This window comes from Maritimimonas rapanae, assembly GCF_057837205.1.
Map to the genome: position 1 here is coordinate 1,862,532 of NZ_JBYQFI010000001.1, position 57,671 is coordinate 1,920,202.

General features: G+C 32.1%; 41 protein-coding genes and 14 tRNA genes (2 of these 55 cut by a window edge). 38 read left to right on the top strand and 17 right to left on the bottom strand.

Annotation, left to right across the window (positions count from 1 at the left end):
* The 7 genes from AC3IF2_RS08990 to rlmB form a co-directional block, all read left to right on the top strand.
* Nucleotides 1-2,965, top strand: partial view of a SusC/RagA family TonB-linked outer membrane protein gene (locus tag AC3IF2_RS08990; protein ID WP_489166715.1) — the 3' portion only. 173 nt of this gene lie to the left of the window's left edge; 2,965 of the gene's 3,138 nt are visible here — the last part of the coding sequence; the start codon falls outside the window, past its left edge; the stop codon is at nucleotides 2,963-2,965.
* Between the two features lie 10 nt (nucleotides 2,966-2,975).
* Nucleotides 2,976-4,442 carry a SusD/RagB family nutrient-binding outer membrane lipoprotein gene (locus AC3IF2_RS08995; RefSeq protein WP_489166716.1) on the top strand — a complete coding sequence of 489 codons (1,467 nt, stop codon included), beginning with the start codon at nucleotides 2,976-2,978 and terminating at the stop codon, nucleotides 4,440-4,442.
* 18 nt (nucleotides 4,443-4,460) lie between these two features.
* Nucleotides 4,461-5,291, top strand: coding sequence for a hypothetical protein (locus AC3IF2_RS09000; RefSeq protein WP_489166717.1), 831 nt, complete (start codon nucleotides 4,461-4,463; stop codon nucleotides 5,289-5,291).
* Nucleotides 5,292-5,359: 68 nt separating this feature from the next.
* Nucleotides 5,360-6,811, top strand: a complete 1,452-nt coding sequence (locus AC3IF2_RS09005; protein WP_489166718.1) for an aryl-sulfate sulfotransferase — start codon at nucleotides 5,360-5,362, stop codon at nucleotides 6,809-6,811.
* Between the two features lie 223 nt (nucleotides 6,812-7,034).
* Nucleotides 7,035-10,115, top strand: a complete 3,081-nt coding sequence (locus AC3IF2_RS09010; RefSeq protein WP_489166719.1) for a SusC/RagA family TonB-linked outer membrane protein — start codon at nucleotides 7,035-7,037, stop codon at nucleotides 10,113-10,115.
* A gap of 18 nt (nucleotides 10,116-10,133) precedes the next feature.
* On the top strand, nucleotides 10,134-11,480 hold the full coding sequence (locus AC3IF2_RS09015; protein ID WP_489166720.1) for a RagB/SusD family nutrient uptake outer membrane protein: 1,347 nt from the start codon (nucleotides 10,134-10,136) through the stop codon (nucleotides 11,478-11,480).
* Between the two features lie 81 nt (nucleotides 11,481-11,561).
* A complete protein-coding gene (gene rlmB, locus AC3IF2_RS09020; RefSeq protein ID WP_489166721.1) occupies nucleotides 11,562-12,296 on the top strand; it encodes a 23S rRNA (guanosine(2251)-2'-O)-methyltransferase RlmB in 735 nt (244 codons plus the stop codon).
* 2 nt (nucleotides 12,297-12,298) lie between these two features.
* On the opposite strand, the gene AC3IF2_RS09025 is transcribed toward rlmB, so the two are convergent.
* Nucleotides 12,299-12,943: a rhomboid family intramembrane serine protease gene (locus tag AC3IF2_RS09025; protein WP_489166722.1), complete on the bottom strand. Its 645-nt coding sequence runs from the start codon at nucleotides 12,941-12,943 to the stop codon at nucleotides 12,299-12,301.
* A 109-nt stretch (nucleotides 12,944-13,052) separates the two neighbouring features.
* Here AC3IF2_RS09025 and AC3IF2_RS09030 point away from each other — a divergent pair, with 109 nt between their 5' ends.
* A complete protein-coding gene (locus AC3IF2_RS09030) occupies nucleotides 13,053-14,327 on the top strand; it encodes a replication-associated recombination protein A (RefSeq protein ID WP_489166723.1) in 1,275 nt (424 codons plus the stop codon).
* Here the strand turns inward: AC3IF2_RS09030 and AC3IF2_RS09035 are convergent.
* Genes AC3IF2_RS09035 through radC form a run of 7 tightly spaced genes read right to left on the bottom strand, consistent with a single transcriptional unit; the run spans nucleotide 14,324 to nucleotide 21,428 of the window.
* Nucleotides 14,324-15,196, bottom strand: a complete 873-nt coding sequence (locus AC3IF2_RS09035) for a hypothetical protein (RefSeq protein WP_489166724.1) — start codon at nucleotides 15,194-15,196, stop codon at nucleotides 14,324-14,326. The genes AC3IF2_RS09030 and AC3IF2_RS09035 overlap by 4 nt on opposite strands.
* A 32-nt stretch (nucleotides 15,197-15,228) precedes the next feature.
* On the bottom strand, nucleotides 15,229-15,906 hold the full coding sequence (locus tag AC3IF2_RS09040; RefSeq protein ID WP_489166725.1) for a YjjG family noncanonical pyrimidine nucleotidase: 678 nt from the start codon (nucleotides 15,904-15,906) through the stop codon (nucleotides 15,229-15,231).
* Nucleotides 15,903-17,333 carry a lipopolysaccharide biosynthesis protein gene (locus AC3IF2_RS09045; protein ID WP_489166726.1) on the bottom strand — a complete coding sequence of 477 codons (1,431 nt, stop codon included), beginning with the start codon at nucleotides 17,331-17,333 and terminating at the stop codon, nucleotides 15,903-15,905. Before AC3IF2_RS09045 ends, AC3IF2_RS09040 begins: the two co-directional genes overlap by 4 nt.
* An 11-nt stretch (nucleotides 17,334-17,344) precedes the next feature.
* Nucleotides 17,345-18,535, bottom strand: coding sequence for a glycosyltransferase (locus tag AC3IF2_RS09050; protein ID WP_489166727.1), 1,191 nt, complete (start codon nucleotides 18,533-18,535; stop codon nucleotides 17,345-17,347).
* Nucleotides 18,536-18,543: 8 nt separating this feature from the next.
* The gene (locus AC3IF2_RS09055; RefSeq protein ID WP_489166728.1) at nucleotides 18,544-19,422 is read right to left on the bottom strand and encodes a hypothetical protein; all 879 of its coding nucleotides are present in this window, start codon (nucleotides 19,420-19,422) and stop codon (nucleotides 18,544-18,546) included.
* Nucleotides 19,423-20,730, bottom strand: coding sequence for a polysaccharide deacetylase family protein (locus AC3IF2_RS09060; RefSeq protein ID WP_489166729.1), 1,308 nt, complete (start codon nucleotides 20,728-20,730; stop codon nucleotides 19,423-19,425). It lies immediately after the preceding gene.
* On the bottom strand, nucleotides 20,730-21,428 hold the full coding sequence (radC, locus tag AC3IF2_RS09065) for a RadC family protein (RefSeq protein WP_489166730.1): 699 nt from the start codon (nucleotides 21,426-21,428) through the stop codon (nucleotides 20,730-20,732). Before radC ends, AC3IF2_RS09060 begins: the two co-directional genes overlap by 1 nt.
* An 83-nt stretch (nucleotides 21,429-21,511) precedes the next feature.
* On the opposite strand from radC, the gene trkA reads away from it, so the two are divergent.
* Genes trkA through AC3IF2_RS09080 form a run of 3 tightly spaced genes read left to right on the top strand, consistent with a single transcriptional unit; the run spans nucleotide 21,512 to nucleotide 25,170 of the window.
* The gene (trkA, locus tag AC3IF2_RS09070) at nucleotides 21,512-22,861 is read left to right on the top strand and encodes a Trk system potassium transporter TrkA (RefSeq protein ID WP_489166731.1); all 1,350 of its coding nucleotides are present in this window, start codon (nucleotides 21,512-21,514) and stop codon (nucleotides 22,859-22,861) included.
* A gap of 14 nt (nucleotides 22,862-22,875) precedes the next feature.
* The gene (locus AC3IF2_RS09075; protein ID WP_489166732.1) at nucleotides 22,876-24,387 is read left to right on the top strand and encodes a TrkH family potassium uptake protein; all 1,512 of its coding nucleotides are present in this window, start codon (nucleotides 22,876-22,878) and stop codon (nucleotides 24,385-24,387) included.
* 3 nt (nucleotides 24,388-24,390) lie between these two features.
* The gene (locus tag AC3IF2_RS09080; protein ID WP_489166733.1) at nucleotides 24,391-25,170 is read left to right on the top strand and encodes an ABC transporter substrate-binding protein; all 780 of its coding nucleotides are present in this window, start codon (nucleotides 24,391-24,393) and stop codon (nucleotides 25,168-25,170) included.
* A 47-nt stretch (nucleotides 25,171-25,217) separates the two neighbouring features.
* On the opposite strand, the gene AC3IF2_RS09085 is transcribed toward AC3IF2_RS09080, so the two are convergent.
* The 3 genes from AC3IF2_RS09085 to AC3IF2_RS09095 form a co-directional block, all read right to left on the bottom strand.
* Nucleotides 25,218-26,708 carry a RagB/SusD family nutrient uptake outer membrane protein gene (locus tag AC3IF2_RS09085; RefSeq protein WP_489166734.1) on the bottom strand — a complete coding sequence of 497 codons (1,491 nt, stop codon included), beginning with the start codon at nucleotides 26,706-26,708 and terminating at the stop codon, nucleotides 25,218-25,220.
* A gap of 4 nt (nucleotides 26,709-26,712) precedes the next feature.
* A complete protein-coding gene (locus tag AC3IF2_RS09090; RefSeq protein ID WP_489166735.1) occupies nucleotides 26,713-29,853 on the bottom strand; it encodes a SusC/RagA family TonB-linked outer membrane protein in 3,141 nt (1,046 codons plus the stop codon).
* 210 nt (nucleotides 29,854-30,063) lie between these two features.
* Nucleotides 30,064-31,572, bottom strand: coding sequence for a helix-turn-helix domain-containing protein (locus AC3IF2_RS09095; RefSeq protein WP_489166736.1), 1,509 nt, complete (start codon nucleotides 31,570-31,572; stop codon nucleotides 30,064-30,066).
* Nucleotides 31,573-31,789: 217 nt separating this feature from the next.
* Between AC3IF2_RS09095 and AC3IF2_RS09100 the strand changes: the two genes are divergently transcribed.
* From AC3IF2_RS09100 to AC3IF2_RS09110, 3 genes are read left to right on the top strand one after another with little or no spacing between them, the layout of a single operon-like run.
* On the top strand, nucleotides 31,790-32,116 hold the full coding sequence (locus tag AC3IF2_RS09100; protein ID WP_489166737.1) for a hypothetical protein: 327 nt from the start codon (nucleotides 31,790-31,792) through the stop codon (nucleotides 32,114-32,116).
* Between the two features lie 49 nt (nucleotides 32,117-32,165).
* A complete protein-coding gene (locus AC3IF2_RS09105) occupies nucleotides 32,166-35,585 on the top strand; it encodes a methylmalonyl-CoA mutase family protein (protein ID WP_489166738.1) in 3,420 nt (1,139 codons plus the stop codon).
* Between the two features lie 59 nt (nucleotides 35,586-35,644).
* Entirely contained in the window at nucleotides 35,645-36,976 is a 1,332-nt protein-coding gene (locus AC3IF2_RS09110; protein ID WP_489166739.1) for an amidohydrolase family protein, read from the top strand.
* Nucleotides 36,977-36,981: 5 nt separating this feature from the next.
* Here the strand turns inward: AC3IF2_RS09110 and AC3IF2_RS09115 are convergent, their stop codons facing one another.
* The gene (locus tag AC3IF2_RS09115) at nucleotides 36,982-37,368 is read right to left on the bottom strand and encodes a hypothetical protein (protein ID WP_489166740.1); all 387 of its coding nucleotides are present in this window, start codon (nucleotides 37,366-37,368) and stop codon (nucleotides 36,982-36,984) included.
* A 120-nt stretch (nucleotides 37,369-37,488) separates the two neighbouring features.
* Here AC3IF2_RS09115 and AC3IF2_RS09120 point away from each other — a divergent pair, with 120 nt between their 5' ends.
* Together AC3IF2_RS09120 and AC3IF2_RS09125 are read left to right on the top strand one after the other, a co-directional pair.
* Nucleotides 37,489-37,929: an Lrp/AsnC family transcriptional regulator gene (locus tag AC3IF2_RS09120; RefSeq protein WP_489166741.1), complete on the top strand. Its 441-nt coding sequence runs from the start codon at nucleotides 37,489-37,491 to the stop codon at nucleotides 37,927-37,929.
* Between the two features lie 63 nt (nucleotides 37,930-37,992).
* On the top strand, nucleotides 37,993-39,921 hold the full coding sequence (locus tag AC3IF2_RS09125) for a CocE/NonD family hydrolase (protein ID WP_489166742.1): 1,929 nt from the start codon (nucleotides 37,993-37,995) through the stop codon (nucleotides 39,919-39,921).
* Nucleotides 39,922-39,959: 38 nt separating this feature from the next.
* Here the strand turns inward: AC3IF2_RS09125 and AC3IF2_RS09130 are convergent, their stop codons facing one another.
* On the bottom strand, nucleotides 39,960-41,189 hold the full coding sequence (locus AC3IF2_RS09130; RefSeq protein ID WP_489166743.1) for an MDR family MFS transporter: 1,230 nt from the start codon (nucleotides 41,187-41,189) through the stop codon (nucleotides 39,960-39,962).
* Between the two features lie 244 nt (nucleotides 41,190-41,433).
* Here AC3IF2_RS09130 and AC3IF2_RS09135 point away from each other — a divergent pair, with 244 nt between their 5' ends.
* Both AC3IF2_RS09135 and AC3IF2_RS09140 read left to right on the top strand, forming a co-directional pair.
* Nucleotides 41,434-42,048, top strand: coding sequence for a DUF1684 domain-containing protein (locus AC3IF2_RS09135; protein ID WP_489166744.1), 615 nt, complete (start codon nucleotides 41,434-41,436; stop codon nucleotides 42,046-42,048).
* Entirely contained in the window at nucleotides 42,044-42,976 is a 933-nt protein-coding gene (locus AC3IF2_RS09140) for a pyridoxal-phosphate dependent enzyme (RefSeq protein ID WP_489166919.1), read from the top strand. Before AC3IF2_RS09135 ends, AC3IF2_RS09140 begins: the two co-directional genes overlap by 5 nt.
* A 64-nt stretch (nucleotides 42,977-43,040) precedes the next feature.
* On the opposite strand, the gene odhB is transcribed toward AC3IF2_RS09140, so the two are convergent.
* Nucleotides 43,041-44,255 (bottom strand): 2-oxoglutarate dehydrogenase complex dihydrolipoyllysine-residue succinyltransferase, encoded by a 1,215-nt coding sequence (odhB, locus tag AC3IF2_RS09145; RefSeq protein ID WP_489166745.1) that lies wholly within the window; start codon nucleotides 44,253-44,255, stop codon nucleotides 43,041-43,043.
* 19 nt (nucleotides 44,256-44,274) lie between these two features.
* Complete coding sequence (locus AC3IF2_RS09150) at nucleotides 44,275-47,001, bottom strand: 2-oxoglutarate dehydrogenase E1 component (protein WP_489166746.1); 2,727 nt, start codon at nucleotides 46,999-47,001, stop codon at nucleotides 44,275-44,277.
* A 185-nt stretch (nucleotides 47,002-47,186) separates the two neighbouring features.
* Between AC3IF2_RS09150 and AC3IF2_RS09155 the strand changes: the two genes are divergently transcribed.
* A tRNA-Asn gene (locus tag AC3IF2_RS09155) sits at nucleotides 47,187-47,260 on the top strand.
* 128 nt (nucleotides 47,261-47,388) lie between these two features.
* Here AC3IF2_RS09155 and AC3IF2_RS09160 read toward each other — a convergent pair.
* Nucleotides 47,389-48,411, bottom strand: coding sequence for a helix-turn-helix transcriptional regulator (locus tag AC3IF2_RS09160; protein ID WP_489166747.1), 1,023 nt, complete (start codon nucleotides 48,409-48,411; stop codon nucleotides 47,389-47,391).
* Nucleotides 48,412-48,573: 162 nt separating this feature from the next.
* Here AC3IF2_RS09160 and AC3IF2_RS09165 point away from each other — a divergent pair, with 162 nt between their 5' ends.
* The 16 genes from AC3IF2_RS09165 to AC3IF2_RS09240 all read left to right on the top strand — a co-directional run bounded on the left by AC3IF2_RS09165 (nucleotide 48,574) and on the right by AC3IF2_RS09240 (nucleotide 54,507).
* Nucleotides 48,574-49,968, top strand: coding sequence for an RtcB family protein (locus AC3IF2_RS09165; protein ID WP_489166748.1), 1,395 nt, complete (start codon nucleotides 48,574-48,576; stop codon nucleotides 49,966-49,968).
* Nucleotides 49,910-50,524, top strand: coding sequence for a hypothetical protein (locus AC3IF2_RS09170; RefSeq protein ID WP_489166749.1), 615 nt, complete (start codon nucleotides 49,910-49,912; stop codon nucleotides 50,522-50,524). The genes AC3IF2_RS09165 and AC3IF2_RS09170 overlap by 59 nt, the downstream gene beginning before the upstream one ends.
* A 668-nt stretch (nucleotides 50,525-51,192) precedes the next feature.
* Nucleotides 51,193-51,279 (top strand) — tRNA-Ser (locus AC3IF2_RS09175).
* 4 nt (nucleotides 51,280-51,283) lie between these two features.
* Nucleotides 51,284-51,373: transfer RNA gene (locus AC3IF2_RS09180), tRNA-Ser, on the top strand.
* Between the two features lie 7 nt (nucleotides 51,374-51,380).
* Nucleotides 51,381-51,453: transfer RNA gene (locus tag AC3IF2_RS09185), tRNA-Cys, on the top strand.
* A gap of 5 nt (nucleotides 51,454-51,458) precedes the next feature.
* Nucleotides 51,459-51,541: transfer RNA gene (locus AC3IF2_RS09190), tRNA-Tyr, on the top strand.
* Between the two features lie 73 nt (nucleotides 51,542-51,614).
* Nucleotides 51,615-51,686, top strand: a tRNA-Pro gene (locus tag AC3IF2_RS09195).
* 6 nt (nucleotides 51,687-51,692) lie between these two features.
* Nucleotides 51,693-51,764, top strand: a tRNA-Glu gene (locus AC3IF2_RS09200).
* An 11-nt stretch (nucleotides 51,765-51,775) separates the two neighbouring features.
* A tRNA-Leu gene (locus tag AC3IF2_RS09205) sits at nucleotides 51,776-51,849 on the top strand.
* 4 nt (nucleotides 51,850-51,853) lie between these two features.
* Nucleotides 51,854-51,927: transfer RNA gene (locus tag AC3IF2_RS09210), tRNA-Leu, on the top strand.
* Nucleotides 51,928-51,932: 5 nt separating this feature from the next.
* Nucleotides 51,933-52,004 (top strand) — tRNA-Gln (locus AC3IF2_RS09215).
* A 7-nt stretch (nucleotides 52,005-52,011) separates the two neighbouring features.
* Nucleotides 52,012-52,082: transfer RNA gene (locus AC3IF2_RS09220), tRNA-His, on the top strand.
* A gap of 5 nt (nucleotides 52,083-52,087) precedes the next feature.
* A tRNA-Phe gene (locus AC3IF2_RS09225) sits at nucleotides 52,088-52,160 on the top strand.
* A 7-nt stretch (nucleotides 52,161-52,167) separates the two neighbouring features.
* Nucleotides 52,168-52,240, top strand: a tRNA-Arg gene (locus AC3IF2_RS09230).
* 155 nt (nucleotides 52,241-52,395) lie between these two features.
* Nucleotides 52,396-52,505: transfer RNA gene (locus AC3IF2_RS09235), tRNA-Arg, on the top strand.
* A 223-nt stretch (nucleotides 52,506-52,728) separates the two neighbouring features.
* Complete coding sequence (locus tag AC3IF2_RS09240; RefSeq protein WP_489166750.1) at nucleotides 52,729-54,507, top strand: hypothetical protein; 1,779 nt, start codon at nucleotides 52,729-52,731, stop codon at nucleotides 54,505-54,507.
* 119 nt (nucleotides 54,508-54,626) lie between these two features.
* Here the strand turns inward: AC3IF2_RS09240 and AC3IF2_RS09245 are convergent, their stop codons facing one another.
* Nucleotides 54,627-55,289, bottom strand: a complete 663-nt coding sequence (locus tag AC3IF2_RS09245; protein WP_489166751.1) for a hypothetical protein — start codon at nucleotides 55,287-55,289, stop codon at nucleotides 54,627-54,629.
* 277 nt (nucleotides 55,290-55,566) lie between these two features.
* On the opposite strand from AC3IF2_RS09245, the gene AC3IF2_RS09250 reads away from it, so the two are divergent.
* The 3 genes in view from AC3IF2_RS09250 to AC3IF2_RS09260 are tightly spaced (at most 29 nt apart) and all read left to right on the top strand, a layout consistent with a single transcriptional unit that may run on beyond the window.
* Nucleotides 55,567-55,734 (top strand): hypothetical protein, encoded by a 168-nt coding sequence (locus tag AC3IF2_RS09250; RefSeq protein WP_489166752.1) that lies wholly within the window; start codon nucleotides 55,567-55,569, stop codon nucleotides 55,732-55,734.
* Between the two features lie 29 nt (nucleotides 55,735-55,763).
* Nucleotides 55,764-57,416: a tetratricopeptide repeat-containing sensor histidine kinase gene (locus AC3IF2_RS09255; protein ID WP_489166753.1), complete on the top strand. Its 1,653-nt coding sequence runs from the start codon at nucleotides 55,764-55,766 to the stop codon at nucleotides 57,414-57,416.
* A gap of 2 nt (nucleotides 57,417-57,418) precedes the next feature.
* Nucleotides 57,419-57,671, top strand: partial view of a response regulator gene (locus AC3IF2_RS09260; protein WP_489166754.1) — the beginning only. The gene runs 413 nt beyond the window's last position; the window shows 253 of its 666 coding nt (coding positions 1-253); it begins with the start codon at nucleotides 57,419-57,421; the stop codon falls past the right edge of the window.

Below are 57,671 nucleotides of genomic sequence, written 5' to 3' on the forward strand. Positions count from 1 at the left end.
TGGAAATTATTCAATTCAAGCTAAAGTAGGTGATATACTTGTATTTAGTTTTGTTGGAATGAAGTCCCAAGAAATTACTGTGGGTGCTTCAAATACAGTTAGCCTTGTGTTAGTTGCTGATAATCTTTTAGAAGAAGTAGTTGTGACAGCTTTAGGTATATCTAAAGATGAAAAAACCTTGGGTTATTCTGCACAATCACTTAAATCTGATGAATTGGTGAAAGCAGGACAAAGTAATATTGTAAATGCATTAAATGGTAAGGTTGCTGGTGTAAACATTACTAGTTCAAATGGTGCTCCTGGTGCCTCAGCAAATATTGTAATTAGAGGATCATCAAGTATTTCAGGAAACAATCAACCACTTTTTGTTGTTGATGGTTTACCAATTAACAATAATACTGATAATGGTTCAAGTTCTGGAATTTTAGACGGTACAGATTTTAGAGATTATGGTAAAACTGTCGGTACAAATAGAGCTGCAGATATCGACCCTAATGATATTGCATCTGTAACGGTTCTTAAAGGAGGTGCTGCTACTGCACTTTATGGTAATAGAGCTGTAAATGGAGCTATTATTATTACAACGAAAAAAGGTAGAGCTGGTAACGGATTAAATGTTACAATAAACTCAAGTTATTCTTTTGAGGAAGTTAATAAATTTCCAGAGTTTACACATCAATATGCTCGAGGAAGAAATGGTGCTTATTCTAATGTGACACACTGGAGTTGGGGACCAGCATATTCAAACAATCCAACTTTTCCAGCTGGCACTACAGTAGATTTAGCTGGTGATGGAGTTGCTGAAGATGTTTCTGGGCAACCTATTCCACAATTCTTCGATAACTATAAAAGATTTTGGAATGATGGGAATACACTTCAGACATCTATCTCGGTTTCTGGAGGAGATGAAAAAGGAAATTTTTATGCTTCTTTAGGTAGACAAGATCAAGAAGGTATAGTTCCTAATAGTGAATATGAAAGAGTTAATGCGACTATTAAAGGAGAATATAACGTAACAGACAAATTTAAAATTGGAGGTTATGCAACCTATGCAAATTCTCGTACAGCTGCTTTACAAGGAGCAGATACTGGCTTTCAAGGTTTAGGTTATTACCACCACATGTGGGATGTAGATACTAGAGCTTGGGCTGACCCACAAGGTAATAGAACTTGGTTTAGTACTGCGGTCGCAGAACCAAACTGGACTGTAAATGAAGAAGTAGAAGATGGTGAAGTAAACAGGTTCATCGGAAGTTTAAATTTCTCATACGCGTTTGCTGATTGGATAAAACTTTCTTATCGAGTTGGAATGGATACTTATAGTGATGACAAAAACTTAGTAAGACCTATTACGTCAGTAAATACAACTAACAACTTAGGTGATTTATATGAAATAAGAATAAATAGTAAAGATTTTAATTCTGATATACTATTAACAGGAAACCTTAATTTAACAGATGATCTTGGATTATCTTATTTAGTTGGAAACAATATTTATGAGACTTTATATGATAGACTCTATGTACAAGGTGACGGTCTCTCGGTAGGAGGTTTTACTGATATATCTAATGCGGTTACTGTAACTTCAAATAATCTTACTAATAGAAAAAGAACCATTGGTGTATTTGGTGAACTAAGTTTAGATTATAAAGACACTTATTTCCTATCTGTGACTGGAAGAAATGACTGGTCATCTACCTTGCCAAAAGGTGCTAATTCTTTCTTTTATCCATCGGTTAGTGGTGCAATAGTATTGTCTAATCTAATTGAAGATCAAGATAGTTGGTTATCTTTTGCTAAAATTAAAGGTTCTTGGGCTGAATTGGGTAATGATTCTCAAGGTTTATATGCTACTTCTGATGTTTATGCAAAGAGAGATCCTAACGTGCTTGGTCAGCCAAGATTTACAGTTAGTGCTACTCAAGGTAACCCAAATATAAAACCAGAAATATCTTCAACATGGGAATTAGGTACCGAATTAAAATTTCTTGATAATTTAATTAATTTAGATTTCACCTATTACAATAGAACAACTGAAGATCAGGTAGTCTCAGTACCTCTAGCACCAGAAACAGGTTTCGGTGCCTACTTCGATAATGCTGGTAAAGTTGTTAATAAAGGTATAGAAGCTATTTTAGGTTTTAATAATATTATAAGAGGCTCAGAAGATGTTACTTGGGACTTATTATTCAACTTTACAAAAAACGAGAGTGAAGTAATTTCTATTCCAGATGGTTTAGATGAAATTATTATTGGTTATGGATATTGGAATGCCGCAAATATTGTAGCAAGACCTGGCTTACCTTATGGTACATTTGTCGGTTCAGGTTTTAAACGTAATGAAAATGGAGTGTTGTTATTAGATGATAATGGTTACCCTCAAGTAGCTACAGAAAACCTAGTATTAGGAGATCCAAACCCAGACTGGGTTATGAACATCAACAATAATTTAAGTTATAAAGGTTTTACATTAAGCGGTACGTTAGAATTTAGACAAGGTGGTGAAATTCTAAATGATTCGGAAGCTTTCTGGGTATATTCTGGGTTAAGTAGAACTACTCAAGATCGTTATTACTCAGCAACGACACCAAATGGTAATGCTACAGCTATATTCGATGGTATAATTGAGTCAACTGGGCAGCAAAGTAATGTAGCAGCTCCGTTAACAAATGGTTATTACCATGATCAAAATGCATTCGTTGATGAGGCCCATATTGAGGATGCTTCATGGATTAGACTTAGAAACATCAGTTTATCATATTCTGTTCCTTCAAAATGGTTGGATAAAACACCACTAACTGGTTTAGATTTTACTGTTTCTGGTAGAAATTTATGGTTAGATACAAACTACAAAGGTGTTGACCCTGAAACTAATGCTCTTGGAGCGGGGAACGTTCAAGGTGTAGATCTAATTAGTGCACCAGGTACTAAAAGCTATGGCTTTGCAGTAAAAGTACAATTCTAAAAATATAAAAATGAAAAAAATAATAATAGTATTAGTTTTAATTTCTTCACTTTTTATGGCACAATCTTGCCAAAAGGAGTCTTTAGAAGAATTAAATGTTGATCCTAACAACCCTGCTAGTGTAAATATAGCTTTAACTTTTACAGCTGGGGCAGACTATATTTTATATAAATATGGCAGATTTACAAATGGTACAGATTGGGATACTTGGGCAGGTTTATTTGTTCAAACCTTTGCAGGAAATCATGCAAGCGGTATTAATTTTGACCAATATAATATCCGTAATAATGATGCTTTATGGTCTAGATGGTGGGATGGTTTTTTAGATCTTAACGATGTAATAGTTAGAGGTGCTGAGCAAGAAGCTTGGAATCATGTTGGTGCTAGTAAAGTTATTACTGCTTTAGGTTTAGGTTCTTTAACAAGTTTTTATGGTGACCTACCATGGTCTGGAGCTTTACAGGGTGCTGCTAATCCTACACCAACTTTTGACACGCAAGAACAGATTTATCAAACAATTTTAGACTTATTAGATCAAGCTATTGCAGATTTTGATAAAACTTCTTTGGTTGCTATGGGGGCTGAAGATATCGTTTATGCTGGTGATGCAAACAAATGGAAAGCTCTTGCATATGCGCTGAAAGCTAGATATGAAAATCATTTCAGCAAAAAAGACCCAGCAGGTTCAGCAACTAGAGCATTAGCCGCAGCTGCACAAGCTCAGAGTTTAGGATTTACAAGTTTTGATACTGACATGAAGTTTACTTATGACAATACTGGAGAATATCAGAATGGCTGGTTTGATATGTATGAGAATAACCAAATGATTGCATCTGAAAGCTTTATGAATACTCAAATTGACACTGATGACCCAAGAAGACTCTCGTATTGGAATGATGTAAGCGTTGACGGCGCATTTGTAGGATTTAATGGTAAATCAAATGGATTTGGAACTTCAAACATTAGTTACTCTCCTATTGGTCCAAAAGGGTTTTATGGTCAAAATGTATCTCCTCAATTAATTATGACTCATTTCGAATTACTATTTATCCAAGCTGAAGCTGAGTTTAGGCTAAATGGGGCTACACAAAATGCAGCAGATGCTCATAATGATGCTATTAAATCTCAATTAGATTTTGTTATGCCGAGTGATGCAACATATCTAACTGAGTATATGAGTTTAAAACCTGGTTATATAGCTAATTTTGCAAGTGAGACAGCTGGATCTATTACCTTGGAAAAAATTATGACAGAAAAGTATAAAGCTATGGTAACTATGAATGGTGAATCTTGGGTAGATACAAGAAGACATGACTATAAATACCCTAATTATTTGGCAATTCCAGTTACACAAGCTGGTCAACCAGTAGCTAGTCAATTTATTCAAAGAGTTTTATATCCTCAGGAGTCTATAAACACAAACCCAAATACACCAACTAGTGTTACCGTGTTTGATTCACTATGGATTTTTCAATAACAACTAAAAATTAATACAATGAAAAATATTAAAATTCTATTTATATTCACAATACTCTTTAGTTCTTGTGTTGTTGAAGATGGGGAAAACCCTTTTTACTCTCCAAGTGAATATGGAGTCTATCCTATTGTGTCGGATGTTTTGAATGGTTTTTTTGACATCATCGATGTGAACTCTGCTGAGGTTGGTTTTACTTTAAACCCTTCAGAATCAGGTGGAGCTCAAGCTACGTCTGCCGAAGTACACGTAAATTTCAATGGTGGACCTTTTCAAAAAATTGCGGACGTAGGTTCATTTCCATATTCCAATACTTTTACATTAAATGAAGTAGCTTCTGCAATTGGTGGTGTTGATGTAAATAATTTATCATTAGATGATAGTTTTAGCTTCAAATTTTTCTTTAATTTGAGTGATGGGCAAATGATAACTTCTGGTGGTGATCTTAATGTACCTATGAATTGTGCTTCTAAGTTAGCAGGAACATATGACTACGTATCAACAAATTTGGCTGCCACTAACTCAACTTGTACTTCAACAACTGCAAACGGTACAGTTACATTCACTGATCAAGGAGGAGGTTCTTACCTTGTGTCAGATTTAGGTTTTGGTCAGTATGGTACATGTTGGGCAGATTCACCGGCAACTAGTGATGATGCTATTATTACGGATTCATGTTTAAAAATAACTTCTGGTGGACTGGATCAATATGGATTAGTTTATGACTGGACTATCACAGATGTATCTGGAGATAAATTAACTATTAAATGGGAAAATGATTATGGTGATTCTGGCACGGCTGTTTTAACAAGACAAGACGGTACAGATTGGCCTGATTTATATACAGAGTAAATTATTATTTTTAATTAAAAACAGCTATCAATTATTGATGGCTGTTTTTAATTTAGGGTATAAGCATTATGAAAAAAATTCTATTTTACATTTCATTCTCACTTGGTTGTTATATTATTAGTTCATGTAGTAATGATGAAGATTTGGATTCTTTGCCAGAAATTATAACACCTCCAATTGAAATTCCCTCAACAAATACAGTAGGAACTTTGTCTTTAAATAAGGAAAAAGTTAGTGATGCTTATACACTATTTAGTGTAGAAAAATCAACTTTTCTAATTAATAATTGTGGTAATCTAATAAAAAAATGGACTAGTAACTATATAGACGGTAAGTCAGTATATTTATTAGATGATGGATCTATTCTTCGCGCTGGAGTAATTGAAAATGATAATTTAAACATTCCAGGTATTGGTGGTGTTGTACAGAAATTTTCTTGGAATGGTGAACTAACCTGGGAATATAAGTATACTTCAGAAAATGTTACCCAACATCATGATATATATCCATTGCCTAATGGTAATGTATTAATACTCGCCATAACAAGGAAAAATAAAACTGAAGCAATTAGCTCTGGTAGAAATCCAGAAAATTTAACTGAAAATGAACTTTATAATGAACAGATCATTGAAGTTGAACCAAATGGTCAATTTGGGGGCAACATAGTCTGGGAATGGAATATATGGGATCATCTTATTCAAGATTTTGATAACACAAAAAATAATTTTGGAATTGTAGAAAATAACCCTCAACTATTGAATATTAATTACTTAGGCACATCTAACGGAAAAGCTAATTGGCTTCACTTTAATTCTATACAATACAATGAAATTTTAGATCAAATTATAATTAGTTCAAGACAAACCAACGAGATACTTATTATTGATCATTCTACAACTACTTTAGAAGCAGCTTCACACTCTGGTGGTAATATGAAAAAAGGTGGAGACTTATTATATCGTTGGGGAAATCCAATAGCCTACAAAAGAGGTACAAAAAATGATCAAAAATTATATGGTCAGCATTTTCCTCATTGGATACCATTAAACTATGAAAATGGTGGGGAAATTTTGATGTTTAATAATGGTAATGGTAGATTAGAAAATATTTCATCAATAGATATTATAAATCCTCATGTAAATCCTAAGGGAGAATATATCATAAATACAGAAAATTATTACGGCCCAGAGGCATTAAAATGGAGTTATGAATCTTCTATGTCAAATAACTTTAATTCAAGAATAATGTCAAGTGCTCAAAGGCTTTCTAACGGTAATACATTAATTTGTGACTCAGATTCGGGGTATTTCTTTGAGATTGACCCTGACGAAACTATTGTATGGAAATATATTAATCCTGTTAAAACTTCTGGTGAAGTTATGACTCAAGGTGATGAGCCATCTAGTAATCTAACATTTAGAGCAATAAAATATAGTAAAAATTATCCAGCATTTGCTGGGAAAAACTTAGCTCCCAGTAATCCAATTGAAAACAATTATAACATAGGTAATTGTAATTAAAAAACCCATTTAATTGATTAATTCTCACTAAGTAATTTTATACTTGAAAATTTAATTGTGGGTAGTAAAACACTTGTGTTATTATTAAGGTTTTCTTAATTCTTTGTATGTCAAAATTTCTTTTAGTACTTCATTAACTTTAAATTAACATTTTAAGTTAAAAAACTTGTTTTTTTAACTTATTATTATGACTTTTGGCGCAATTAATTCAAATAATCATATAATGAAAACAAAGTTTAGTGGATTTTTAACACTATTATTAGTGTTTGTTGTGCAATTTACTTTTGCACAAGAAAAGACTATCACTGGTACAGTATCTGATGAAACAGGTCCTTTACCGGGGGTTAGTGTATTAATAAAAGGTACAACAACAGGTACCGAGACAGATTTTGATGGTAAGTATTCTATCAATGCTAATGTAGGTGATGTGCTTGTATTTAGTTTTGTAGGAATGTCATCTCAAGAAAAAATAGTGGGCGCTGCAAGTGTTATTAATGTTGTGCTTGCTGCTGATAATGTTTTAGATGAAGTTGTTGTGATTGGTTATGGTCAAGTAAGCCAACGAGATTTAACGACAAATATTTCTAAAGTTGAACCATCAGATGTTCAAGCAATTAGTACAGCTAACTTAGCTGGAGCTTTGCAAGGAACGGCTTCTGGTGTACAAATTACACAATCTTCTGGTGCACCAGGTGGTGAGGTAAGAATACGTATTAGAGGGTCTTCTTCTATTAATGGATCTAATAGCCCATTATTTGTGATTGACGGTGTACCAATGTTCTCTGGAACTACAATTAGTAATAGTTTTGGTGGTCAGCAAAACAGTGCATTATCAAATTTAAACCCTGATGATATTGAATCAGTTCAAATTTTGAAGGATGCGGCATCAGCAGCTATCTATGGAGATAGAGGTTCTAATGGTGTTGTAATTATTACAACTAAAAAAGGTAAAAGAGGTAAAGCCAAATTTAATCTTTCTACTTCTGTGGGCTTTCAAAACGCACAAGAACAGTATGAAACCATGAACTATGGTGAGTGGTTAAGATTTGGTGACACCTATTATGAAAATTCTGCATTTCCTTCTGGTTTTTGGTCATTTGCATGGGGTGGTAATGCTGACGTTTTTGGAGCAGATCAAGCTACTTTAGATGCTTGGTATGATTCTGTAAAAGATCAAGGTGATAATTACATGGATGAATTATATGTTAAAGATGCACCTGTATATAATACTAATTTTAATGTTTCTGGTGGTAATGATGATACACAATATTATTTAGGTCTTTCGCATTTTAAACAAGAAGGTGTTCTTTTAAATCAGGACTTCGATAGACGAAATGTTAGATTAAATCTAACCCAAAAACTATCAGATGACTTTAAATTTACTGGTGGTGTTTCTATAACAGATGAGAATTTGCAAATTGTACAAAGTGATAATAATATTTTTGGCGCTTTGTCAACTGCAATTCTGGAAGCTCCTGGTAATAATCTTCGTGATGCTAATGGAAATTTTGATAATTCACCATTTGTTTTTTCTAATCCTATACAAAATGCAGTAGAAGATTTAAACTTAGGGTATACCTTTAGGATTTTAGCTAATGGGGATTTCCAATATAATATAAAAGATAATTTATATTTGAATACAAATTTTGGTTTTGACCAATTGAATTTTAGAGAACGTCAAGTCAACCCAATTACCACTTCTCAAGGTGCTCCTTTAGGTTACTCTAGAGAGGATAAAAACAACTTTAGACGTATGAAACTATTACAGTCTATTACGTATAATCCTAATATTACAGATAATATTCGTTTAAGAGCCTTTCTTGCCGCAGAGTATGAAAGAAATACGTCAAATTTCTTAAGAGCAGACGCACAAGGGTTTTCAAGTCCTGAGTTTCAGTTTTTAAGTGAAGCAACAACACCTCTTACTACTAATAGTTCTTTTACAGAAGAGAAGAGAGTTTCATTAATTTCAAGATTAGGGCTTACAATGTGGAATAAGTTAATCTTAGAATTCTCTATGCGAGCAGATGCCTCATCTAAATTTAATCCTGATGATCGTTGGGGCTTTTTTCCAGCAGCTTCTGTAGGCTATATTCTATCTGATGAAGATTGGTTTAAAAATGATGTATTAAGTTATTTTAAACTTAGAGGTTCGTGGGGTGTTACAGGTAATACTACTGCTGTTGGAAGATTTGAAAGTCAACTAAATGTAGGTTCTGCATCATATGTTAATCAAGGTACCAGCTTTTTAGCTTTAGCTAATCCTTTTATAACTTGGGAGGAAACTACACAGTATGATCTTGGGTTTGAGGCAAAATTCTTTAATAATAGATTATCTCTTACATATGCATACTTTGATAAAACGACTAATAATAACTCGTTAATCTTAGATGTTCCTAATGCTACCTCACAAGGTGGTAATGGTATAAATGGAGCTATTCCACAAAATGTAGGAGAAATGTCAAATACAGGACATGAGATTGATTTAACTGCTGAAATCTTTAGAAGTGATGATGCACGTGGTTTTAATTGGTCAACTAATATTGGTTTTAGTACTGTAGATAATCAGGTTACTAGTTTAGGTGGTACCGGTGCATTTGATACTGGTTTTGTAAGTAGAGTACAAGAAGGTACTTATTTAGGTGCCTTTAGGGTTTTAGAAAGTGATGGTCTTTATCAAAATGCTTCTGAGGTTCCAGCTGGATTCTTAGCTTCTAACCCAAATATTGGTGCTGGAGACGTACGTTATGTAGATCAAAATGGTGATGGCCTATTAAATGATGATGACTTTATTATTGCAGGTAAACCATGGGCAGATTATTTAATTAACTGGAAGAATGATATTTCATTTGCAGGCTTTGATTTAGGTTTTTTATGGGCATTATCTGAAGGGAATGATGTTTGGAATAATAACTTACAATTTGCAGGTGCATCTAGTAACAGACTTTTCAATAAATTTAGGTCTCAGTTAAATTATTGGACACCAACAAACACAAATACTGATTTACCAAGACCTAACTTAACTACTCAGGGTTGGAATAATCAGGATGCAACACGTTTACTAGAAGACGGTTCTTTTATTAAACTTAGAAATGTAACTTTAGGCTATACTTTTAAGGAAATTAAAGGTTTTGATGCTGTCAGATTATATGTTTCAGGTGATAATTTAGTGCTAATAACAGATTACTCTGGTATAGATCCTGAAGTAAACTTCAACGGTGCACCCGGAGTTACAGGTGGTACTGATTTCTTAACACAAGGTGCTAACAAAGTGTGGAAATTTGGTGTCAACGTTTCTTTCTAATTTTTTAAACAAAGTAAAATGAAAAAATATTTTTTAATCACAATTTTATCTTTTACAGCTATATTATTTACTAGCTGTGAAGAAGAATTAAATGTTACTGATCCTTCTGCATTAAGTCTGGGTTTATTTATTACTGATGCAACTTCGGCAGAAACTGCGTTATTTCAAGCTTACAATGATATGCAGCAGCGATATATTGGAGGTGCAGATCCAAAAATGTATAGCGGGTTATATGCAGACAATTTTGATCATACTGGTTCTTTTCCAACGTTTACTGAAATATGGACCAATACGATTTTAACTAATAATGTAAATATTGACAACTTCTATGGTGATCATTATGATATAATTAATACAACTACAGAAGTTATAAGAGTTGTTGAATCAGCAGGTGAAGATGTACTTACAGCAGCAGAAAAAGAGCCGCTTCTTGCTGAAGCGCATGCTTTAAGAGCTTGGGCCTATTTTCAATTAGTAAAAGTTTTTGGAGGAGTTCCAATTACTGAACTAACAGTGCCTTTAGATGGTGATGCTGCTAATAATGTACCAAGAGCAAGTGAATCAGCGGTATATGACTATATTAACAGTGAAATTGCTTTGGCTGACGGTAAAATTGGTACTAGTAGTACATTTAGAATGAATGAAGATGCATTACAAGTATTAAAAGCTAAAGTTCAATTATATCAAGGTGATTATTCAGGTGCTGAAAGCACTTTAGAGCCATTAATTGGTAAATATAGTTTAGCTCCTAGCTACGCTTCTTTATATGCTGTGGGTAATGATACTTCTGAAACTATTTTTAGAGTAAATTATAGTGCTGCTGATGGTAATAGCTTAGCTTTTTTCTTTTACCCATCTGATGCAGGTGGTAGACGAGAAGTAGCCCCAAGCCAAGAATTATTAAATGATTTTGCTGCTGGTGATGTTAGAATTGACATGATAGCTAACAATGGTGATTTCACTTCGGCATACTTGAATAAATATCAAGATGCTGGTGGTGGTACTGATCAACCATATGTATTCAGATATGCTGATGTTTTATTAATGTATGCTGAAGTATTAGCAAGAAGAGATGATGCAAGTGCGTCTACTTATATTAATATGGTAAGGAACAGAGCCGGTTTAGGTGATGTTGTTTTAAATAGTGGTAATGTGGTTGATGTAATCGCAAATGAAAGACGATTCGAATTTTATGGTGAAGGAGATCGTTGGGATGATATAAAACGTTTAGGTATCGCTCAAGAAGTACTTGATGGTAAAGTAGTAGGTGGTTTTGAGTCATTTAAATTATTATGGCCAATACCTCAAAATGAAATTGATGCTAATGATGCAATTACTCAAGCTGATCAGAATCCTGGTTACTAATAGCTTTAGTATATAATTAAATTAAAACCACCTCAATTGAGGTGGTTTTTTTATGCTTAATAATTAACTTACATTTGCGGCATGCAACAAAATGAACTTATTTTTGGTATAAGAACCTCTATAGAAGCGATTACTTCTGGCAATACAATTGAAAAAGTTTATATCCAGAAAGGGTTACATGGAAGTCTTTTTTCTGAATTAAATTCTTTAATTAAAAAGCATAATATTTCTTCTAGTTATGTGCCGATTGAAAAGTTAAACAAGTTATCTAAAAATCAAAATCACCAAGGTGTAGTTGCAAAAATTTCTCAAGTTTCATTTTATAATCTAGATACTATTCTAGAAAATATTCAGAGTAAAGCTCCTTTAATATTATTATTAGATCAATTAACAGATGTTCGTAATTTTGGTGCCATTTTAAGAACTGCTGAATGTACTGGTGTAGATGCAATTGTCATACCATCTCAAGGTAGTGCTCCGCTAAATGCAGATGCAATTAAAACCTCCGCTGGTGCTGCTTTTAAAATACCTATTTGTAAAGTAAATCATTTATTAGATGCCATATATCAATTACAGGCTGAAGGCATCCAGATTGTATCTGTTACAGAAAAAACTGACAATAACATTTATAAAGTAGATTTTAAAAAACCCACTGCCTTAATTATGGGATCAGAACATAAAGGAATTTCGCCAAGCATTCTAAAAATATCTGATGAGAAAGGTAAATTACCTTTACTCGGTGAAATCGAATCTTTAAATGTTTCAGTTGCTTGTGGTGTTGCCTTATACGAAGTTGTTAGACAAAGAATGAATTAGTACTACTCTTCTTCTCCATTATCATCATTTTCCTCTAGATATTCCTCATCATCCCAATTATATGTGACTTTTTGAGGACCATGTTTTCTAAAAATAAAAGCAAATAGTAATCCTATTAAAAATCCAGACAAGTGACCTTCCCATGAAATACTTTCTTCAATCGGGAAAATATACCAAATCATACTTCCATAAAGAAAAACTACAATTAAAGAAACTGCTATTAGACGATTATATCTTCTTATAATTCCACTAAATAATACGAAGCTAAACAATAAATACACTATACCACTTGCGCCAATATGATAAGATGGTCTTGCAATTAACCAAGTTAATAATCCACTAAGTAAAACCCCATATAGCAATATTTTAAAGGCAATTTTTCTGTAGAAATAGAATAATGACATTAACAGGACGAAAAGAGGGACAGAATTGTTAAATAAGTGTCTTACGCCACTATGAATAAAAGGTGAAAAAATAATTCCTCTTAATCCTTTTGCTGTTCTTGGATATACGCCATATTTAGTGAAATTGTATCCAAACTTTACTTCAAACCAATAAACAATCCATAAAAATAACACTCCATAAAGCGCCATTGCGAGCATAAATGGTGTGAATTTAAATTGTTTGTCTTCCTCTACAGTAGTCATATTTTAAATGTAATACAAAATTAAGTCCAACAATAATAAAACATACAAATTGTCATTAAACGATAAAAATCATGACACAATAAAGAACAGTTTTCTCTATTTTTGCTAAATGACAACTCCATTGGCAGAGCGCATAAGACCTAAAACTTTAGATGATTATATTAGTCAACAACATCTGGTAGGAAAAAATGGTGCGCTTACCGAACATATAAAACGTGGAGTCATTCCTTCTCTAATTCTTTGGGGGCCTCCAGGAATTGGGAAAACTACATTGGCGAATATAATCGCCAATGAATCTAATCGTCCTTTTTATACGCTAAGTGCAATTAATTCTGGAGTTAAAGATGTTCGAGATGTAATTGATAAAGCTAAGCAAAGTGGAGGCTTATTTACAACTAAAAATCCGATTCTTTTTATTGACGAGATCCATCGATTTAGCAAATCTCAACAAGATTCTTTATTAGGTGCTGTAGAAAAAGGTTGGGTGACTTTGATAGGGGCTACAACTGAAAATCCAAGTTTTGAAGTGATACCTGCCCTACTCTCTCGTTGCCAAGTATATATTTTAAATGCGTTTGATAAGGACGATTTAATTGCCTTGTTAAATAGAGCGATAAAAAGCGATGAGGTTATATCAAAAAAAACTATTCAACTAAAAGAAACAGATGCTTTATTACAATTGTCTAGTGGGGATGCAAGAAAATTATTGAATATTTTTGAACTTATAGTTAATTCTGAGGATGAGCCCATTGAAATAACTAATGATCTTGTGTTGAATAAGGTTCAGAAGAATACTGTTAGATATGATAAAACAGGAGAGCAACATTATGACATTATATCTGCGTTTATAAAATCAATTAGAGGAAGCGACCCAAATGCCGCCGTCTATTGGTTGGCAAGAATGATAGAAGCTGGTGAAGATGTGAAATTTATAGCAAGAAGGCTAGTTATAGCTGCCTCAGAAGATATCGGAAATGCGAATCCAAATGCGTTGATTTTAGCAACTAATACATTTCAAGCTGTTTCTATAATTGGTTATCCAGAATCACGCATTATCTTAAGCCAATGTGCTGTTTATTTGGCCAATTCACCTAAAAGTAATGCCTCTTACTTGGCTATTAAAGAAGCTCAAGGGCTTGTTAGAGAAACCGGCGATCTTTCTGTGCCTTTACATCTGCGAAATGCACCAACAAAATTGATGAAAGATATTGGATATGGAAAAGGCTACGAATATGCTCATAGTTATGAAAATAATTTTGTAGATCAAGAATTTTTACCTGAAGAAATTAACAATACTAAACTATACGAACCAGGAGATAACGCGAGAGAAAACAATTTTAGATCCTTCTTAAAAAATAGATGGAAAGATAAATACGACTATTAAAATTTAATATTTAATTCTTCTTTAACTAATTCTCCATCCTTATAATACTCTGCAAACCATTTTTCACCTTCCTTATATAAAATACCTGCCTTGTTTTTTAAATAAAATAAATACTTAGTATTAGACTGTAATGCGATAAAAACTTTCTGTGGAGTACTATCAACTAATTGAAAACCATTTTCAATTCCTTGCGCATAAAGAATCTTATATTCTGCAGCAACAAGAGGCACTTCTTTACCATTCTTTATAACCTTAACTTTATCAAGTTTAATAGCATCTAATGGCACTTCTTTAACTGAAGTTTCTACCTTCTCAACTACTTCTGTTGGCTTATCTTCAACAACTTGTTCTACCTTTTCTTGAGTATCAGCAATAGACTCACTAACCTTAATTGGTTCAGCAACTACTACTTCTTTTTTAATTGACTCTGAAAGGTTAGAATTATAAGAATAATTACTTGCTTTTACAGCTTCAAAAGCTTTCCGTAAAGCATCGTGATGCCCTTTTTTAAATTCCTTTATTTTGCTCTTTCCTTCAATACTTGTAAAAACAGTTTCATTTCTACAATTAGCTAATTCAATTTTTAACTTAGTTGAAAAAAGGTTAGAACTTTCTACAACTTTCGTTTTTAATCCTAAACATGGGTTATTATATAAATCTTGAGGAGAATCATTTCCTTCAAATAGTGTTATAAACCCTTCTTTATCAAATAAAAATTTAGTCAAAGAATTAAGTTGATATTGATCTTCAGATTTTTGAAAATCAAATTTTTTAGGAACAATAACATATTTATAGGCATTCAAATTATTTTGTGCTGATATAACACTTAAAAAAAAGAAACACATTAAAACAAGGGCAATTTTTTTCATTTTATAAAGATTTACTCAAATTTAATTAAAAACTATAGATATTGTTTAAGTTCTTCTAGCTTATTTATACTGATTATATTGTTATTGCTAGCTTCATTCTCAAAATTAAAATGAATTGCTTTTATACCAACATTCATTGCTCCTAATACATCTGCTTCGATGTTATCACCGATCATAATACTTTCATTAGGTTTAGCCTTCGCAACTTCTAAAGCATGATTAAAAATCTTTGGATTTGGTTTTTTAACACCAACACTTTCTGAAGTAATAATTTCATCAAAATATTTTCTAATACCAGATTTCTCCAATTTTAGAGACTGTATTTCATCAAAACCATTTGTTATAATATGTAATATATATTTTGATGAAAGATAATTTAAAACCTCAATCGTGTCATCAAACAAAGCATTATAGTTTGGCAGAAAATCAATGTATTCTTTTGAAAGAATATTTATCATCGAATCTTCAACCATATAATTTAACTTGTCAAAAGCATTTTTTAACCTACCATATCGAAGCTCCGGTTTCGAAATTCTCTCTTCTCTATATAATTTCCAATAATGTTGATTTATTGGCTTGTACACCTCTAAAAATTGATTCAGATCAACGTTAATGTCATTTTTATGTAGTATAAACTCAAATGTTTTACCAGAATTAGTTTCAAAGTCCCATAAAGTGTGATCAAGATCGAAAAAGATGTGTTTAATCATAAACCAGTTGGAATTTCAATAGTTAGAAGTTCTTTTTTAAATATTATATAATATATCAACACAAAAGATATTCCTAAAAAAATATTATAAGATATTGTCACATTTAATTGGGTATTAATAATTATAAAGGCTAGCGTTTGTAACCCAAGTACAGATAATACTTTTATGAAAATTTTTCTTTGTGATATATTCGTTTTTAATAAATCTTTATCATAGAAATGAAATATAATAATTAATAATAAATAGACTATGCTAGTTGTTATAGCAGCCGATTTATACCCATAAAATTTTACAAAAATTAATGTCAAAATTATGTTTAATAATGCTATGATGATTACAATTAGACTTAACTTTCTTAATTTATCAGAAAATTTAAGTCTTAACTCGTAAAAGTTTGATAAACCATGCAAGTATGCCGCTAAAAAAACAAAAGGCATCATTGTATATCCTGATCTAAATTCTTCACCTAAAAGAACTTTAGAAATTTCTTTGGATAAAAGACTTAAATAGATCACAATTGGGAACCCGAATAAAAATATCGCCTTAATATATCTTCTAACAAATTTTATCGAATCATTATAATTAACTTCTAATTTATTTAGTAAAGTAGGATTTATTGTGTTAAAATAAATTGTAACCAGAGCTAATATAGATAATTGGCTTATTTTATATACTTGATCATAAACACCGACATTTTCTATATTAGTTAACCAAGCAATAATATATCTATCACTTGTTACTATTGTTAGGAATCCAATATTAATAATTAAGCCAGCAAACCCATAATTAAGCAATTCTCTAAGGTGTATTCTGTTTAAAGTATTATAGTTCACCTTTACATTAGCTGGGTTAATCAAAATCAAAACTAACACTAATAAAGCATCAATAATTGCCAGACTCATTATTAAAGCGGCAATATTAAGTTGGTATATAAAAACCAATATTAAAACTATGATAAGCCCCAATAAAGATCTCAATGAATGAACAATTGTATAAAAACTTGCCTTTCCTTTTAGCCTTACGATTACCATATAATACAAAAACAACTGATTAAATATAAGCTGTAAGAATGAATAAAAAATCAATTGCTTGGTTAAATTATGTTCAGATGTTTTATACCAAATTGAAGCTATAATAAATAATAGAATAACAGAAATTACAAACAAAAAAAATAAATTAGAATAGAGGCTTGTAAGGTTCTTTTCGTCTTTATATTTATTAAAATATCTCCAAATGCAAGATGCCAACCACGAAAATAATAACATACCTAAATAAGAAAATGTTATAGTTACTAATCCTAAATAACCAAAAGATTCTTTATCAAAATGTCTGGTGAAAATTGGTGTTTTTATAAAACCGATTAATAATGGTAAAAATGATCCTAAAAAATACCAAGAGAAGTCTTTTATAAAAGTTTTATTATTCATAAAAAATTTGTTTAACTTTTAGGTAAAAGCTTTTCATAAATTGAGAACAGTTTTTCTTCCATCAACTTCCAGTAGTATTTTTCTTCGACTGCTTTAATACCATTTTGTTTAAATTTTGAATAAAGATCAGGTGTTAAGAGTATTTTTTTTGTTGCATTTGCTATTTCTTGTGCGTTTAACGGGTTAACGGTAATACCTACATCATTATCTAAAATATAATTACTTATATGCCCAAAGTTACTACCAACAATGGGTAGACCCATTGCCATGTATTCAAATATTTTTATCTGTAAAATTATTCTGTGGGTTTTTATTGGCAAAAAAATCCCTAACCCAATTTTACTCTTGTTATAATAATTAGCAACTTCATTATATGGTACTGACTCTTTTAAAATAATGTTGTCAATTAATTCATATTTGATAACAAGGTTATTAATTTCTGTTTTAAATTCTCTCGTAAAAAAATTTCCCAAAAAGAGCATTCGTATTTCTGGAAAATCTTTTTTTAGAATTCTAACTGTTTCTATTATTTTAAATGCGCCTCTAAATTTGGTAATTCCACCACAATAAATCAGATCGTACTCTTTAGTTAGTTCCTTTCTTTGTTTATGAAGATTTGTATAATTATAAATTACATCCACTTTTTTATCTGACATAACCTTTCTAAACATATCTCTGACATTTGCCTCATTAGAAATTACAAAATCATAATATTGAGCGCATTTTTTTTCCCAATAATTAATATAATTTGCATATAAATTTATGAATGGTTTTAAAGCAGATTCACTTCCTATATAATCTTTTATATTTTGAGCAAAAGGATCTCTTGCGTCATAAATAACAATTGGTTTGTGAGCTAGTAACTTTAATTTCTTTCCAATTCTATTAATATTTAAATCATGAAAGTGATAAACATCAGCCTCAATTTCCTTGGCTTTCTCAAATAATTTATCATAGTTAGTTTTTGGTCTAGAATATTTAATTAAATAATTTATATATCTATTACTTGAAAAAAAATTTATCTTAAAAGTGTTATAATTTATCCCATCTTTAGTAACCCCTTCAGAATCTTTATCGCTAATTAAAATATAATAAATCTCAAAACCTTTTTTTAATAAGGACAAAGACATTTTCCAGTAGATTCTATCATCATATAGACCATGTTTATCTGCTAAAAAGCAAACCTTTATTTTCTCTTTCATATTTTTCTTCAAAATCGGTATCTCTTAAAATGATAATACTCTTCTACTTCTGCCCCAAAGCTTTTAAAAAAAGATGCCAAGTTACCAATCATTGAACCTTCAAAGTCAAATATAAAATTAGAGCCTGAATACTCTTTAATTACCTTATCTATTAATAAAGAAATAACGTTTTTATTTCGCCCTTCTTTATTTGTTGAGGAAAATAAATAAGTAATTCTAAAGTCATCAATTAAAAAAATGGTACCTCCTAAAAAATCATTTTGTTGATTATAAGATTCATAAATTATAATCTTATTTAACTCAATTAGTTTTTTAACAAGCGTTCTTAATATTTTATAATCATTTTCTTTTCGATTGACCTCTTTAGATTTAACCTTTTTGAATAATTCAATTATTCTAGAAGGATCATTTGTTTTATCAATCAACAGCTCTGCTCTATTTGCAACTTTTATATCGCTTTTTCTTCCTTTATTATAACCTTTATAAATATCATTGTATGATTGATTTAAACTGAGAGTATAGTTATTTCTTGAAATTACATTTTTATTTTCAATGGGATTTTGAGAATTCAAAAACATCTCTATAAACCTAAATTTTTTAGGAATAGCATTTAAGAGATTTACAGCTAAATCTTTATCGATTTGTTGCTGAAAAAATATTCCTAATTGTTGAACCCAAGGAACTAAATAAATATATTTTATAAAATATTTCTTCCGCCAAGGTAAAGGCATTACTGTTTCATAATCATTAAACACTAGTACATCCCAATTATCGGCTACAATATCTAAATACCAACTATATGCATAAATTCTAGAGTTAATTGCCATAGAAATACAGTCATTATATTTCTGTACATCTAGTTCATTACGAGTAAGGTACTGTATCATTTAATATTGAGAAAGTTGCTTAAAAATATCTGTATAAACTTTCTTCCATCGACTCCATCTTCCTTTATTGCTCAAAGTTTCGTTGTGAAATAACGTTATGAATGTACCATTCACTTGCTTCACCTCATTAGCTAATTTTAGAATCACTTCAAAAGCCCTTTTACTCGATAAATTTTGATAATCTCTTAAGGTGCCATCCATCACCGCAAAAGGGAAGATTTTTAATGGTGTTTGAATTTCAAAATCTAAATCATAAAAATAAAATGGTGTACAAGTACTAGCTCTAAATCCGTATTGTTGTGCATAGCCCATGGTGTAATCTTCGGCAATCTCTAAATTTATTAGGTTATGATACGTTTCTGGCATCGTCAATCTTAAATAATGCTGTCTAGATCTAGCAGCTGGCGTATTAGTAATTTCGTCTAAACGTTTTTTCTCTTTCTTTAATTTTAGCTCATTGTTCATAGTAAAATAAGAAGGATGTAAACCAACTTTACAGTAGTCAGCCACAGACTTTATAAGCGACCTATACTTACTATTTCTAGATGATGTGTTCTTATCGTAAGTAGTATACTCACTTACTAAAAAGAAAAATATAGTCTTTATATTATGTTGTTTCTGAAGATCAATTAACGTATCAAATGTATCAAAAGGATCTTTTTTAAATCCTAAAAGAACCATGGTTCTAGACCAAAGATCGCCAATTTTAAATTGAAATAAGTCTGTAAAATACCCTCCTAAAGTTCTTACAATTCCTTTATGTTTAAAGCAATATGCAATATCTACATCTATAGTAGAAATATACTCGAACGTACGTTCTTCATACTTAGCATCTTTAAACTTTTCTTTTAAGATTTCCCTAAATTTATAGGCCCAAATATCTATAAGAGGTTTATCTAAAAAATGGTTTTTAAATGCCAAGCTTTCTTCTGCAGGGAAACGCTCAAATTGATCTTTTAAATGTGGTAAGTATTCTTCATACCTACTAAGCAAATAAAAAGTTGCAGCAAAAATATCAAAAGGAACAGATGCTTCTTGCCTATATTGAAAAAAGCATGGAACATCTTGCCATTTGCCCACATATATATCTACATCGTTTATACCTTGTTCAAACAATAAATCAGAACTTCTTACAAAAATTTCTTTTCCTAGTGGTTGTTTAGCATAGGTCAATTTTGGCCCCTTATGAGCAACAAATTTTTCAACTTTAGTAGTAAACTCAACAGGAATTTGTAAAATTCTTGTAAAAAAGTGTTTAAAGGTGTAATTAAGTCTAGGTGTTATTTTATGTGTATAAACTAAGAGCATTAAAGTAGATTACTGTCAGCAAAGCTAAAATAGTCTTTTTCGGTAATTATTAAATGGTCTAAGACTTTTATATCTAATGCTTCACCTGCTTGCTTAATTTTATGTGTTAATTTTTTATCAGATTCACTTGGTTTTAATTTTCCTGAAGGGTGATTATGACATAAAATTATACCTGTTGCTAATAATTCTACAGCTTTTTTGAATATGATACGAGCATCTACTAGCGTGCCTGTTAAACCTCCTTTGCTTAATTGTTTCTTATGCAGTACTTTATTGGCATTATTTAAAAACAATACCCAAAATTCTTCATGCTGTAATTCACCAATAATAGGTTGCATAATATTAAAAACATATTTGCTTGAGGTAATTTTGGGCTGAGATAAAGCATCTTCTAATCTGCACCTTCTTGCTAGTTCTAATGCTGTAATTATTGTAATTGCTTTTGCTTCACCAATTCCTTTAAATTGAATTAAATCATTTATACTTAGCTTACTAAAAGCATTTAAATTATTATCAGTAAAGTTTAGCATTCTTTTTGCAAGATCTACAGCAGTTTCTTCTTTATTACCAGAGCCTAATAAAATAGCTATTAACTCAGCATCTGATAAGGCTTTTTTCCCTTTTGCAATTAATTTTTCTCGAGGCCTATCATCTACATTCCAAGACTTTATAGAAAAAGACTTTTTCTTTACTTTCATCAATTATAAATTGGTCTTTAAAGATATAAAAGAAAAAAGTAATACTTTTGCCCATACTATATTTTCTTAACTAAGAAACACGCATGAAAATAGTCATTGCTGGTGCTGGTGAAGTTGGCTTTCATTTAGCAAAATTACTTTCCTACGAGTACCATGATATTACTCTAATAGATTTAAAAAAAGATAGATTAAATTATATTGAAAGTAAGTTAGATATAAAAACTGTAACGGGCGATGCTACCTCAATTTCTCTTCTTAAAGAAGCAAATGTAAATGAGGCTGACCTTGTAATTTCGGTTTCTTCTAATGAAGCTATTAATATTACTGTTTCTACACTGTCTAAAAGACTTGGTGCTAAAAAAACTATTGCCAGAATTAATAATACTGAGTTTATAGATTTTAAAGACGAAATTGATTTTAATGAACTAGGTATTGATGAATTGATCTCTACAGAGTTATTAGCAACAAACGAAATAAAATCTTTATTAAGCGAAGCTGCTTTCAATGATATGCATGAGTTTGAAGATGGTGAACTAACTATGATAGGCATTTTATTACCCGTCACAGCGCCTTTTGTTGGTATTTCTGTAAAAGAAGCTGCTGCTACTTTTCCTAATATCAATTTTATGCCCATTGCAATTAAAAATTTAATTAGCAATCAAACAGTCATTCCTCGTGGAGATACTGTTTTTAAAGAAAATGATTTAGCATACTTTGTAACTCTAAAGCAAGGAGTTAATGAACTTTATAAGCTTACCGGGAAGCATAAAGAGACTATAAAAAACGTGATGATTTTAGGAGGTAGTCGTATTGGTGAAAGAGTTGCCAAAGAACTATGTAACAGCAAATTAAATATAAAAATTATTGAAAAAAATAAAGAAAGAGCTTTTGAATTAGCAGATAGATTACCTAATGCGCTTGTTGTTTTAGGTGATGGTAGAGATGGAGATTTACTAGACGAAGAAAGTATAAATTCGATGGATGCTTTTTTAGGTGCTACGGGTAGCGCCGATATTAATATTATGTCTTGCCTAGCTGCAAAATCTAAAGGGGTTAAAAAGACTATAGCATTAGCGGGTAATGTTGATTATTCAAATCTTTCCCAATCTATTGGTATTGACACTGTGGTTAATAAAAAACTGTTAGCCGCCAATAATATTTTTAAATACATACGTAAAGGTGATGTAATAGATATTACTACACTAGACAATTTTGGTGTAGAAATTTTAGAATTTAATGTTCGAAAAAATTCTTTAATAACCAAAAAAATTATTAGAGAATTAGATTTTCCAAGAGCAGCAACTATCGGAGGTGTTGTTAGAAATGGTAAAGGAATTATTGCCTTGGGTGATTTTAAAATTGAAGCTAATGACAAAGTAGTAGTATGTTGCTTTAACGAAGATATCCCCAAGGTAGAAAAGTTGTTTGACTAAATTTTATCGCTGACATGCAAAAACTGAACATAAAAATTATTTTTCAGATGATGGGCTTCTTGCTCATTTTTAATGGAATTTTTATGTTTCTTTCAAGTGGAGTTAGTTTCTTTTACAAGGATGGTGTCACTAAAGAAATATTCTTTGCTGGAATTGTAACAATTATAGTAGGATTACTATTTCGATTTGCTACCAAAGGGTTCAGTAAAGAAGTAAAAAAACGTGAAGGATATCTTATAGTTACATTAGGCTGGATTTTTATGTCACTTTCTGGCTCATTGCCCTATATGTTTTCACATTCAATTCCACAATTTACAGATGCCTTTTTCGAAACTATTTCTGGTTATACAACCACAGGTGCATCTATATTAAATGATATTGAAAGTTTACCTAAGGGTATTCTTTTTTGGAGAAGTACCACACATTGGATAGGTGGTATGGGAATCATCGTTTTAACAATAGCCATTTTACCATTACTAGGTATCGGAGGAATGCAACTATTCGCTGCCGAAGCGCCTGGCCCCTCAGCAGACAAGTTACATCCTAGAATTACTGATACAGCTAAACGGTTATGGTATATCTATTTAGGATTAACTCTAGCTGAGGCCTTATTGTTAAAATTAGCTGGCATGGGTATGTTCGACGCTGTAAATCATGCAATGAGTACGCTTTCTACAGGAGGGTTTTCCACTAAAAATACAAGTGTTGCACATTGGAATCATCAACCATTGATTCAATATATTATTATATTCTTTATGTTTCTAGCAGGAACAAACTTTGTATTAAGTTATTTTGCATTTAAAGGAAAAGTTCAAAAAGTTTTAAAAGATGAAGAATTTAAAACATACTTCTTCAATATTATTGGTATTACAATTATAGTTACACTAGTAGTTTATTTTAAAGCTAACATTTCTAGAGTGCCAACAGAAATTCAAGCCATTGCACACCCTATGGTTTTAGGTGAGTTAGAAAGTGCTATTAGGCATGGCTTATTTCAAGTAACAGCTATAATTACAACTACAGGATTTGTTACTGCTGATTTTACCATTTGGACGCCATTCTTAACTGTTTTGTTCTTTATCTTGATGTTTTTTGGCGCATCTGCTGGATCAACTTCTGGAGGTATAAAACTTGTCCGTCATGTTATTATGATAAAAAATGGATTTTTAGAATTTAAAAGAACAATGCACCCGAATGCAATTATACCAGTGCGATATAATGATAAGTCAATTTCACAAAATATTGTATTCAATATTATTGCATTCGTTATTCTATATTTTATCATTTTTGCTTTAGGTGCGGTTGTATTTGGTTTATTAGGTCTAGATTATCAATCAGCACTTGGTGGTGCTGCATCTTCACTTGGTAATGTTGGTCCTGCATTTGGGCAATTAAGCCCTGTAAATAATTACGATAGCCTACCAAATTTAGGAAAATGGTGGTCAGCTGTTTTAATGCTTCTAGGTAGATTAGAACTCTTTACTGTATTGATTTTATTCACTCCTTACTTCTGGAAAAAAAGTTAGCTCTTGAAAATTAAAGATCAGCTAAATAGGGCTTTAATTTTTAAAAATACACCTAAAAGAATTGTTTCATTGGTACCTAGTCAAACAGAATTACTTGTTGAGTTAGGTTTAGAAAAATCTTTAGTAGGAATCACAAAATTTTGTGTACACCCAAAACATATTCGAAAAACCTTAAAAATAGTTGGAGGAACCAAAAATGTGAATTATGAAAAGATAAAAGCTTTAGAGCCTGATATTATAATTTGTAATAAAGAAGAGAACACGCAAGCAATTGTTAACGAATTAGAAAAAATTGCTCCTGTTTACATTTCAGATATTATAACTATAGAAGATAATTTTCAGTTTATTTTCGATCTAGGAGAAATCTTTAATTTACAATTTAAAGCAAAAGAATTAGTTGTAAAAACACAAGACAAGTTGAATGATTTTAGATTATTTATATCTGAAAAATCTCAACAACAAGTAGCTTATTTTATTTGGAGAGATCCTTGGATGGTTGTAGGGAATAATAATTTCATCAATGAACTTCTAAGACTAAATAATTTTAAAAATGTATTTGAGGGTCAAGATCGTTATCCAGAAATTAGACTTGAATCATTAAAAAAACTAAGTATGGACTTGATTCTATTATCATCTGAACCTTATCCTTTTAAAGAAAATCATATTCAAGAAATTAAACAATTTACGAAAGCAAGAATATTGTTAGTTGATGGAGAATATTTTAGCTGGTATGGCTCAAGATTATTAGAAGCATTTAATTACTTTAAACTACTTCATAATTAATAAACCACCTCAATTGAGGTGGTTATTTAAACAGAAAATATAAAATCCTATTGAGGATTTTGAACTAAATTAGGGTTTGCATCAAGTTCTTCTCTAGGTATCAACCATTCCCATCGAATATCACCTGCTGGAATCTCTAAATTATTATCAGCTAGTGCTGCTACGTGATTTGCCCCTGTTCTATCTAAAGGTAAATTAAGACGTTTTAAATCTAAAAATCTAAAACCTTCACCCCATAGTTCGACTCTTCTTTGAACCATAATTTCATCTATTAGGTCTTGCCCTGTATTTGTAGAAAGTGTATAAGCATCATCTCTTGTAGTAATAAGATCAAACAATACTTGAGCAGCTACACCGTCATTTCCTAATCTTGCCTGAGCTTCAGCTTCAATAAGATACATCTCTGCAGCTCTCATATGTGGAACATCCATACTACTATCTCCATTACTCACAGCTAAAAATTTCTGATTTGTATAAGGTCTTCGCTGATGGGCAGCTAATAATGATTTCCCTGAAGGAAGGTTTAAATGTTCTCCTGTAGGATCCCATAAACCTTTTCTAACATCAGTATCAGAAATCATATCATATAATTTTGAGTTTATTGACCTAGGATTTCCTCGAATAGCAGAAGAACTAAAATTTCTAGAAATATAGGCTCCATAAGTACCAAAACCATCATTTTGATCTGAGACTACTTGACTTGCCCACATAAACTCTGGATTATTCTCAGATGAACTTTGAAACCCTAGAGCATAAGTTTCTTTATCCATTAAACTAAAATCTGCTCTTGCTTCCTGAGCTAATTGTGATGCCAAAGCCCAATTACCCATAGTTAAAGCTACTCTAGCTTTTACACCTTTAGCCACAGCCTGGTTAATATGAGATTTATTTGCTCTAGATAAACCTTCTAAAGCAGTAATGGCAGCGTCTAAATCACTATTAATTTCAGCGTAAACTTCTTCAACTGTATTTCTAGCAAGTTGTTCTTCTAGTTCACTCTTCTTGTATGGCACTCCTAATTGACTATTACCCCCTCCTGCAACATATCTTCCGCCATATGTTTGTACTAATTGATAATGAGACCATGCTCTATACACTAATGCCTGACCTAGTATCTCATTTTTCTCATCTTCTGGTCCAGCAGCATTTTCAATACCATTAATTAAAACATTAGCATTAGCAATTATTATATAATATGATCGCCATGGAAATTCAGCGTAAAAATCAGTGTCACTTCTACCAGCCGTCCATTTATAAACTCTATTATGCCATTGTTCTCTATGAATAACCTGATCTTCACCTAATAAATCCATATGAATATAAATACCACCAATACCGCAGTTTCCTTGAATATTATTCCAACGTGTATATAGTGATCTATGTATTCCATTAATTACCGCTTTAGCAGTAGCCGTACTACTCACAGCCTCACTGGCCGCTACCTGATCTGTAGGTGCCGTTTCTAAAAAATCCTCTTTACAAGAATTAAGAATCAAGATTCCTAAAACTAATATTAAAATATATTTTACTTTTTTCATTGTATTATAATTTTACATTTAAACCAAATGATACAATTCTAGCTGGTGTAAATACATTAGAAGTATTACCGTTAAATTGTTGCTGAACATTTAAGCCTTTTCTAGCGTTAATAGAAAATACATTCTCGGCAGTAACATATAACCTTAAAAATGAAACGCCAATTTTATCTGTTATATCGTTGTTGAAAGTGTACGATAGATTAGCTTGTCTTAAATTAAAAAATGAAGCGTCTGTAAGCCATCTATCTGAAAAACCTGCATCCCATTGTGATGACAAAGAAGCGTCCATTCTTGGTACATCTGTGATATCACCGGGTTGTTGCCACCTATCTAAAATATCAACATGCTTTGCTGTTCCATATGAGCCTGCACTCATAATTCCTTGATAGTTTAAATCTAATGTTTCACCACCTATTTGATAAGTAAATAAAGTTGATAGTGAAAAATTCTTATAGTTAATATCATTTGTAATTGAACCTGTTAAATCTGGAATTGCAGAACCTGCATAATGAAATTTAGCATTTGTAGAATTAGGAGTTACTGCCACACCATTAATAGTTCTTACGTTTGACGCTGTAGGGTCATCCGCTACAAATAAACCTGAACCATCACTAGGATCTACACCGTACCAATCTCTAATCCAATAATCAAATAATCCTTTACCTACTTGAAGCTTTTTTGTACCATTAATAATTTCTCCTTGTGGCAACTCAGTAAACTCGTTCTTGATTGTAGCTGCATTTACAGTTAAATTCCAAGAAAAGTTTTCATTCTTAAAAATATCTGCCGATAAACTAACCTCAATACCTCTGTTGAATAAAGTACCTATATTTTCTAATTTACTATCAGCTCCATCAGAAAATGCAACAGGTACATTGAATATTAAATTCTGAGATTCTTTATTATAATATTCTACAGAACCTCTTATTCTATCAAAAAGACCAAATTCTAATGCAACATCAAAATTAGCACTAGTCTCCCATTCTAAATCTGGAGCTCCTAAACTTGATCTAATTACTCCTGGTTCATTTTGATTATTATTATCTAAAGCAAAAGTAGCCTGAGCTGGATAGTAATCTGCAACGAACACATTATTTACTAATTTTAGTATTCTACTATTTCCAAGTTCACCGTATGATGCTCTTAATTTTAATTGGTTTATCCAAGAAACATCACTCATAAAATCTTCTCTATCAATACTCCAAGAGCCACCTAACGACCAAAATGTACCCCATCTTTTTTCATCTGTAAAACGTGATGAACCATCGGTACGAATTGAACTACTTAAAAAATATTTATTATCATAATTGTAATTTAATCTACCAAAATAACTATCATCTGTTGCTTCATCTCGTTGTGATTCAAGACCTGTTGTTTCTACAAAATTAATTAGCTCTAAATTACCTGCAGCTATTTGTGTTCTACGCGTACCATTTAAATCATCTATTTCCAGTTGTTGACTTTCATGTCCAGCCAAGAACTCAAAATTATGAACATCGTTAAATGATTTGGTATAATTTAACAATTGATTAAATCCTACAGTTCTTGTTCTAACATATTGTCTAAATCCTAAACCAGTTGGAGCTCCGTCGCCTATTATTGTATTCCAAAAGAAAGTATTATAAAAATTGTCTTCTTCATAACTCAAATTCGTTCTGAAAGTCAAACCTTCCATTAAAGTGATATCAGCATAAGTTTTTAAGTTAAGATTGGTAATTTCATCGAAATCTACATCTAACATTCTTTCTAGAACTATATGTCTACCTGTACTTGCTCCACTAGGTCTATTATCATCAAGATCAAATACTCTATTTCCATCAGCATCAAGAATAAATGCGCCAGTTGCAGGGTCATGAGCATAGATTGGATAAATTGGCCCAATATCTCTAGTAAATCTAAATGCATTTCTAAAGCTTGTATTACCACCTAATTGTCCTTGATTACTTTGAGATTTACTACCTGCTAGATTTCCACCAACTTTTAGCCATTTTTTTGCTTGATAATTAACATTTACTCTTGAAGTAAATCTTTCATAATCAGATTTTATTAGATAACCTTCTTCATTTAAATATCCAAAAGAAGCAAAATAGTCAGCATTTTCAGTTCTTCCTTGGTAACTAATATCTGCTGTTCTTCTTGTACCCGTTCTAGTTATAGCGCCTTCCCAATCAAAATCATTATAAAGTAATGAAGCACTTGGGTTTAATTGACCATTTGCACCAACAATTTGATCATTAGGAACATTAAACGGATTATATCCTAATATTCCAAAAATACCATTACTAGCAGCTAAATTCGCAGCATCTAAATCAGCCTGACTACTAACTCCTGGAACAGCAGAAGTATTTCTTAATGCTTCCCACATTACTGGGTAATATTGAAAAGCATCTATTCTATCATATTCTGGTATAGATCTATCTATTATAGCTGTAGATACATTAACAGAAAGCTCCCCTTTACCTGTTTTACCCCTTTTAGTGGTAACTAACACTACTCCATTTGTTGCTTTATTACCATATAGAGCTGTTGATGAAGCATCTTTAAGAATTGTAATGTTTTCAATATCATTAGGATTAATATTTGCTAAATTACCGTTAACAGGTATACCGTCGACTACATATAGTGGTGCATTTGTAGCCGTAAAAGAACCAAAACCTCTAATTCTGATATTTTGACCTGATCCTGGTTGGCCACTCGCTGTGGCTATAACACCAGGCGAAGCACCTTCGATAGCAGTAGATAAATTAGTAATTGATCTTTTTTCAATATCCTCAGTTTTAATTTGAGTAACAGCTCCTGTTAAAGCTTCTTTGCTCGAAGTACCATACGCAACTACAACAACTTCATCAAGTAAATTATCACTTTGTAGAACTACATCAATTATATTGGTTGTACCAATAGTTCTTTCAACCGTTGCCATACCTACAAAACTAAATACTAAAATATCTCCTGTATTAGCATTAATCGAATACTTACCATCAAAATCTGTTTCTGTGCCCGTAGTAGTGCCTTTAATTATCACACTTACACCAGGCAATGGACCATCACCATCTGTGACAGTTCCGGAAACAGTTTTTTGCTGTGCAATTACTGAAGTTATACTAAGAACATATAACATCAATAATAAAAGTTTTTTAACTTTCATAAATTAATTTTTAAATTAAACATTTGAATTAGGGTAGTTGAAAAACGGCAGGCATATGAGGAATACCTTTAAATGAAGTCAAAATTTAGTGGAAATTTAAAAATACAGATACATATTAACCTGCCAATTAATTCAAATACAGATCAAATAAAACAGTTAATAAGAAAAATGTAGGTAAAGCCTATAATAGTTGACTATTCCGAAAGAAGTTTACCTCAAATTTACTCTTAAATTAGAAATACTTTTAATGAATTGAGAAGGTGTAAGTTTTGTTTCTTCTTTAAAGGCTTTATTAAAAGTAACCTTATTATTAAAACCTACATCATAGGCTACATCAATAATATTGAGATTCCCATTAAAGTCATTTGACAAAATTCTTTGTGCCTCTGCAATTCTATACTTATTTATTAAGTTGAAGAAGTTCATATTAAAATGTTCATTGATAACTTGAGACAAGTTATGTCTAGTAGTATCCATAATTTCAGACAGAGAATTTAAGCTCAGGTCATTAATTTTATAAACTTTTTCCTCATTCAATAAATTAAGTAATTGTTCTTTTAGTTCTACAGAATAACTATCTGTTAATCCAGATTTTTTATACTTCGCAACTAATTCATCAAATAAATATTTTTTGCTAAAAACTCTTGGCTGAACATATGCTGTATAAGCAACATAAAGTACAATTAAACACATAATAAATATTTGCGGATATCTAAAAATATAAGGTGTGTTTTGAGCTAGAGAGATAGCATAAATTATATAAAAAATCACATAAACAATGTATAGTATCATTATATTTCTTTGCCATTTAATAATAACCTTATAAGATGGTTTTTTCCTTTTATCATTCCTCTTATAAACACTATATGTAAGATATCCATATATAATTAAAGATATACTCTTTGCCAAAACAATCATATTCAAATTACCTTGTAAAAGCTCATCTCTATTAAATATTAAATATAATTTTTCATCATAACTAGCAAAATAAATGGGAGAGAAAAATAGAATTAAAATTATTGTTGGTAAAAGATGTAATAAATCTATATACCTAAATCTATATTTTTCTGATATGCGTTTAAAATAAAAGTATAATAAAGGGCCATATAAAAAAGAAAAAGAAGTTGTAACTCTTAAAGAATTAGGATATTGATATATATAGTTTGACAAAAACAAACATACATATATTACAAAAAGTGAATGCAATAAAACAAACAAGCTTATTAATATATTAGCTAAATAATCTCCCTTTTTGCGCAAGTTTAAAACAATAGCTAAAAAAACTCCAACTAAACCCGTTGAGAAGAAGAACAATATCCAAATATTTAATTTTGGTTTATAATTATTTATTATTGTTGAGTAAGATTCGGTATCTTTTATATTATCGAAAACATCATAATTCAATATATTAGTATTTGTAGATGTTTTAATATGTTTTACTATATAATAACTTGCTTTTTCAGAACTATTAAGTACTGCATAACTTATAGCTAATCTTTTATAGTCATCTAAATTTAATGAAACTTTATTTTCAATCAACTTTTCATACTCATTTACAACTTTTTCAGCATTAGCTTTTGTTAAATTAATTTCATATTGTGAGTAATAAATACTATCAATTACTTGTCTACTTTCTGTTTTTAGAAAGTTAAGATTGCTCCCAAAACTATTGATAGTTATTAGTAAGAATAATATACTAATTATTCTGATTGACTTCATTTTAAAAGATGATTATTTGAATTATGATTATAAAGGTAAACGATAATAAAGTTAAAAAGACGTTAAAACTATCTTAGCGAGTCATTCCCGATAATATCTTACCTGAAATTATCAATAAAAGCTTACTAAATTGTCTTCATATTAGACTCATATTCAAATACATTATTAATGCTTGAGGATAATTATTACTTTAGTAGCCCCTTAGCCATTTATAAGTATGATTTTATTCTCTAGATTCTTAATTCCGAAAAATTATAGTGGATTGGCTATTTACCCTTTTATTTTTTTAAAGAATAGATCATTATCAAAAAATGATATACTTATAAATCATGAGAAGATTCACTTACGACAACAAATAGAATTATTAATCATTTTTTTCTTTATTTGGTATTTAGTTGAATTCCTTTTTCACTTAATTAGATTTGGTAATTGGAATAGAGCATATCATAGCATTAGTTTTGAGAAAGAAGCATATCATCATGAAGGAAATCCAAACTATTTGTTAGATAGAAAATTTTGGGCTTTTCTTAAATATTTAAAATAAAAAGAGTCCATAATATTCAGTAAATTTGTACCACAAAATTTATTCTTTGATGGAGCAAATTGCACCCTATAAGCCCAAACATAAAGTACGAATCGTTACAGCAGCCTCTTTATTCGATGGTCACGATGCTGCAATCAATATAATGCGTCGTATTATTCAATCTACTGGCGTAGAGGTTATTCACCTAGGCCATGATCGTAGTGTTGAAGAAGTAGTTAATACAGCTATTCAAGAAGATGCAAATGCCATAGCTATGACCTCATATCAAGGTGGTCATAATGAATATTTTAAATACATGTACGACCTACTTAAAGAAAAAGGTGCTGATCACATTAAAATATTTGGTGGTGGTGGTGGTGTAATACTACCTGAAGAGATTAAAGAATTAATGGATTACGGTATTACACGAATATATTCACCTGATGATGGTCGCGAAATGGGGTTGCAAGGCATGATCAATGATTTGGTAGAACAATCTGACTTTGCAATTGGTGATACCCTTAACGGAGAAGCAGAAGTACTTCCGAAAAAGAATCCAAAATCAATAGCAAGAGTCATTTCTTCTGCTGAAAATTTTCCAGAAATAGCTAAGAATGCTTTAGAAACTATCCATGCTAAAAATAAGACTTCTAAGACACCTGTTTTGGGTATTACAGGAACAGGAGGTGCAGGTAAGTCATCTCTAGTTGATGAACTAGTACGTCGTTTTTTAATTGATTTTCCTAAAAAAACTATAGGAATTGTTTCTGTAGATCCTTCTAAACGAAAAACTGGTGGTGCTTTACTCGGTGATAGAATTCGTATGAATGCCATTAATTCACCTCGCGTTTATATGCGTAGCTTGGCAACACGTCAATCTAATCTAGCTTTGTCGAAATATGTCAACGAAGCCGTAGAGGTTTTAAAAGCTGCTGAGTATGATTTAATTATCCTTGAAACATCTGGTATTGGTCAGTCTGATACAGAAATTTTAGAACATTCAGATGTTTCATTGTATGTAATGACTCCTGAATTTGGCGCTGCAACTCAATTAGAAAAGATCGATATGCTAGATTTTGCTGATTTAGTAGCTATCAATAAGTTTGACAAACGCGGTGCTAAGGATGCATTACGAGATGTAAAAAAGCAGTACATGCGAAATCATAATCTTTGGGATACTCCTCAAGATCAAATGCCAGTTTTTGGAACCATCGCCTCTCAATTCAACGATCCAGGAATGAATACTTTGTATAAGGCCATAATGGATAAATTGGTTGAAAAAACAGATGCTGATTTAAAATCTACTTTCGAGATTTCAAAAGAAATGAGCCAAAAGATCTTTGTTATTCCTCCTGCTCGTACACGATATTTATCTGAGATTTCTGAAAACAATCGCGCTTATGATAAAAAAGCAAATGATCAAGTTGAGGTTGCACAAAAATTATATGGAATCTGTAAAACAATAGAGTCAGTTTCAGAATCAAAATTACTACTTGATAAAACTGGTATAGATTCAAATTCTATCAATACAAATTCTAAAAATGCAGATTTTATAAAATTATTGATTGCAGAATTTGATCGAACCAAAATGAATCTTGACCCTTACAATTGGGAAGTTATTATAGATTGGTCTATTAAAGTAAATCGTTATAAAGAGCCTATTTATTCATTTAAAGTTCGTGATAAAGAAATTAAAATAGAAACACATACAGAATCATTATCGCATACACAAATACCAAAAGTGGCTTTACCAAAGTATCAGGCATGGGGCGATATATTACGTTGGTGTCTACAGGAAAATGTGCCTGGTGAATTTCCTTATACTTCCGGATTGTATCCTTTTAAAAGAACTGGCGAAGACCCAACACGAATGTTTGCAGGTGAAGGTGGTCCAGAACGTACAAATCGTCGTTTTCACTACGTGAGTTTGGGTATGCCAGCTAAGCGTTTATCAACAGCATTCGATTCAGTTACCCTTTACGGAAACGATCCTGATTATAGACCAGATATCTATGGAAAAATAGGAAACGCTGGTGTTTCAATTTGCTGTTTAGATGATGCAAAAAAACTTTATTCAGGCTTTAATTTAGCAGATGCTATGACTTCGGTTTCTATGACTATTAATGGTCCAGCGCCAATGTTGTTAGGCTTTTTTATGAATGCCGCCATTGATCAACAATGTGAGGTTTATATAAAAGAAAATGATTTAGAAAAAGAAGTTGAGAAAAAAATTACAAGCATTTATAAAGGCACAGACCGTCCTACCTATAATGGTGAAATACCTAAAGGAAATGATGGATTAGGATTAATGCTTTTAGGTGTTACCGGAGATCAGGTCTTGCCAAAAGATGTTTATAAAGATATAAAGGCTAAAACCATTGCTCAAGTCCGTGGTACCGTGCAAGCAGATATTTTAAAAGAAGATCAAGCTCAAAATACTTGTATTTTTTCGACAGAATTTGCATTGCGCTTAATGGGTGATGTGCAAGAGTATTTTATTGGAAACAATATCCGAAATTTTTACTCTGTTTCAATATCTGGATATCATATTGCTGAAGCTGGTGCAAATCCAATTTCACAATTAGCATTTACATTAGCCAATGGTTTCACTTACGTGGAATATTACCTGTCTCGTGGTATGGACATAAATAAGTTTGGTCCGAACTTATCTTTCTTTTTCTCTAATGGTATAGATCCTGAATATGCTGTTATTGGTCGTGTAGCTAGGCGAATCTGGGCAAAAGCTTTAAAGCATAAATATGGAGCAAATCCAAGAGCACAAATGTTGAAGTATCATATTCAAACTTCTGGCCGTTCTTTACATGCTCAAGAAATCGATTTTAACGACATTCGTACAACGTTACAAGCATTATATGCTATTTACGACAACTGTAATTCGTTACATACAAATGCTTACGATGAAGCTATTACTACACCAACCGAAGAATCAGTTCGTAGAGCGATGGCTATTCAGTTAATTATCAATAAAGAATTAGGTTTAGCCAAAAATGAAAATCCAATTCAAGGTGCTTTTATCATTGAAGAGTTAACCGATTTAGTTGAAGAGGCTGTATTATTAGAGTTTGATAGAATTACTGAGCGTGGCGGTGTTTTAGGTGCTATGGAAACGATGTACCAACGCTCTAAAATTCAGGAAGAAAGTTTGTATTATGAAACCTTAAAGCATAACGGACAATTTCCTATTATAGGTGTTAACACTTTCTTGAGTTCCAAAGGTTCGCCTACAATACAACCAGCAGAAGTAATAAGAGCTACTGAAGATGAAAAACAATTTCAAATAAATACTTTAGAACATTTGCATACTAGAAATGCTGATAAAGTAAAAGAACAATTAGCTACTATTCAACAAGCGGCAGTTCAAAATAAAAATATTTTTGAAGAACTTATGGAAGCAACAAAGTATTGTTCTCTCGGTCAGATTACTTCTGCTTTATTTGAAGTAGGTGGTCAATATCGTAGAAATATGTAAATCAATATGTTCTCATAATTATATTGTATTTTAGTATTTACTAAATCATCTTTATAATTATGAGATTTTCACTCTTAGCCCTATCCTTATTTTTATTTCTATCTGTTTCAGCTCAACAACAATTAAGAGTACTTGTTGGTGGTACTTTAGTTGATGGTTATGGATCTACGCCTATTAAAAATAGCGTCATTATTATTGAGGGTAAGAAAATTAAAGCAGTTGGAACTGTTGAAACATTGCAAATACCGAGTAATGCCGAAGTAATTTCTACTGAAGGTATGACGGTACTTCCTGGTCTATGGGATATGCATGTACATACTATGATTAATGGTCATGCTGATTATGCTTATTGGGATAAAACCTATCCTCCTTTATTAGAAAATACTATTATGCCATCTTCTGCAGAACAGTTATTAATGGCGGGTGTTACCAGTGCTAGAGATCTGGGCGGGCCACTAAAAGAAAGTCTTTCAGTAAGAGACAGAATTAATAATGGTGAAATACCAGGCTCAACTTTATATGTTTCAGGACCTTTTTTACAGAAAAAGCCCTATCCTGGTACCGAAGCATTTCGTTGGGGAATTAATGGGGTCGATGATGCTAAAAAAAAGGTTAAAAAGTTAGCTGATGCTGGAGTAGATTGTATCAAATTAGTTGATCAAGACCAATTAAGTAGTCAAGAACTGCAAGCACTTGTTAATGAAGCACATAAACACAAACTAAAAGTTGTAGCTCATGGCCATCGCCCACAAGAAATTAGAATGGGATTAAAGGCAGGTGTAGATTGTTTTGAGCATACTGGATTATCATCAGCGCCTCAATATCCTGAAGACGTTATGGATGCAATTAAAGAACGTACGGCACAAATGAATTTAGGTCCTTTATTTTGGTGTCCAACTGTAGAAGGATTATATAATTATGAATATGTTCGTGATAATGGTGAACATTTAGATAATACTTCTTGGCATAGAGGTTTAAATGATACAATTATTGCCGATATTAAAAATAGCTTTAAGCATAAAGATCGTTTACCCTATTTTCAGCTAACTCCAGTTAGGAAGCCAACTTTAGAGAAAAAAATTAAACAATTAATGGAAGCAGGAGTTGTTTTAATGATTGGCACCGATAGTGGTATTCCTATGAAATTTCATAGTCAGTCAACATGGAATGAATTAGACGTTTGGGTAAACGAATTTGGCATAGACCCAATGTATGCAATTAGGGCAGCTACTTATTGGCCAGCAAAATGGATGGGTTTAGAAAATAAAGTAGGTACAATTTCAGAAGGAAAAGATGCCGATATAATTGCTGTTAAAGGCGATGTGTTAAGACATATTAGTCTACTTCAGAATGTAGATATTGTTATTAAACACGGCAAGAGATATAAATAATAATTCTAAAGAGTTAGCCGCCAGTTTTTTTGCAACCTATTAAAAGTTTTTAACTCTCTACGTAATAATTTTAAATAATCTCTGGCATTACTACTAGAACGTTCTAATCGTTTGCAATTTTTATATAAAAGATTGGTTAATTTATATAAAGAATTAAGGTGAATATCCTTTTTATAAAAGTGGTATCTATTCTTTTCGGCATTTAAAATTTCTGGACCTAATGCACTGGACTGTTGCACAATATCACCAGAAAAATAAATATCTTCATCTTCAGAACCATCCTCTTTTAATCTACTTAAATCGTCCTGTAAATAATGAGATATACTCAACGAAAGTGTTCTAATTTCGAGAGCTTTTCTATAAATAGGCAAATCAAAGAATTGAGACGACATATTAATTTAAATCATTATTTCATACCAAAATTACATACTAGCGAATAGATAATACTTTTACTTTTAAATAAAAAGTATATTTTTACTTTAATTATTAAAGATTATACATGTAAATTCAAAATGATTTTAGATAAAATAAATCGACAAATACTAGTACTGCTGCAAGAAGATGCAAAGCAAACAAATACTGCCATCAGTAAAAAAATAGGTATTAGTTCACCAGCTGTATCAGAACGTATAAAAAAACTAGAAGATACAGGCATCATTGAAAGCTATAAAACTATTGTGTCGCCAAAAGAATTAGGGTATCAGTTTAAAGCTATTATTACATTAAAAGCCTTTATGGGTAAATTGAAACCTTTCCTTGAAAAGGTAAAATTGTATAACGAAGTTGTAAATTGTTATCGTGTAACAGGCAATGAAAATATTGTTATGGAAGTTGTTCTTAAAGATCAAAAACATCTCGAATCTTTTATAGATCAACTCATCTCTTACGGAGAAACAAAAACACAAATTGTTCTATCGCAAGTAATTCATCAAAGAGAGATAAAACCCATATAAAGATCTATTATTCAGTTTGTTTTCTTTTTGTATTTTTATCCAATATCATCCTCAACTCCAATTATGAAAACAGTATTAAAATTCACTTTTATTATCTTTTTATTAATAAGCTGTACCAAAAAGGACCTTCCTAAAATAAAAAGCGTAGAAACAAAACCAAGCACTTATGTACTAAACAATTACGATAAGCAAGAGGTAAGTATAGAAATGCGCGATGGTATTAAATTACATACTACCATTTATACACCTAAAGACAAAAGTAAAGCTTATCCTTTGTTATTAAAACGTACACCCTATAGCTGTCAACCTTACGGAGAAGATAAATTTCATGAAACTATTGGTCCGAATAAGCACTTAATGGAAGAAGGAAACATTTTTGTATACCAAGATGTTCGTGGCCGTTGGATGAGTGAAGGTGTTTATGACAATATGCGTGCTTACATTCCTAATAAAAAAGACAGTACAGATATAGATGAATCTTCAGATACTTACGACACCATAGATTGGTTGGTTAAGAATATTGATAATAATAATGGAAATGTTGGTACTTGGGGTGTATCATATCCTGGGTTTTATGCTACCTATTCTACAATTGATGCTCATCCTGCATTAAAAGCAGTTTCACCTCAAGCTTGTATTGGTGATTTCTATTTCGATGATTTTCATCATAATGGTGCCTTTCTATTAAGCTATTTTAGAGCAATTCCATTGTTTGGTACACCAAAGGATAAACCCATTGATTCTGCTTGGTATAAACTCCCTGAACTTGGTACACAAGACCAATATCAATTCTTTTTAGATGCAGGCCCCTTAAGTAATTTAAACAAGTATTTTCAATATGAGTCGCTAGATATATCTAGTGTAAAGGGTAAAGACCATATCGATGATTTCTTTTGGAAAGAATTTGTAGAACATCCAAATTATGACAGTGTTTGGCAAAGCAAAGGCATTATACAGCATCTTAAAAATATTAAACCGTCTGTAGCAACGATGATCGTTGGAGGTTGGTTTGATGCAGAAGACCTATATGGCCCTCTAGAAACCTATAAAACCATTGAAAAATACAATCCAAAAAATTACAACACTCTTGTTTTTGGCCCATGGGATCATGGTGCTTGGTCTAGAGCAAAAGGAAAAAATATTGTTGGTAATTATTATTTTGGTGATTCTATTTCAGAGTTTTATCAAGAAAACATTGAAACAAAATTCTTTAATCATTTCTTAAAAGGTAACGGTAGTAAAGATTCTAAATTACCCGAAGCTTACGTATATGATTCTGGTAAAAAAGAGTGGAAAACTTATGAAAGTTGGCCGCCAGAAAATAGTACTAAAAAAACTATGTTTCTATCTGAAAATCAAAAATTAAATTCTTCGTCAAATAGCAACAAACCAATTAAGTTTATAAGTGATATTAAACGTCCTGTACCTTACTCTGAAGATATCAAAACCGTATTTACTCCAAGAAAATATATGACTGATGATCAACGATTTGCGGCTAGGCGTCCAGACGTATTAGTTTTTGAAACCAATGTTTTAGAAGAAGATTTAACTTTAGCTGGAGATATTTTAGCCAAGCTTAAAGTAGCTACTACTGGTACCGATGCAGATTGGATCGTAAAAATTATAGATGTGCATCCTGCGGATGTTGAGGAACAAAAAGAAGGCATGCAAGATCATTTAAAGTTGAGCAATTATCATTTAATGGTTCGCAGTGAAGTAATGCGTGGTAAATTTAGAAATAGTTTTTCTAAACCTGAACCATTCGTACCTAATAAAATGACAGAGGTAACTATTAAATTACAAGATGTATTTCATACTATTAAGAAAGGACACAAGTTACAAGTACAAGTACAAAGCACATGGTTTCCGTTAATTGATTTAAATCCTCAAACTTTTGTACCGAATATTTTTAAGGCAAAAGAAGAAGATTTTAAGACACAAACACATACAATTTTTACTAACTCTGCTATAGAATTTTCTGTTTTAAACTAAAAGATGACCTTATAACTTTATAAAGCCACCTTTTAATATCAATTACTTTTAATTTCTCTTTTTGTAACGTTATTCAATCGCCATAAGGTTAGAATACATAGTATTGAAAGAAATGTCATTAAATACCATGTCATTTCATAGCCTACTTTGTCAACCAGTTGCATCCCTACATTATGACCAAAAATATGAGCCACAGAAAATGAGATACTATACAAAGCCATAAACTCACCTTGTCTACCTTTTTTAGCTCTATCCATAACAAAAGAGTTAGAAAAAGGAAATAATATCATTTCACCAACAGTCATTAATAACATACCAACTATTAATATGCCTACCCAACCACTTAAGTTTAAAATTAAAAAACTTGCTCCAGTTAAAACTGCTCCAAGGATCATTAAATTTGCTTTTGATCTTTTACCATCCTCTAATTTTTTAATAAAGGGCATTTCTAACAAAAATATTACAAACCCGTTCATACCCATTAATAATCCTATTTCGAATTCAGTTAAAGATTGATCTTTATAATACAGCGGTATTGTTGAAAAATATTGCAAGAAAATAAAACCAAATAATGTCATCGCAGCTAAAAACAGTATAAATGCTTTATCACTATATGCCGATATTGGATTATCAATTTTCACTTCATCTTGTATTCTAGCTGATTTAGGATGTAGTACATTTAGTAATAAAATACCTGCTAAAAAGCATGTAACTCCATCTATCCAAAATAATCCATTATATCCTATAGAGGTAATAATTAATCCACCAACAGCGGGGCCTGCAGAAAACCCTAGATTTATTGCCAAACGAATTAATGTTACTGAACGTGTTTTATTTTCAGTCTTACTATAAGCACTTAAAGCAACAAACATTGCTGGTCTGAACATATCTGCAACAAGCATTACCAGAAATATTCCTAAAAGAATAGTTTCAAACGTTTGTAAATATTGTAATCCAACAAATAAAAATCCAGTAGCTATTAAGCTGAATGCCATCACCCTATAATATCCAATTTTATCAGTCAACTTACCACCTAACCATGAACCTACAACAGAACCTAATCCAAAGGCACTCATAATCCACCCTACGTTACCTAAGCTAAAACCAAGATGTTTGGTGAGATACAAAGACAAGAACGGAATCACCATAGTGCCCGCCCTATTGATTAAAGTTATTAAGGCTAGCCACCAAACTTCTCTAGACAAACCTTTAAATGTATTTAGGTAGGGCTGTAAAATTTTTCCATTAAAAAAGTTGATCAATTGCATGATTAATTGATATAAATTTGGTTATATAAAACTAAAAAACCCAGCTTATAGCTGGGTCTTATTTGTATTGTTATTATTTATTTCTTTATAGTTACAACAAATTAAAACACCAGCAAAATGCTCTTACACACTTCTGTGATCTTACTTTAATATTTGTTGTATAGAATTTCATTTTTATTATTTGATGAATCAAAACTACAAAATTATTTCACAAAACAATTTTTTTAATTGCTATTTTTAAAGAATGAAAAAAATACTGTCATTATTTATCTTCATATCTATAATTTCTTGTGCTCAAAAACCAAATGAGAATAACTATGTTAGTTCTATTAAGGAGTATCAATACAACATGAATAAAAATTTTTCCGATAAAGAAACGACTCCGTTTAGTGAAGAAGATTTTAAAGAGTTTAGAAGTTTGAGTTTTTTCTCGATAGATTCTACCTATAAAATTATAGCAGATTTTGAATTAAATAAAGATCCTAAACTGTTTGAAATGGCAACGACGACAGATCGTAAACCCTTATATATTACTTATGGAGTTGCTAATTTTAAGCTTAATGGGAAAGAAGTTACACTTAGGGTGTATCAATGTAAGGATAAAGATTCTCCAAGTTTTTATGATGCTCTTTTTATTCCTTTTACAGATGCTACGTCTGGAGATGAAAGTTATGGTGGAGGTAGATATATTGAGCCTGAATATCCTTCAGAAGGAAAAATAATTATAGATTTTAATAGGTCTTACAATCCATATTGCGTATATAACCCTAAATTCTCTTGCCCTATACCACCGAAAGAAAATCGATTAAACATACCTATTAAAGCAGGAATTAAAAATTATGAAATAAGTGGACATTAAAGATGACATAATCGCTGCTGCGGAAAGAATAGCTCCATATATTCACAATACACCAGTATTAACTTCTCAGCAGATTAATAACATGGCTGACGCCAAATTGTATTTTAAATGCGAAAATTTTCAGAAAATGGGCGCTTTTAAAATGCGTGGAGCTACAAATGCAATTCTACAATTATTAGACGATCAAAAACGTAAAGGTGTTGTTACACATTCTTCAGGTAATTTTGCGCAGGCATTGTCTTTAGCTGCTAAAAATTTGAACATTAAAGCACATATTGTAATGCCTAGTGATGCTCCTCAAGTAAAAAAAGACGCTGTTAAAGGATATGATGGTATTATTACAGAGTGTGAACCAAACATACAATCTCGTCAAGCCACAGCGCAGAAAATTCAAGAAGAAACTGGTGCTACTTTTGTACACCCGTTTAATGATTTTAATGTAATCTTAGGAAATGCTTCTGCAGGAAAAGAATTATTAGAAGATCAACCTGATTTAGACTGTATAATTGTACCCGTTGGTGGTGGTGGACTAGTTTCTGGCACAGCATTAAGTGCTTTGTCTTTTTCCAACAATTGTGAGGTGATTGGTGCGGAGCCTTTTGAAGTTGATGATGCTTATCGATCTTTACAAAGTGGTGAGATTGAATATAACAATACTATTAATACAATAGCTGATGGTTTAAAAACATCTTTAGGGGATATTACTTTTGCTGTAATTAGCAACCATGTAAAAGAAATTATTAGAGTGACTGAAGATGAGATAAAAGAAGCCATGCAACTTATTTGGGAACGTATGAAGATTATGGTAGAGCCTTCTTCGGCAGTTACCTTAGCAGTAGTGTTAAAAGATAAAGCTCAATTTAAAGGTAAAAAGGTTGGACTTATACTTTCAGGTGGGAACGTGGATTTAAGAAAGTTACCTTTTTAAAAACAAAACCCATAACGGATGTTATGGGTTTTAAAATTCTTCGCTTCGCTCAGAGAGTGATAAATTACATTTCTAATGCCTTTTTAGTATCGTTATCCATTAGCAATTCTATTGGGTTTTCTAATGCTTCTTTAACAGCTACTAAGAAACCTACAGATTCGCGACCATCTATAATTCTATGGTCATAAGACAATGCTACATACATTACTGGTTGAATCACTACTTGTCCATCAACAGCCATTGGTCTATTTACAATATTATGCATACCTAAAATAGCACTTTGAGGCGGATTGATAATTGGCGTAGACAACATAGAGCCAAATACACCGCCATTGGTAATAGTAAATGTACCTCCTGTCATTTCATCGATAGTAATTTCGCCTTCACGTGCTCTAATAGCTAATCGTTTTACTTCTGCTTCTACACCTCTAAAGGTTAAGTTCTCTGCATTTCTAATTACTGGAACCATTAATCCTTTAGGACCAGAAACCGCAATCGATATATCTTGAAAATCATAAGAAACTTTATAATCGCCATCGATCATAGAATTTACATCAGGGTATAATTGTAAAGCCCTTACAACTGCCTTTGTAAAGAAACTCATAAAACCTAGGCTAACACCATGCTTTGCTTTAAAATCTTCTTTAAACTCTTTACGCAGGTCAAAAATTGGCTGCATATTAACCTCATTAAATGTAGTTAACATTGCTGTTTCATTTTTTACAGCAACTAATCGCTCAGCAACCTTACGGCGTAACATTGATAACTTTTTACGTTCTGTTCCTCTTATTCCTCCTGTTGATGGTGTACCCATACTTGGCGTTGCTTTTACCGCATCATCCTTTGTAATTCTACCATCTCTTCCGGTGCCTTTTACAGTACTAGCAGCTATTCCTTTTTCGTCTAAAATTTTCTTTGCGGCTGGTGAAGCAGTTCCAGTTGCATAAGTTGCAGACTTCTCGACTGCGCTCGAAGAGACAGTTTCTTTTACTTCTTCCTTTTTTTCTTCTTTTGCAGGAGTTCCATTTGATGATGGTTTAGCAGCGCTAGTATCTATAAGACATACTACTGCACCCACAGCTACTGCGTCTCCCTCTTCCGCTTTAAGCGTTATAATTCCGCTCTCTTCTGCTGGCAATTCTAAAGTAGCCTTATCTGAATCTACTTCGGCAATAGCCTGATCTTTTTCAACATAATCGCCATCTTCTACTAACCATGTTGCTATTTCTACTTCGGTAATCGATTCCCCAGGAGAAGGGACTTTCATTTCTAAAACCATCGTTTATTATTTTATTCTTTTATTCAAAAACTTGATCTATAACTCGTTGATGTCTTCTTTTAAATCTTGCACTAGAACCAGCAGCCGGTACTGCATAAAACGGTCTCGAAGCTACATTTAGCTTAACCAAATTAAAGCGCTGTAACATATAGCTCCAAGCACCCATATTTTGTGGCTCTTCTTGTGCCCAAACGTATTCTTTTACGTTCTTATATCTATCTATAATTTGCTGTAATTTCTCTGTATGTAATGGGAATAGTTGCTCAATTCTTACTAGCGCTACATCTTCTCTTCCCAACTTTTCACGTTCAGCCAATAAATCATAATAAAACTTACCTGTACAGAATACTAGCTTTTTTACTTTATCAGGATTAACCGTATCATCTATTACTTCTTTGAATTCACCTTTAGCAAAATCGTTCATTGTTGATACTGCCTTAGGATGCCTTAGTAAACTCTTTGGTGTAAATACAATTAAAGGTTTTCTAAACTTACGCTTCATCTGACGGCGTAATAAATGATAGAAGTTTGCTGGGGTTGTACAATCTACAACTGTCATATTATCTATGGCACACAATTGAAGATAGCGTTCCATTCTAGCTGAAGAATGTTCAGAACCTTGACCCTCGTAACCGTGTGGTAATAATACAACGATACCATTTTGCATTTTCCATTTGTCCTCGGCAGCAGAAATATACTGATCGAATATTATTTGAGCACCATTAGAGAAATCACCAAATTGGGCTTCCCAAATAGTTAATGTATCAGGGTTAGCCATAGCATAACCATAGTCAAAACCTAAGACACCGTATTCAGATAATAAGGAATTATAGATATACATCTCTCCTTTATTATCTGGATTTGTATTTAATAGATTGATGCGATCTTCAGAAATTTCATCACGCAAAATTGCGTGACGATGACTAAATGTACCTCGCTCAACATCTTGCCCCGAAATACGAATATTGTAACCTTCTTCTAATAAACTTCCATAAGCCATTGTTTCTCCCATACCCCAATCAATCACATCATTTTCTACCATCTTAGCTCTATCGGCCAAAATACGTTCGGCTTTACGTAAGAACTTCACACCATCTGGTACAGTAGATACAATTTTAGCTATATTCTTTAATTTTTTATCGGAATATTTTGTGTCAGTTTTAGAAAGCATTGCCTCTACACCTTGACGTGAATATCCTTTCCAAGTACTTTCCATAAAAGGAACTACCTTAGAAGTTTGGTCTTCTTTAGACTTTACATATTCAGCCTCGAGCATAGCTTTAAAATCAGCAATGATCTTCTTTTTATAATCCTCATCTATAATACCTTGCTGAATTAATTGTTCAGCATATATATCTCTAGGGTTTTTATGTTTTGCTATTGCCTTATATAAATTTGGTTGCGTAAAACGAGGTTCATCACCTTCATTATGACCATACTTTCTGTATCCGAGTAAATCGATAAAAACATCACGCTTAAAACGCATTCTAAATTCTAAAGCCATTTCTATTGCATGTACTACAGCTTCGGCATCGTCTGCATTTACATGCAATACCGGAGACAGAGTTACCTTACCAATATCTGTACAATAAGTACTAGATCTAGCATCTAAATAATTAGTTGTAAAACCTATTTGATTATTGACCACAATATGAATGGTACCGCCAGTTTTATAACCATTTAATTGAGCCATTTGAATGACTTCGTATACTATACCTTGACCAGCGATTGCTGCATCACCATGTACTAATATTGGTAATATTTTGGAAGAATCTCCATTATACTTTCTATCAATTTTTGCTCTTGTAATTCCCTCAACAACTGCATCTACCGTTTCTAAATGAGAAGGATTAGGGCACAGATTCATTTTAATCTGCTTTCCGTTTTGATAGGTTTTGTTTAACGTTAAACCCAAATGATATTTTACATCACCATCTATACTATCATCCTCAAAATCCTTGCCTTCAAATTCACTAAATAGATCGCGTACCGGTTTTCTAAATACATTTATTAAGGTGCTTAATCGACCTCTGTGGGCCATACCTAATACACATTCTTCAAGTTGAAAGTCGTTTACTGCTTTGTATAGTACATTGCTGATAGCTGGAATTAAAGCTTCGCCTCCTTCTAGAGAAAAACGTTTTTGACCAACAAATTTAGTTTGTAAAAACTGCTCAAAAGTTACAGCTTGATTTAGTTTTGATAGAATATATTTCTTCTTTTCTACATCAAAATTGGGGTGATTATCATTTTCATTTAATCTACTTTGCCACCATTTGATTTCATCAGGCTTTCTAATATACATATACTCCACACCTATAGAGTCACAATAAATTGCTTCTAGATGTCGAATAATCTCCTTTAGACTTTGGTTACCTATACCTAAAATCTCACCAGCATCAAAAACAGTATCTAAATCATTGGATGTAAGTCCAAAATTTTCAATGTCGAGAGTTGGCTCATATTTTCTTCTTTCACGAACAGGATTAGTTCTTGTAAATAGGTGTCCTCTTGAACGATATCCATTTATCAATTCAATTACTCTAAATTCCTTATGGACATGCTCAGGAACTTCTACTGTAGCTTTATCTTCTCCGTTAAGGGAATAATTAGAATTTGCTAAATCGTACCCTTGAAAAAAACTACGCCAACTAGGCTCAACTGAATCAGGATTGATCAAATATTTATCATATAAATCTGAGATAAAACCTGTATGTGCAGCATTTAAAAATGAAAACCTATCCATTATTCAGTAGTGGTTGATTGCTTAAAATAATTATAACAAAAGTACAATTATTTGAAATAATAACTATGACTAAATAAACGTAAAATATTCTATTAAAAAAATATTAAAAAAAGGTTTTTTAAGCTTGCAAAAAGTCTAAAAACATTTATATTTGCACACGCAAAACGAAAAATGGTTTTGTAAATTCCTCCTTAGCTCAGTTGGTTAGAGCATCTGACTGTTAATCAGAGGGTCCTTGGTTCGAGCCCAAGAGGGGGAGCTAGATAAATAAAGGCTTTGAGAGTTTTTTACTTTCAAAGTCTTTTTTCATTTGCACTCAATTTGCACTCACGAAGTTAAATCATAGCATTTGTTGCTATTTAATGCAATTTAGTAATTTCTAGAAAATTAATTTGCTGATCCGTTATATAATTGATGAGCTCTTTCCATTTTTTTTCTAATTCGCTTGCGAAGCATTCTTGGCTCTAAAACCTCTAAGGCATCTCCAAAACCCAAAATTAATCTTTCAAGCTCAAAATTAAGATGAACGTAAAAACTAATAATGACACTGCCATTGTCATTCTTTTGAATAATTTTTTGTGAGTGATGAAAGGGTTTAGTTAAAACATAAGGCGCATTTGATCGATCAATTTTTAAAACTACGTTATATAGTTGATCGTCATTCATAACGGTAACCCCAATAGTATTCTTATAGTACTCATCGCCATTAAATTCTTCCTTTAAAAAAGGAATGTTCAAATCAAAGTCTATTTCCAATATTCGATCAAGTGCTAATGTTACAATGGGATTTTTAGTAGAAATTTTACCCACCAAAAACCAGCGGTTATTAAATTCCTTTAAAATAAAAGGATAGAATGTTAATATAGAAGGTTGTCTTGCTTTAAAAGACTGATATTTAATTTTTAAAACAATTTTCTTTAGAATAGCTTGATATAACGTATCTAAGTATTCTAATCCTTTTAATCCTTCATTTTTATCTAAATGAATAATTGAAGCTCCCTGATTTTTTTCAGAATAAACTTTATCTTCTAATCGTTGAATGATCCCTCCCAACTCTGAAAACAATGAAAAATCCTTGAATTGTTTTAACATCTCAACAGTTTCAGATAAGACATTCATATCATTCTCAGTCAATGGCACATCCGTAATTGAGAAATCTTCATCTTCATATTTATAATACTTTTTGTCATATACCACAATTGGAGCATTATATCCCAACTTATCACCACGCATCATTTGAATATCTAACTGTATGGTTCTTTTACTCACATTAGTATCTCTTCCTTCATACTCATAAAGAGCATCTGAGCAGGCTTCGATTAAATTATCAAGAGTCCATTGCCTATTATTATTCTGTAAACATTTGTCAATTGTTTTATACCGAATTAAAGCATTCTTATTTAATGCCATAGTTGTATTTTTTTTGAAAAATAAAAATAATTATTATCTACGCAAAATAATTGCGCAGTAGATTAAAATCTTTGTGCCGGTATTATAAATATGCCTAATTAAACAGGTTTTAAGTAGCGCTCCGTTGAACGAGGAGTCAACGGAGCTTAACGTTTTAAAAAAATGAAGAATAGAGTTAACATAAATGGCAACACATTAATCGAATTAGGTTTTAAACCGGCGAAGTGGTTTAAAGAAGCCTTGGAATACATTAATGAAAATCAATTACAAGGTAAAGCTTTAGATACGTATTTAGAGCAATTTAAATCTCCTGACCCAATAGAATTACATAAAAGCGGCGTTCCTTTCTCAATTAATATTAAAGCTGAGAATGAATTAGAGGTTACTAATGTAAACTCTGTTATAGAAACGATGGAAGTATTAATGAAAACACCAACTTTAGTAGATGGTGCTATTATGCCTGATGCTTGTCCAACAGGATCAACTGGAACAATTCCAGTAGGAGGTGTTGTAGTAGCTAAGAATGCAATTCATCCGGGTATGCACAGTGCTGATATTTGCTGCTCGGTAATGTTAACTGATTTTGGTAAAGCTAATCCAAAAGATGTTTTGAATGCTGCTCATGGTATTACACATTTTGGACCAGGTGGACGTGATAGAAGTACTCAATTTCGTTTCCCAATGGATTTATTGGCCGAGATAGAATCAAACTATTTCCTGAATGATCAAAAGTGTATTTCAGCTGCTAGATCCCATTTAGGAACTCAAGGTGATGGAAACCATTTTTTGTTTATCGGCAAATCCAAAAATACTGGTAATACAATGATGGTTACACATCATGGAAGTAGAGGGTTTGGAGCGAATTTATACTCTAAAGGTATGAAAGTCGCAGAGCGTTTCAGAAAGGAATTATCTCCAAACACCTTGAAGCAAAATGCATGGATTCCTTTTGATACTGAGGAAGGTCAACAATATTGGGAAGCTTTGCAGATTATCAGAAGATGGACAAAAAGAAACCATGAAGTTATCCATAATGCTACTTTAGAAAAATTAGGAGTAACATTGGATAACAGATTTTGGAATGAACATAATTTTGTGTTTAAAGATGGTGATTTATTTTACCACGCTAAAGGAGCAACGCCTCTTGATGAAAAGTTTATGCCTGATATTACAGGGCCGAGATTGATTCCTTTAAATATGTCTGAGCCAGTATTAATTGTGCAAGGTGAAACAACGAAATCAAATTTAGGCTTTGCACCACACGGAGCTGGTAGAAATGTGAGCAGAACTCAACATAGAAAAAGTAAATCAGGAACTTTTGAAGAAATTTTCAATGAAGAAACCAAAGGTTTAGATGTTAGATTTTTCTCTGAAGAAATTGATATTACCGAGTTGCCAAGCGCTTATAAAAATGCAGAAACCGTTAGAAACCAAATGGAAGAGTTTGGACTAGGAAAAGTGATTGATGAAGTACTCCCATATGGATGTATAATGGCAGGTGACTGGAAGAAAAATGCGCCTTGGAAGCAAAAACGAAAAAATAGAAGTCGTACTTAAAATGGACTTAATAAAGGATAAAATATTTAAGGCGGTTTCAAGAGTTATATCGGTTCAGGAGTTTGAACAATGGGTATATACTAATTCAGAGATAACTAATAATCTTGAGAACGATGATTTCATTTTCGAATTAGTTAGTCTTAATTATAAGGGCAAACATGCACTATATGATCTAGAGAAAATTTGTTTTAAAAACTATGACAATGAAGAATATTTAATAAACATGATTGAAATGAACTGTCAAGTGCTTATTCAAGAGGAGAAAATTGAAGAACTATGGAAAATCGTTTTAAGAATAAGTTCTCATCAAGATTGGGACAAAAATTATAAACTGATTTATTCCTTTTATGGTTTGGAAGATGAAATAAGTTTGGCTAAACAAGGGTTTATAAATAAGAAAGAGATCGTTAATTACACCCATGAATTAGCTCAAACTATTCTTTCCAAATTTGAAAAGCTTTCACTGGAAGGTAAGAAGGATGTTTTAATAAATGGAGAGCTGGAGGTTCCAAAAGTTGCTCAAAATTCTAAAAAATGGTATCACTTCTGGAAATAAATTTGGATTGATATTAGTTATTATCTCATATTTGCAAAATAAATGAAAGAAAATAGGATACATACTGAACCGAAATCACTGTTTAGTCAGTGTGACTATCGATGGGTACAAGAATTACCTAGACGAAAGAGGGCGTTACGTGTCTATTTTAATCATTTTTTGAGGTGATCTAAACTTAAAAACACAATATTATAATTGGCGTCCATGAAAATGGGCGCTTTTTTTATGAATTTTTTTTAAAACAAAATGAAAAGTTAGACAAGCATAAAAAATAGCAAATAATTGATAAACAACAGGGAGACAGACTATTGTGAAAAATGATAATTATCCGTTGAATACGGACAGGACTAATATTGCTTTATTTTAATATAAGTAATTGATATTCAATGTTTTAAATTATTTTTTCTTGTATATTTAAAAAATTGATTACATATTTGCAACGTTGAAAAGATTAACAAATAATAGGATAATGAAATCTCATTCGCAACATAGTTTTTCATCAAGTTTATGTCTTTGTTCACCGAAGCGCTTGGAGCTGTTGTATCGTTATGAGCAACGCAAGTTTAGATTTAGGGAGAATACTTATGTTATGATTTGATTTAATATATAACGCAATAATGAGTAGAGCACCTCCCGAAAAAGAGGTGCTTTTTTTATGAGTAAAATTTGGAAGGACAAGCCAATAGGTGGTGGCCACACTCTTGAAAAGTGTTCGGAGATAATGACTCGTGTGGGTTCGACTCCCACTCCTTCTGCATTGGAGAGTAGGTAAATACTGGTTCGTTACGCTTGACTGCTAATCAAGTCCATGTAAAAATGGTGAAGGTTCGATTCCTTTGCTCTCCGCCAAAAAAAAGACAAGGTGGCTGAATGGTTAAGGCGGTGGATTGCAAATCCGTTATTTATGAGTTCGAATCTCATCCTTGTCTCAAGAGGAAGTGTTGAGCAATTGGTTGGCTCACCAGACTGTAAATCTGGTCTCTTCGGAGCATGTAGGTTCGAGTCCTACCACTTCCACATGTACCACATGAGATATTCGACTGTCTCTCGAATAACTATAGTTATAATCTATAACGATGTGGTACTCTTTCTGGGAAGATAACGGTGGTTGTTTACCCGCCTTGGACGCGGGAGGTCGCAGGTTCGAACCCTGCTTCCCAGACAAATTGCTCTGTTCGTATAACGGCTAGTACGCCTGACTTTCTATCAGGAAATAGGGGTTCGACTCCCCTACAGAGTACAATACCAAATGTGGGGATGGCGAAATTGGCAAACGCGCCTGACTTAGAATCAGGATTTTGAGAGTTCGAGTCTCTCTCCCCATACTAGGCTCCACTAGCCCAACTGGAAGAGGCATCGGGTTTAAGCCCCGTGTAGTCTTGGTTCGAATCCAAGGTGGAGTACAAATAGACCTGTAATGTAACGGTTAGCATACAAGATTTTGATTCTTGAAATATAGGTTCGAATCCTATCAGGTCTTCGAAATGGTGACTTTAGTTTATTTGGTAAAACGCCTCACTGTGAATGAGAAGAACAGGGTTCGAGCCCCGAAGTCACCCAAATGGAACAATAGCAAAGTTGGTCAATGCGTCGGATTGAAGCTCCGAAGATACAGGTTCAATTCCTGTTTGTTCCACTAATTAAGGAATATAGTTCAATTGGATAGAATATTGGGTTACGACCCCAAAGATGCGAGTTCGAATCTTGCTATTCCTACAGCGCAAACAACATTTTTTAATCTACGCAAGATAATTGCGTAGTTGAGTTTAAATATTTGTAAAGTGATTTAGCAGAGGTCTTTTATAGTGCTTCTCAGTACTACCTCGCCAGCAACAAGGAACTGGCGAGGTTCGATCAACGTTCTTTAATATAGTCCAGTAGCTCAGAGGGTAGAGCACCAATACTTTTCGCAGTTTGCAAAAAAAGTTCCTCTATTCGATTCCTAATCGGGTAGTCGTGGGTTCGAGTCCCACCTGGACTTCAATAAAAACCGGCACAAGAAGTTCCTATTTTTTCCTTTTAGAAAGTTTTACTTCTCGCCATTTTAAAATAAAGACACAAAGCGTTCCTATATTCTGGTTCGACTCCGGAGCTCGAAAGAGTTTGTGGTAAAATTTACGCTTCGTCTTTTAATAACAGGTAAAGGAAGTTCCTATATATGACTATTACTCAATATACTTCCCACCTTTTTAAAAATTAATACAATGAAAACATTAAAACTATTTAACGGTGTAATCTCAAAAGCATCAACTGAAGCCCCTTTTATTTCAAAGGATGGTTTTGTAATTGAATCGGGCGCCTTATGGGCAAAAAAAGACATTATCAAATTTTTCAAAAAAGAAAAGTTGGATGGTTATGGTTTAAACAAAACTTTTCATAAGTCTTGGCTAAAAATTAAAAATAGTTCCAGAGAAAATTTGTTAATGCAGCAAATACATCATTATGTTTCTACTTACGGAAGTAATTTTCAAGGTGAGATCTATATTCCTGAAGAAGTTTTAGACGTTCCTGAACTTAAGGTTGTCTTTAAAGTGGTAAAAGGATATTCGAAAGAAGAATTGACTGCCAAATGCTTACAATTGCTACAATCTGGGATGGCTCTAAAAGAGGAAACTATCAATGATATCCTTTCTGTACTAGTTGGTGAGTTAAAATACAATTTTACTGGCAATGAAAACATAAAAAACAAAGAAGCTACTATTAAAATAGCAGATATGTATGGGGTATTACCTCCTGACACTTTAGAGTTTTTTAGGTACATAATTTACAGAGCTACTGGAGAGTCTTTATTGATTAAAAGTGATGAGGCTATTGAAGCGATTAAAGCTTCTAACTTTAATCCAGCAGTTCAGTTTGAACAATTTGGCTTAGAGAATTTGGCTGAGATTTTTAATCGATTCAAACCTTTATTTTTAGCTTTCAAACCGAGATGTAGTAAGACGATCAATAAAATATCAAAGCTATCTAAAACACATCACAAGCCTTTAGTGATTAATCCATTAAACCATGTAACTAGTATGATAATTTCAGAAAGTGAGGTGCATTGGTTGGATAATGCTACACCATTTGCTTTATTTAAGGCACTTGCTGCATGTTATAATAGAATGCAAGGACAAGATACTTTTGTTTACAGAATAAGAAGCGGAAAGTCATACGTTAAAAAAAGTGGTTTTAAAAATGTGGTTTGGGCCAATTACTATTTTCTCGAAAATTACCTAAAGACGAGATTTGATTTAAGTGATAAAACATTCTATTTACCATATAATGTGCAATATGCTTTGCCTACTTCAGAAAAAATGTATGTAGGAAACATTCCAACAGGAACAAAGTTTTATGGAGAGAAATTAGCTGTTGGTGTGTACTGGGAAAATTCGTGGGGTGCTCATGATATAGACTTGTCTGGACTGAATATAGGTGGAAAAATAGGTTGGAATGCTGCTTATAACCAGGGAAATGCGGATTTACTTTACTCAGGAGATATTACAAATGCACCCAATGGAGCAGTGGAATACCTATATGCCAACAAAAGCCTGAAAGTTCCGACTTTAATAAACAGTAATGTGTTTTCTGGCGCTCATGATTGTGAATACAAGATTATTGTTGGTGAAGGTGATGGTATTAGCTATAAGTATATGATGAATCCAAATAATCTTTTTGCTGAAGTAAAATCTCAATCTATACAGCGGCAAACAATCTTAGGAATACTACTCCCAGAAGGTAAGCAACAATGTTTTGTTCTCTTAAATTTTGGAGCAGGACAAACGAGAGTTTCTGGGAATTCAGAAATAGCTTCACTTGCTACGAAAGCATTGCATCAGCAATGGAGTAATTCATTGCCATTACGCCAAATTATTGATTTATTGGGAGGAACTATCAGTTCTGATAAAGACAAGGCTGATTATTGTTTGTCTTTAGATAAATTAGATAAAGATAGCATTATCTCTATCTTTATTGAAAACGATAATAAAATGAAAAAGAAATAGTAAAATGCGTCTATATTTTTGGCGCAATTTTTTGTTAATGCCAACAGGAATTAGTCTTTAACAATATATGTTAAGAGCATAGCATTTGTTACCATTTACTGCGAACTATTACTTTTCATTTAATCAACACATATATATTTATCAATTATGTGCTGTGTAATTTTTTTCAAAGTCTCTTCTGTTTCAGGATGAATCCCAGGGTAAGTGAAATACTCATATTCCCCTTTTAACGACTTACCGTACCATAAATTTTCCTTTCCATTAGCTTTAAAAAAAGGATAATCACATTCCGGCTGAACCTTCTCAAGATTTTTATACACTACCGGAATATAATCGGTACTGCCTTTTTGATTACAATTTACTTTTTGATAGCGATTATCAACCCATACCATACAATCTTTCTTTGTAGAATCATAACCAACATAGCCTAACAAGATTAATAATGAAGAAGTGAGGATTGTAGTCTTATAATTTTTCATTCCCTTTATTAGGGGGTTACCTTTTACTTTTTCTCCCTCCTCATTCATATTTAAGAAATCCTTGAAATTTGAATAACCTAAGTATTTTAATAAAGCGTTCACAACAAAGGATTTTAGCTCGACATGAGTCTTGTCGTCTTGCTTAATTCGATCATAATATGTTCTTAAACTCTTTTCCGTAAAACTACCTCCACTATTTTCAGATATATAATCAGAAAGATGTTCTGACCATCGGGTTTTCTTTCTAGAACCTGTTTCTTTTTTTGCCTTTTCAAAAGCTTCTATTATAAGCTTACTATGCATTTAATTAGTTAATTAATAGGGAGTTAAATTTAGGAAAATTATTGGAAAAATATTTCCATATAGTTTCTACAAGGTTTCCAGAATTTCCAGATCATTCTACTTTCATTTGTGTCATCAATTAGTTGATATTGATTGAGTCGAATCGTAAAAATTATACGGGAAGATAATCTTTACTACTCGACTATAAACTTCCCAAAAAGAGAGACGTCTCTTCGATTTATAGGGTGTTGTGATGCTAGCAGCAACACAATTGTTCAACTATTAAAACCCATATAAAATGAAGAAATTATTCTTAATTTTTGTTACGGTTTTCCTCAATTTTTTTCTGTTTTCATGTTCATCTGATGACATCATTGAATCTGAAGCCGTTGAGGAAGTCTCTCCACAAGCATGTTGTGGAAATGAAGGAGATATTCCACCTCCACCACCACCAGGAGGAGATTAATAACTAGAAATAGTTAGTACATTAGGGGAATGAAAACAATAATATTTCATTCCCTTTTTTGTTTCTGTTTTTTTTATTCAAGTCATTCTTTTGGTTTCAACAATCCAATTCTAAAGAATCAAGATAGTCTTCGGTTCTATTATAACCTCGCCAATTATCCTAAGAACCCAAGCGATTCTCAAAGGGCTCTTGATTTTTATTTAGAGTTAAAAAAAGTAAATGGTGATAAAAAGGATACGCTTCAATTAATAAATAATCTTCGTCAAATAGCTATTATTCAATTCAAAATGGGGTTCTACTACGAAAGCGAATCATCGGCAATTGAAGCTCTAAAAATAATAAATGAGCATAATGACAATAGTGATGAGTCTCGACTGGGAATTTATAATCATTTGGGTCGGATTTATAGATTATTAAAAGATTACGATGTAGCTCTTGACTATTATAATAAAGCCGAAAATCTTGCAAAGAATAAAAGAAGGCTGAGTACTATTAAAAATAACATTGCATATCTACACCAGGTTCAAGAGAACTATGAGCTGGCGAAAAATAAATATGAAGAGATTTATTTAAATAGTTTAGAATCCAGAGATAGTATACAATTGGCGATGTCCATGGCCAACCTAGGCTATGTAAAAAGTAAGCTTAAGGAATTTGATGCACTTCATTTATTACAAAAGGCTTTAGATATAAGATTACAGCTAAATAATGTCGAAGGAATATACTCAAGTTATAATTATTTCAGTAGATATTACGAAGACAGAAATAATTTTGAAAAGGCAAAAGATTATGCAAATAAAGCACTAAGCGTAGCCGAAAGTTTAGGGAGTATTTCATATGTTGAAAATGCTTTATCCAATCTAATAGAATTAGATGAAGACCCTAATGTGACTAGGTATAAAAGATTAACTGATAGTATTGCCAGTGCAAAACAGGTAAATGAAAATAAATATGCCCTTTACAAGTATAATTATTTTGAAAAAGAGAAGTTGGCTAAAGAAAATGAAATTCAGAAAGAAAAAGAGAAAAGGTCGAAACAGGGATATCAAGCGATTGGAATTTTTCTTCTATTAATAGGAACATTTTCTTACTTCGTTTTAAGGTCAAAACATAAAAGAGAAAAATTACAACAGGTATTTAATACAGAATCTAAAATTTCTAAACGAATTCATGATGAGTTTGCCAACGAAGTCTATGAGGCCATGAATAAAGTTCAAAGAAATGATGATCAAGAAGAAATCTTAGATAAACTTGATGTCATTTATAACAGAGCAAGAAATATCTCCAATGAATTAAGTTCGAATTATACTGATGAAGATTTTAGCACAGCTATTAGCGATATGCTGCTGCAATTTTCAACAGATCAAGTAACTGTTTTGACACGAGGAATTTCTAAGGTTGATTGGAAATCGATGCCCCCACTAGTAAAGAATGTTCTTTACAAAGTTTTGAAAGAGTTAATGATCAATATGAAAAAACACAGTACGGCTTCTACAGTTGTACTGACATTTGAACAAAAGTCAGGTAAAACTAAAATTAGTTATAAGGACGACGGTATAGGCGGTATTATAAAAAAGAGAAACGGACTTAACAATGTGGAAAACCGTATTAAATCTGTTGGGGGAACAATTACTTTTGAGTCTGAAGAAAATAATGGATTCAAAGCTAACATTGTTGTTTAATTATGTTTAAAAAGGTACTTATTGTTGATGATCATGATAGCGTCAATGAAGGAATTTCTAATGTTCTTTCGGATTTGGGAATCAAAGATTTTATTAAGTCTCAATATTGTGATGATGCTCATTTAAAAGTTAAAAAAGGTGTTTTAAACAATGAACCTTTTGATCTTATTATAACGGATCTTTCTTTTAAAGAAGACTACAGAAACGATAAAATTGCTACAGGTGAGGAACTTATTAAAAGGCTTAGATCTGAAT

Coding starts and splice junctions, on each gene's coding strand:
- AC3IF2_RS08995 (WP_489166716.1), top strand. CDS start 2,976: ATGAAAAAAATAATAATAGTATTAGTTTTAATTTCTTCACTTTTTATG.
- AC3IF2_RS09000 (WP_489166717.1), top strand. CDS start 4,461: ATGAAAAATATTAAAATTCTATTTATATTCACAATACTCTTTAGTTCT.
- AC3IF2_RS09005 (WP_489166718.1), top strand. CDS start 5,360: ATGAAAAAAATTCTATTTTACATTTCATTCTCACTTGGTTGTTATATT.
- AC3IF2_RS09010 (WP_489166719.1), top strand. CDS start 7,035: ATGAAAACAAAGTTTAGTGGATTTTTAACACTATTATTAGTGTTTGTT.
- AC3IF2_RS09015 (WP_489166720.1), top strand. CDS start 10,134: ATGAAAAAATATTTTTTAATCACAATTTTATCTTTTACAGCTATATTA.
- rlmB (WP_489166721.1), top strand. CDS start 11,562: ATGCAACAAAATGAACTTATTTTTGGTATAAGAACCTCTATAGAAGCG.
- AC3IF2_RS09025 (WP_489166722.1), bottom strand. CDS start 12,943: ATGACTACTGTAGAGGAAGACAAACAATTTAAATTCACACCATTTATG.
- AC3IF2_RS09030 (WP_489166723.1), top strand. CDS start 13,053: ATGACAACTCCATTGGCAGAGCGCATAAGACCTAAAACTTTAGATGAT.
- AC3IF2_RS09035 (WP_489166724.1), bottom strand. CDS start 15,196: ATGAAAAAAATTGCCCTTGTTTTAATGTGTTTCTTTTTTTTAAGTGTT.
- AC3IF2_RS09040 (WP_489166725.1), bottom strand. CDS start 15,906: ATGATTAAACACATCTTTTTCGATCTTGATCACACTTTATGGGACTTT.
- AC3IF2_RS09045 (WP_489166726.1), bottom strand. CDS start 17,333: ATGAATAATAAAACTTTTATAAAAGACTTCTCTTGGTATTTTTTAGGA.
- AC3IF2_RS09050 (WP_489166727.1), bottom strand. CDS start 18,535: ATGAAAGAGAAAATAAAGGTTTGCTTTTTAGCAGATAAACATGGTCTA.
- AC3IF2_RS09055 (WP_489166728.1), bottom strand. CDS start 19,422: ATGATACAGTACCTTACTCGTAATGAACTAGATGTACAGAAATATAAT.
- AC3IF2_RS09060 (WP_489166729.1), bottom strand. CDS start 20,730: ATGCTCTTAGTTTATACACATAAAATAACACCTAGACTTAATTACACC.
- radC (WP_489166730.1), bottom strand. CDS start 21,428: ATGAAAGTAAAGAAAAAGTCTTTTTCTATAAAGTCTTGGAATGTAGAT.
- trkA (WP_489166731.1), top strand. CDS start 21,512: ATGAAAATAGTCATTGCTGGTGCTGGTGAAGTTGGCTTTCATTTAGCA.
- AC3IF2_RS09075 (WP_489166732.1), top strand. CDS start 22,876: ATGCAAAAACTGAACATAAAAATTATTTTTCAGATGATGGGCTTCTTG.
- AC3IF2_RS09085 (WP_489166734.1), bottom strand. CDS start 26,708: ATGAAAAAAGTAAAATATATTTTAATATTAGTTTTAGGAATCTTGATT.
- AC3IF2_RS09090 (WP_489166735.1), bottom strand. CDS start 29,853: ATGAAAGTTAAAAAACTTTTATTATTGATGTTATATGTTCTTAGTATA.
- AC3IF2_RS09095 (WP_489166736.1), bottom strand. CDS start 31,572: ATGAAGTCAATCAGAATAATTAGTATATTATTCTTACTAATAACTATC.
- AC3IF2_RS09100 (WP_489166737.1), top strand. CDS start 31,790: ATGATTTTATTCTCTAGATTCTTAATTCCGAAAAATTATAGTGGATTG.
- AC3IF2_RS09105 (WP_489166738.1), top strand. CDS start 32,166: ATGGAGCAAATTGCACCCTATAAGCCCAAACATAAAGTACGAATCGTT.
- AC3IF2_RS09110 (WP_489166739.1), top strand. CDS start 35,645: ATGAGATTTTCACTCTTAGCCCTATCCTTATTTTTATTTCTATCTGTT.
- AC3IF2_RS09115 (WP_489166740.1), bottom strand. CDS start 37,368: ATGTCGTCTCAATTCTTTGATTTGCCTATTTATAGAAAAGCTCTCGAA.
- AC3IF2_RS09120 (WP_489166741.1), top strand. CDS start 37,489: ATGATTTTAGATAAAATAAATCGACAAATACTAGTACTGCTGCAAGAA.
- AC3IF2_RS09125 (WP_489166742.1), top strand. CDS start 37,993: ATGAAAACAGTATTAAAATTCACTTTTATTATCTTTTTATTAATAAGC.
- AC3IF2_RS09130 (WP_489166743.1), bottom strand. CDS start 41,189: ATGCAATTGATCAACTTTTTTAATGGAAAAATTTTACAGCCCTACCTA.
- AC3IF2_RS09135 (WP_489166744.1), top strand. CDS start 41,434: ATGAAAAAAATACTGTCATTATTTATCTTCATATCTATAATTTCTTGT.
- odhB (WP_489166745.1), bottom strand. CDS start 44,255: ATGGTTTTAGAAATGAAAGTCCCTTCTCCTGGGGAATCGATTACCGAA.
- AC3IF2_RS09150 (WP_489166746.1), bottom strand. CDS start 47,001: ATGGATAGGTTTTCATTTTTAAATGCTGCACATACAGGTTTTATCTCA.
- AC3IF2_RS09160 (WP_489166747.1), bottom strand. CDS start 48,411: ATGGCATTAAATAAGAATGCTTTAATTCGGTATAAAACAATTGACAAA.
- AC3IF2_RS09165 (WP_489166748.1), top strand. CDS start 48,574: ATGAAGAATAGAGTTAACATAAATGGCAACACATTAATCGAATTAGGT.
- AC3IF2_RS09240 (WP_489166750.1), top strand. CDS start 52,729: ATGAAAACATTAAAACTATTTAACGGTGTAATCTCAAAAGCATCAACT.
- AC3IF2_RS09245 (WP_489166751.1), bottom strand. CDS start 55,289: ATGCATAGTAAGCTTATAATAGAAGCTTTTGAAAAGGCAAAAAAAGAA.
- AC3IF2_RS09250 (WP_489166752.1), top strand. CDS start 55,567: ATGAAGAAATTATTCTTAATTTTTGTTACGGTTTTCCTCAATTTTTTT.
- AC3IF2_RS09255 (WP_489166753.1), top strand. CDS start 55,764: ATGAAAACAATAATATTTCATTCCCTTTTTTGTTTCTGTTTTTTTTAT.